52 protein-coding genes (1 of these 52 running past the window's edge) are annotated in these 57,671 nt (G+C 33.0%); 18 read left to right on the top strand and 34 right to left on the bottom strand.

The features are described from left to right. From DFQ07_RS13195 to DFQ07_RS13095, 22 genes are all read right to left on the bottom strand, one after another. Positions 1 to 1,495 carry the start of a baseplate J/gp47 family protein gene (locus tag DFQ07_RS13195; protein WP_133537646.1) on the bottom strand. Its footprint begins 1,688 nt before the window's first position, so only the first 1,495 of its 3,183 coding nucleotides appear in the window; it begins with the start codon at positions 1,493 to 1,495; the stop codon falls past the left edge of the window. An 8-nt stretch (positions 1,496 to 1,503) separates the two neighbouring features. Beyond that, positions 1,504 to 1,917 (bottom strand): GPW/gp25 family protein, encoded by a 414-nt coding sequence (locus DFQ07_RS13190; RefSeq protein WP_133537644.1) that lies wholly within the window; start codon positions 1,915 to 1,917, stop codon positions 1,504 to 1,506. A 2-nt stretch (positions 1,918 to 1,919) separates the two neighbouring features. Beyond that, positions 1,920 to 2,210: a PAAR domain-containing protein gene (locus tag DFQ07_RS13185; RefSeq protein ID WP_133537642.1), complete on the bottom strand. Its 291-nt coding sequence runs from the start codon at positions 2,208 to 2,210 to the stop codon at positions 1,920 to 1,922. Positions 2,211 to 2,213: 3 nt separating this feature from the next. Continuing rightward, the gene (vgrG, locus tag DFQ07_RS13180) at positions 2,214 to 3,959 is read right to left on the bottom strand and encodes a type VI secretion system tip protein VgrG (RefSeq protein ID WP_133537640.1); all 1,746 of its coding nucleotides are present in this window, start codon (positions 3,957 to 3,959) and stop codon (positions 2,214 to 2,216) included. Beyond that, positions 3,960 to 4,646, bottom strand: a complete 687-nt coding sequence (locus DFQ07_RS13175; protein WP_133537638.1) for a CIS tube protein — start codon at positions 4,644 to 4,646, stop codon at positions 3,960 to 3,962. After that, on the bottom strand, positions 4,646 to 4,807 hold the full coding sequence (locus tag DFQ07_RS15665; protein ID WP_166627794.1) for a DUF5908 family protein: 162 nt from the start codon (positions 4,805 to 4,807) through the stop codon (positions 4,646 to 4,648). Before DFQ07_RS15665 ends, DFQ07_RS13175 begins: the two co-directional genes overlap by 1 nt. 1 nt (position 4,808) lies before the next feature. Then, positions 4,809 to 5,246 carry a phage tail protein gene (locus DFQ07_RS13170; RefSeq protein WP_133537636.1) on the bottom strand — a complete coding sequence of 146 codons (438 nt, stop codon included), beginning with the start codon at positions 5,244 to 5,246 and terminating at the stop codon, positions 4,809 to 4,811. Next, complete coding sequence (locus tag DFQ07_RS13165) at positions 5,246 to 5,692, bottom strand: phage tail protein (RefSeq protein ID WP_133537634.1); 447 nt, start codon at positions 5,690 to 5,692, stop codon at positions 5,246 to 5,248. Before DFQ07_RS13165 ends, DFQ07_RS13170 begins: the two co-directional genes overlap by 1 nt. Before the next feature lie 128 nt (positions 5,693 to 5,820). Continuing rightward, positions 5,821 to 7,785, bottom strand: a complete 1,965-nt coding sequence (locus DFQ07_RS13160) for a phage tail sheath family protein (protein WP_243743992.1) — start codon at positions 7,783 to 7,785, stop codon at positions 5,821 to 5,823. A gap of 29 nt (positions 7,786 to 7,814) precedes the next feature. After that, entirely contained in the window at positions 7,815 to 8,885 is a 1,071-nt protein-coding gene (locus tag DFQ07_RS13155) for a hypothetical protein (protein ID WP_133537630.1), read from the bottom strand. Positions 8,886 to 8,891: 6 nt separating this feature from the next. Further along, positions 8,892 to 9,467, bottom strand: coding sequence for a DUF4255 domain-containing protein (locus DFQ07_RS13150; RefSeq protein WP_133537628.1), 576 nt, complete (start codon positions 9,465 to 9,467; stop codon positions 8,892 to 8,894). 298 nt (positions 9,468 to 9,765) lie between these two features. After that, a complete protein-coding gene (locus DFQ07_RS13145; RefSeq protein ID WP_208107704.1) occupies positions 9,766 to 10,554 on the bottom strand; it encodes a tetratricopeptide repeat protein in 789 nt (262 codons plus the stop codon). Between the two features lie 59 nt (positions 10,555 to 10,613). Then, entirely contained in the window at positions 10,614 to 11,615 is a 1,002-nt protein-coding gene (locus tag DFQ07_RS13140; protein ID WP_133537625.1) for a hypothetical protein, read from the bottom strand. Positions 11,616 to 11,810: 195 nt separating this feature from the next. After that, the gene (gldA, locus tag DFQ07_RS13135; protein WP_133537623.1) at positions 11,811 to 12,704 is read right to left on the bottom strand and encodes a gliding motility-associated ABC transporter ATP-binding subunit GldA; all 894 of its coding nucleotides are present in this window, start codon (positions 12,702 to 12,704) and stop codon (positions 11,811 to 11,813) included. Between the two features lie 62 nt (positions 12,705 to 12,766). Then, positions 12,767 to 13,252 carry a dihydrofolate reductase gene (locus DFQ07_RS13130; protein ID WP_133537621.1) on the bottom strand — a complete coding sequence of 162 codons (486 nt, stop codon included), beginning with the start codon at positions 13,250 to 13,252 and terminating at the stop codon, positions 12,767 to 12,769. A gap of 18 nt (positions 13,253 to 13,270) precedes the next feature. Beyond that, positions 13,271 to 13,456 (bottom strand): hypothetical protein, encoded by a 186-nt coding sequence (locus tag DFQ07_RS13125; RefSeq protein ID WP_133537619.1) that lies wholly within the window; start codon positions 13,454 to 13,456, stop codon positions 13,271 to 13,273. A gap of 63 nt (positions 13,457 to 13,519) precedes the next feature. Further along, on the bottom strand, positions 13,520 to 14,344 hold the full coding sequence (locus tag DFQ07_RS13120; RefSeq protein WP_133537618.1) for a thymidylate synthase: 825 nt from the start codon (positions 14,342 to 14,344) through the stop codon (positions 13,520 to 13,522). Between the two features lie 114 nt (positions 14,345 to 14,458). Beyond that, complete coding sequence (locus tag DFQ07_RS13115) at positions 14,459 to 14,641, bottom strand: hypothetical protein (protein ID WP_133537616.1); 183 nt, start codon at positions 14,639 to 14,641, stop codon at positions 14,459 to 14,461. A 115-nt stretch (positions 14,642 to 14,756) separates the two neighbouring features. Beyond that, on the bottom strand, positions 14,757 to 16,472 hold the full coding sequence (locus DFQ07_RS13110; RefSeq protein WP_133537614.1) for a NupC/NupG family nucleoside CNT transporter: 1,716 nt from the start codon (positions 16,470 to 16,472) through the stop codon (positions 14,757 to 14,759). 15 nt (positions 16,473 to 16,487) lie between these two features. Then, positions 16,488 to 17,111: a bifunctional nuclease family protein gene (locus DFQ07_RS13105; protein WP_133537612.1), complete on the bottom strand. Its 624-nt coding sequence runs from the start codon at positions 17,109 to 17,111 to the stop codon at positions 16,488 to 16,490. A 142-nt stretch (positions 17,112 to 17,253) separates the two neighbouring features. Continuing rightward, entirely contained in the window at positions 17,254 to 18,207 is a 954-nt protein-coding gene (locus DFQ07_RS13100; protein WP_133537610.1) for an electron transfer flavoprotein subunit alpha/FixB family protein, read from the bottom strand. 60 nt (positions 18,208 to 18,267) lie between these two features. Then, positions 18,268 to 19,008, bottom strand: a complete 741-nt coding sequence (locus DFQ07_RS13095; RefSeq protein ID WP_133537608.1) for an electron transfer flavoprotein subunit beta/FixA family protein — start codon at positions 19,006 to 19,008, stop codon at positions 18,268 to 18,270. Between the two features lie 212 nt (positions 19,009 to 19,220). On the opposite strand from DFQ07_RS13095, the gene DFQ07_RS13090 reads away from it, so the two are divergent. The 12 genes from DFQ07_RS13090 (at position 19,221) to DFQ07_RS13035 (ending at position 35,387) form a co-directional block, all read left to right on the top strand. Beyond that, a complete protein-coding gene (locus DFQ07_RS13090) occupies positions 19,221 to 20,201 on the top strand; it encodes a pyruvate dehydrogenase complex E1 component subunit beta (RefSeq protein ID WP_133537606.1) in 981 nt (326 codons plus the stop codon). A 78-nt stretch (positions 20,202 to 20,279) separates the two neighbouring features. After that, a complete protein-coding gene (locus tag DFQ07_RS13085; RefSeq protein WP_133537604.1) occupies positions 20,280 to 22,784 on the top strand; it encodes a DUF5686 family protein in 2,505 nt (834 codons plus the stop codon). 104 nt (positions 22,785 to 22,888) lie between these two features. After that, positions 22,889 to 23,416, top strand: coding sequence for an inorganic diphosphatase (locus DFQ07_RS13080; RefSeq protein WP_133537907.1), 528 nt, complete (start codon positions 22,889 to 22,891; stop codon positions 23,414 to 23,416). A gap of 116 nt (positions 23,417 to 23,532) precedes the next feature. Continuing rightward, positions 23,533 to 26,001 carry a sodium-translocating pyrophosphatase gene (locus DFQ07_RS13075; RefSeq protein ID WP_133537602.1) on the top strand — a complete coding sequence of 823 codons (2,469 nt, stop codon included), beginning with the start codon at positions 23,533 to 23,535 and terminating at the stop codon, positions 25,999 to 26,001. A 65-nt stretch (positions 26,002 to 26,066) separates the two neighbouring features. After that, positions 26,067 to 27,392 (top strand): anthranilate synthase component I family protein, encoded by a 1,326-nt coding sequence (locus DFQ07_RS13070; RefSeq protein ID WP_133537600.1) that lies wholly within the window; start codon positions 26,067 to 26,069, stop codon positions 27,390 to 27,392. A gap of 99 nt (positions 27,393 to 27,491) precedes the next feature. Then, complete coding sequence (locus tag DFQ07_RS13065; RefSeq protein WP_133537598.1) at positions 27,492 to 28,004, top strand: hypothetical protein; 513 nt, start codon at positions 27,492 to 27,494, stop codon at positions 28,002 to 28,004. Continuing rightward, positions 28,004 to 28,825, top strand: coding sequence for an alpha/beta hydrolase (locus DFQ07_RS13060; protein WP_133537596.1), 822 nt, complete (start codon positions 28,004 to 28,006; stop codon positions 28,823 to 28,825). The genes DFQ07_RS13065 and DFQ07_RS13060 overlap by 1 nt, the downstream gene beginning before the upstream one ends. Positions 28,826 to 28,846: 21 nt before the next feature. Beyond that, complete coding sequence (gene tilS / locus DFQ07_RS13055; RefSeq protein WP_133537594.1) at positions 28,847 to 30,160, top strand: tRNA lysidine(34) synthetase TilS; 1,314 nt, start codon at positions 28,847 to 28,849, stop codon at positions 30,158 to 30,160. A 23-nt stretch (positions 30,161 to 30,183) separates the two neighbouring features. Further along, the gene (locus tag DFQ07_RS13050; protein ID WP_133537592.1) at positions 30,184 to 32,142 is read left to right on the top strand and encodes a protein-disulfide reductase DsbD family protein; all 1,959 of its coding nucleotides are present in this window, start codon (positions 30,184 to 30,186) and stop codon (positions 32,140 to 32,142) included. 146 nt (positions 32,143 to 32,288) lie between these two features. After that, entirely contained in the window at positions 32,289 to 33,824 is a 1,536-nt protein-coding gene (locus DFQ07_RS13045) for a YifB family Mg chelatase-like AAA ATPase (RefSeq protein ID WP_133537590.1), read from the top strand. A gap of 161 nt (positions 33,825 to 33,985) precedes the next feature. Beyond that, a complete protein-coding gene (locus DFQ07_RS13040; protein WP_133537588.1) occupies positions 33,986 to 34,312 on the top strand; it encodes a flagellar basal body-associated FliL family protein in 327 nt (108 codons plus the stop codon). A gap of 67 nt (positions 34,313 to 34,379) precedes the next feature. After that, the gene (locus DFQ07_RS13035; protein WP_133537586.1) at positions 34,380 to 35,387 is read left to right on the top strand and encodes a TlpA family protein disulfide reductase; all 1,008 of its coding nucleotides are present in this window, start codon (positions 34,380 to 34,382) and stop codon (positions 35,385 to 35,387) included. Between the two features lie 86 nt (positions 35,388 to 35,473). On the opposite strand, the gene ahcY is transcribed toward DFQ07_RS13035, so the two are convergent. Continuing rightward, positions 35,474 to 36,790, bottom strand: a complete 1,317-nt coding sequence (gene ahcY / locus DFQ07_RS13030) for an adenosylhomocysteinase (RefSeq protein ID WP_133537584.1) — start codon at positions 36,788 to 36,790, stop codon at positions 35,474 to 35,476. A 61-nt stretch (positions 36,791 to 36,851) separates the two neighbouring features. Here ahcY and DFQ07_RS13025 point away from each other — a divergent pair, with 61 nt between their 5' ends. The 5 genes from DFQ07_RS13025 (at position 36,852) to arfB (ending at position 40,025) form a co-directional block, all read left to right on the top strand. Further along, positions 36,852 to 37,478, top strand: coding sequence for a 4'-phosphopantetheinyl transferase family protein (locus DFQ07_RS13025; protein WP_133537582.1), 627 nt, complete (start codon positions 36,852 to 36,854; stop codon positions 37,476 to 37,478). A 73-nt stretch (positions 37,479 to 37,551) separates the two neighbouring features. Beyond that, positions 37,552 to 37,812, top strand: a complete 261-nt coding sequence (locus tag DFQ07_RS13020) for a hypothetical protein (RefSeq protein ID WP_133537581.1) — start codon at positions 37,552 to 37,554, stop codon at positions 37,810 to 37,812. Beyond that, a complete protein-coding gene (gene pnuC / locus DFQ07_RS13015) occupies positions 37,796 to 38,428 on the top strand; it encodes a nicotinamide riboside transporter PnuC (protein WP_133537579.1) in 633 nt (210 codons plus the stop codon). Before DFQ07_RS13020 ends, pnuC begins: the two co-directional genes overlap by 17 nt. Next, positions 38,389 to 39,009, top strand: a complete 621-nt coding sequence (locus tag DFQ07_RS13010; RefSeq protein ID WP_133537577.1) for an AAA family ATPase — start codon at positions 38,389 to 38,391, stop codon at positions 39,007 to 39,009. The genes pnuC and DFQ07_RS13010 overlap by 40 nt, the downstream gene beginning before the upstream one ends. 614 nt (positions 39,010 to 39,623) lie before the next feature. Next, positions 39,624 to 40,025, top strand: coding sequence for an alternative ribosome rescue aminoacyl-tRNA hydrolase ArfB (gene arfB, locus DFQ07_RS13005; protein WP_133537575.1), 402 nt, complete (start codon positions 39,624 to 39,626; stop codon positions 40,023 to 40,025). A gap of 145 nt (positions 40,026 to 40,170) precedes the next feature. Here the strand turns inward: arfB and DFQ07_RS13000 are convergent, their stop codons facing one another. The 5 genes from DFQ07_RS13000 to DFQ07_RS12980 form a co-directional block, all read right to left on the bottom strand. Beyond that, complete coding sequence (locus DFQ07_RS13000; RefSeq protein WP_133537573.1) at positions 40,171 to 40,773, bottom strand: SLATT domain-containing protein; 603 nt, start codon at positions 40,771 to 40,773, stop codon at positions 40,171 to 40,173. Between the two features lie 143 nt (positions 40,774 to 40,916). Beyond that, positions 40,917 to 42,281, bottom strand: a complete 1,365-nt coding sequence (locus DFQ07_RS12995) for a reverse transcriptase/maturase family protein (RefSeq protein ID WP_133537571.1) — start codon at positions 42,279 to 42,281, stop codon at positions 40,917 to 40,919. A 388-nt stretch (positions 42,282 to 42,669) separates the two neighbouring features. After that, the gene (locus tag DFQ07_RS12990) at positions 42,670 to 44,211 is read right to left on the bottom strand and encodes an acyl-CoA carboxylase subunit beta (protein ID WP_133537569.1); all 1,542 of its coding nucleotides are present in this window, start codon (positions 44,209 to 44,211) and stop codon (positions 42,670 to 42,672) included. A 243-nt stretch (positions 44,212 to 44,454) separates the two neighbouring features. After that, complete coding sequence (gene accC, locus DFQ07_RS12985) at positions 44,455 to 45,891, bottom strand: acetyl-CoA carboxylase biotin carboxylase subunit (protein WP_133537567.1); 1,437 nt, start codon at positions 45,889 to 45,891, stop codon at positions 44,455 to 44,457. A gap of 1 nt (position 45,892) precedes the next feature. After that, positions 45,893 to 46,378, bottom strand: a complete 486-nt coding sequence (locus DFQ07_RS12980; RefSeq protein ID WP_133537565.1) for a biotin/lipoyl-containing protein — start codon at positions 46,376 to 46,378, stop codon at positions 45,893 to 45,895. A gap of 500 nt (positions 46,379 to 46,878) precedes the next feature. Between DFQ07_RS12980 and DFQ07_RS12975 the strand changes: the two genes are divergently transcribed. Continuing rightward, positions 46,879 to 49,242, top strand: coding sequence for a TonB-dependent receptor (locus DFQ07_RS12975; RefSeq protein WP_208107703.1), 2,364 nt, complete (start codon positions 46,879 to 46,881; stop codon positions 49,240 to 49,242). A 61-nt stretch (positions 49,243 to 49,303) separates the two neighbouring features. Here DFQ07_RS12975 and DFQ07_RS12970 read toward each other — a convergent pair whose 3' ends face one another. The 6 genes from DFQ07_RS12970 to DFQ07_RS12945 all read right to left on the bottom strand — a co-directional run. Continuing rightward, complete coding sequence (locus DFQ07_RS12970) at positions 49,304 to 49,684, bottom strand: rhodanese-like domain-containing protein (protein ID WP_133537563.1); 381 nt, start codon at positions 49,682 to 49,684, stop codon at positions 49,304 to 49,306. A gap of 5 nt (positions 49,685 to 49,689) precedes the next feature. Further along, on the bottom strand, positions 49,690 to 51,099 hold the full coding sequence (locus tag DFQ07_RS12965; RefSeq protein ID WP_133537561.1) for an MBL fold metallo-hydrolase: 1,410 nt from the start codon (positions 51,097 to 51,099) through the stop codon (positions 49,690 to 49,692). A 9-nt stretch (positions 51,100 to 51,108) separates the two neighbouring features. Further along, entirely contained in the window at positions 51,109 to 52,839 is a 1,731-nt protein-coding gene (locus DFQ07_RS12960) for a SulP family inorganic anion transporter (protein WP_133537559.1), read from the bottom strand. A 3-nt stretch (positions 52,840 to 52,842) separates the two neighbouring features. After that, a complete protein-coding gene (gene ruvB / locus DFQ07_RS12955; RefSeq protein ID WP_133537557.1) occupies positions 52,843 to 53,865 on the bottom strand; it encodes a Holliday junction branch migration DNA helicase RuvB in 1,023 nt (340 codons plus the stop codon). 205 nt (positions 53,866 to 54,070) lie between these two features. Beyond that, positions 54,071 to 54,418: a hypothetical protein gene (locus tag DFQ07_RS12950; protein ID WP_133537555.1), complete on the bottom strand. Its 348-nt coding sequence runs from the start codon at positions 54,416 to 54,418 to the stop codon at positions 54,071 to 54,073. A 1-nt stretch (position 54,419) separates the two neighbouring features. Further along, positions 54,420 to 57,671, bottom strand: a 3,252-nt coding sequence (locus DFQ07_RS12945; RefSeq protein WP_243743991.1) for a DUF6443 domain-containing protein, incomplete at its 5' end; no start/stop codon positions are given.

Raw genomic sequence — 57,671 nt, 5'->3', positions numbered from 1 at the left:
TTTCATCTTGAACTAAGATAGCTCTTGAACTTATATCTTCTATAAGCTGGTTTTTATATGTGTTAATTGAAGAATAGCTAGACGGTTGCACGTATGCTTGATACCAATCTTTAAAATCTTCTGGAGTATTTTTCCAACGGAGGTTTACTGTGAAATTTTTCCATTTTTTCGAAAAAGCTTCGTTATAATCCACACTAAAATTCGACCCTTCAATAGGACGTGTTGTGAAAGGATGAAATGGTTTTTTGGTTCTTACCCCTCCATTATCATTCTCAACGGTTGCTGATTTTACTCCTTTAACGTCTGTTTTTATAGTTATTTTTTCAAGTGTATTTCCTGCCAACAACCTATAAAAATCGTATCCATTCGTGTTAGAAACATCAAAAACAAAACGAACTAATGGATGTGATGTATTATATTTTTTAAGTAAAAACTCTTCATTATATGCTACCAACGCTTCTGAATCAAGTCCTAATGTGAATGTAAAACTTGCTTCATTGGTAATTTCTAAATTACCTTCGCTTACATGGTTAATGGCAATTAATGTTGGTGTTATCCATTTTTCATTTCCACTTCCAAAAAGTTGAATGGTTGAAATCAAATCACTCACCTCAAAAGATGATGCTTCAAAATTATTTTTAAACTTAATGGTAACGGTTACAGTTCTTTCTCCTTCTTGTAACCACAACATCGGTGAAGCAATAGAAAATCCAAGTTCAGCATCTGCTAACTCAGTAGCATTCTTTTCACTTGCTGGATATCCAAAAGGATACCAATATGGGGCATCTTCTGGTAATTCCTCTTCAATTCCATCTTTCGTTTTTGCTACCTCACTTACTTTTATCTTTTTTAATTCTGCTGTGTTGTTATTATAAACTGTTTTTATAGCTCCTACTGATGCTTTATTTACAATTAACTCTTCTTCTGTTTCGTATACTAACGGATTACCAAGACTGTCTTTTTTTGCATCTAATAAAGTACCTTTTTCTATTCGTTCATCCGTTATTTTTTTAGCTAGTTCAAAAATTACATGTGCCTGATCAGGAATTGGCTCTCTTTTTTGAACTTGAAGTATTTCTTTGTAGTAAAAATCTAAATGACGTTTGGTTAAGTTGTTAAATCGTTCTTTTGAAAGTTCTAATAACTTTAAAAAACATACGAATAAAGTTAAGTGCGGACTTAATTTACCTTCTTCGCTATATCCCTCAAGAGTTGCCTTAATACTTTCTTTTAACTTATTGTACTCTCTTGTTCCTCTAAAAGGAATATTTTCAGTGGTTAGTTTTTTGAAAAAATGTTGCCAATCTCCTGAAGCTACTTCGTGATTTTCTGTAGGAAAATAATTGAGCTTTTTAGCAAAATTATAGGCAAACAATATCCAATCTTCTATGGTAAAATCGTGAAGTTCGAAATTTTCAGGATTCAATGCTTTAATGTATCGTAGCTCTTGTCCTGTTCCGTTTCGTTGTAATATGTTAGAAATGATTTTACTCATGATATATCTTAATTTATATCGGTTCCTTCTCCTTTATAAAAAGGGAAAACCACATTGGTTCTACTATTAGTAGCTCTAATTTTATACTCAATCTTTATAATCAACATTCCTTCTAAAGGATCTGTTTCTGAAACATCAATTCGGATAACATCTATTCTCGGTTCGTGATATAAAATAGCTGTTTCAATCAACTCTTTTGTATAAGTTATCAATGTTCTGTCTAAGCGTTCAAAAAGGAGTTCTTGTAAGTTGCAACCATAATTAGGTAACATTACTCGTTCTCCTAATCGAGTCGTTAACAGTATTTCTAAACTGCTTTTAATGTCCTCTTCATCAGAAATCATTACTACTTCGCTCAGGTCTTCTGAAAACTCAGGAGGGAACCCCCATCCTATTCCTAAAAATGCTTTTTTATTTTCCATTGTTATCCTATTAAAACTGTCGGTTCTCCTAAAACTATAGTCCCTCCATGTGCTGTACTATCTCCCATTCTTGCTGCAGGTAAGCCTCCTATTAACACAGTTCCTGACCCAGCTATAATACTATCTGGTGGTCCTGTACAAGTAGCCATATCACCTACTCTTGCTGCAGGTAAGCCTCCTATTAATACCGTAGGTTCTCCTGCTGGTAAAATTGGACCTCCTACGTGTGGAACTACACCTGTTACCATTGGACATACATGCATGTCTGTTATTCTTGCTGCTGGATTTCCCATTTTTTAATTTATTTGAACTAATGAACCTTTCAAAACAGCTATAGCACTTGTTGAGACTTCTGCTCCAGCACTACCTTCTGCTTTAAATTCTGCATTGGCTGTAATATTTACATTGGTTCCTTCAATACTTACATCTCCTGAAGCTTTTAATGATATATCTCCTGCACTTTCCATTGATATCCCATCGCTGTTTATCGTAATTATATTGGAGTTATCATCTTCAATTGTTATTGCTCCTTCATCTTCATCAAGTGAAATGATTTTTCCTGCGGGTGTTTCAATCGTGATTATTTTTTTATCATCATCAAACAACACTTTCATTTCGCTTCTGGTAATGATTCCTTTTTCATGATTGTCGTCTGTTGCTGTTATGGGGGATGGCTTTGCACTACTGTGCAACATTCCTAAAACAATAGCATCGTTAGGATCTTCATTGATAAACCCTACAATAACTTCATCACCTATTTCAGGACGAAAGAAAATTCCCCTATTCTCCCCAGCATCGGGTGAGGCTACTCTACACCAAATACCTTCTTCTTCGTTATTTACTATGGGAATTTGTATCAGAATTCTATCTTCTCCATCAGGATCTTCTTCTAATTGAGAAACAATTCCTACTTGCAATCCTTGAATAGCGGGTAATAATCCTGAAGCTGGTTTTGCTGAGATTTCAAAGGTTTCAGAAAACCATTCGGTTGAAAGCCCAAATTGAGCATTAGCAACCCAGTTCCCTTCTGAAATTACATGTTGAACTCCCGTTACATATATATTTCCATTAAACCTATCGCCCACACCTTCCAATTTTAAGATGGTGTTTGGTTTTACCGACGGTATTCCTTGAAATTTTACACGACCTCTTACTTTTGCTAATTGTTGAAATAACCACTTGGCATCTGCCCAATCTTGTAATTCGGTATCGGTTACTACACCACCGTGTCGTAACTCCATGCTTTCCAAACCAATGATTTCATTTAAATCTGAAACAGATAAATTTCCATTCAAACTTACATTAGGATCTTTTCCTTCAATTTCGATAACCTCTTGGTCAGCATGATTCCAACTATAGGCTGCTACTTTTTTTACTTGATGACGAGCATCAATTTCTGCATCAAAGTCTAATAATGAACCCCCAAAGGTTACCGTTTCTATTTCAGACTGACTTATATTTGGTTTGGCTATAGTTATCGTTCCATCATCTACAAAGCACAATTTCCCATTGGCTTGTGCTCTTGAAACAACAAAATCCCAATCTGAAGCATTGTATTGTACCAATTCAGCATGGTTATAGTTTGTGGCTTCTACTTCTTTAGCTAAACCGTAGTTTCCAATAATTTCTTCAAAAATGTCGCTATCAGTACTCTCGTAGAAATATTTACTTTTTCTACCTACCGTCATTTTTACAGCTTCATCTTTACATTCAACTATTAGTTGTGCTGAGTTGGCTCTAATTCTCAGATTGTGTTTAATAACAATCCCTTTGAAAATAGTTTCTTCATCAGAATGATACCCTGCTGTTATTTCAATTTCTTTTCCTGGAATTAACAACTCTTCATTACTCAACTTAAAATCTCTTTGAGAAGCATCTCCATCTAATAAAACAATTTGAGCAGTTGGTATTTTATTTACCTCTTTAGAAACAGTAATATTTTTTACCTCATATTGTTTTGAAAGTTCTTCTCCTTCAATCAAGATTTTAAACGTGACTAAATCGGCACTTTTTGAAGTTTGTATGGTTCCTGTATTATTCATCTAAGCAAATTTTTGTAAGGGTGGAAAAAAGATTTCTTGCCCAGGTTGCAATTTTCTGAACTGCATGATTTTATTTACACGAGCAACTTCTAAATAATATTTAGAGTCTCCATAAATACGATGACACATTAGCGGTAAGGTGTCTCCTGATTTTACTTTACGATAATGTGTTAAATCTGGTGATTGATTATTCTCTCTTGCTACTCGTAAATTATCATCAACAGTTCCTTTTACTTTTAGTTTTGCATTGGCTCGTAATGGGGTTCCATCTGGAGCAAATAATTTGTATTCTATAGAAAGATCTACTAAAGAACCTTTAAAGAGCAAGGCGCCCCATTTAATCATTAAATAATAAGGCTTGTGCTCTTCTCCACTGTAATCGAATACAATTTTTTTAAACGTATCAATCTTATCTATAATTCCATCTTTTAAATTGGAATCACCATCTATAACACCACTACTATCAAATAATAAATCTAAATCTAGTTCTTGTGGAGCAATTCTAGTAAAGCTTGGTTGTGTTGCACTTGTACCTTGCCCTTGTTGTTCAGTATATTCAGGCTTATAAGCAATCAAGTATTTCTCTGGATTAACCAATGTTGTAAATTCCCCATCAGCAACCTCATCGGTAAACTTATCGTCCTTATAAGCTTTTATGACTAATTTTTTTAACTCTCCTTGACTCATTATCGTTGTTTTTGTCTTTCAAGAATGTCCATTACTTCTTCAACACATGCTGCGACAATAGCTGCTGTGTTACCATTTTTTGAACCACTAGTTCTTCCTTGAGGTTCTGATTTTTCATCTACATTAATCTTGATATGCAATTCTTTAATAGTAATAGGCATGTTAGGCTACTTTAAAATAGTTGTAGGTTAATTCAAGTGTTTCTATAACCAGTTTACTTTCTTCAGCGTTAAAGTCTCCCACGTTCCATTTTATAGGATATGCGTGTACTACATTCCATGTTTGTATTGTCTGCTGATCTTCACCTAATAACATTACATTGATGTTTACGGGTTGTATTTCGAAGTTTTCTAGTGCCTTTTTGCACCATTTAATCACTTCTGAATCAACAAGCATTCCTCTCTTTAAAACTAGATTGGGATATTTAGAACGTACTGGAATTTTATGTTTGAATCTGTTTTCTCCTCCTTCGGCTATTTCTTCAGTTTCAAGGTCTACCGAGAGACCCGAAACTGATTGAAATGAATTGTCGCCATTTGAAGTTGAAATATCTTCAAACTCAACTTTAAAACTAAATCCTACTGGTGGATGATAGCTCATTACGATGACATTTTTAATTTTTCAATAGCCCATTCAGCTGTTTCAATAGCTATTTCATTACCATCAGCTTTTAAATCTGTAGGTTGCACTTTAGTGATGTATGCATTTTGAGCTTCCCATACTACTGCAGGGTCACCATTTTCATCTAATAACTTAATCGTTAGATCACCTCTAAATTGCTCTCCTCCTTCTTGAAAATAAACCGTTTTAGCCCATTGTTTATAAAACTGTTTACTTTCATCTACAAAAGTTCCTCTCTTCATCGTAATGTTACTATACTCAAACAATCCTGGTTGTTTTGATTTATGATATTCTTTATCTGCTCCTCCGCGATATTCTATTACTTTATTATCGAAACTTAACCCAGATACTTCTGTACAATTAAATTTCGTATCTCCAAAGGTTACTTCGAAGGAAAACTTTGGAATTGGATATGACTCTGCCATGATTCTTTATTTTTTTGGTTATGTTTTTTTAATTAGCTTACTCACTAATTGAGTATTTAAATAGTTTGACTTTTGCATCGAAATGCTTTTTGGTCTTTAAGCTAACACCTCATGAACTTAATCTGAGGTTATGCTTCTTGCATTTTGTGAGAGAATTTTAGAATGATAAATTCAGCTGGACGTACTACTGCCATACCAATTTCTATAATCATATTTCCTTCTAAAACATCTTGAGCTGTCATAGTTTCACCTAACCCAACACTAACATAAAATGCTTTCTCTGGTGTAGGTCCTGCTAAGGCTCCTGCTCTCCATTGTTGCGTTAAGAAATTATCGATCATTGCTTTTACACGTACCCATGTGTTTTTATCATTAGGTTCAAAAACAAACTGTTCAGTTGCTTTTTTAATTGACTCTTCTGCCATGTTAAAGAAACGTCGCACAGACACATATCTCCACTCATTATCATTCCCTGCAAGTGTTCTTGCTCCCCATACTAGATTCCCTTTTCCGACAAACGATCTGATAGCATTAACAGATTTACCCGCTTTAGTGTCTACATTTAAATCTTTTTGTTCATCATGTGATATTATAACAGATGGTCCATATACATAGTTTAAACCTACATTTGCTGGTGCTTTCCATACTCCTCTATCGGCATCAACTTTAGCATAAATTCCTGCCATGGTTGCACTAGGCGAAAGCTTTACAGGTAATAATCCGATTTCTGACTTTATTTTGTTGTACAATGCATTGTTCTCTGCTTTTAAGTCAGCTAATGAAGGTAATGTTGTTACTCCTCCTAAAAGATCTATTGCTCCTTTTAAAGCAAATAATTCATCTGCTGTTTTTTGCCCTTCTAAGTCTGTATAAATTCCATTATTAGTCATGTCAACTTCATCAGTAATTCCTAATAAGCCATATACATTGGTTGCATTTGAGGTTAAACTTCCGGTTAACTTAGCTTTAGTATCGTCTTGTTGTAGTTTAAATACTTTACTATGTAAATCGGCTAGAATAGCTTCTAAGTTATTGTCCATCCAAGTTGTCATATTAACACTTGGTGCTGTTAAAGAAGCTTCTCCTGAATCTTCAGCTGCTGAGATTAAATCATTAATCGATGAAGTAACATCTTCTAAATAGCTTATAATATTTTTAACATTAGAAATAGCATTGTTTTTAAACGATAATGCTGCTGTATTGTCTGCTGCTGCATCAATAGCATTTTCTGTATCAACTAATGCAGTTAATAAATCTTCTAATTTTGTTAAATCGATACCGTCTATTACATTGTCTGCTTGTACTGATAAACTCTCTTCAAGTCCTTGAACTTCAATACTACTTTCATTATAAGAAAAGTCTAAAATCGTATTTAAATATGGGAAGTAAGCTGCTCCATATTTTAAGTAATCTTTTTCTAAAGAAATTTTATCTCTAAGAGCTTCTACTGGATCTACATCTCCTCCACCATCATCATATTCTTTATCTGAATATGTATCAATAATTGTAAAACGATCTTGTAGTTTGTTACATTGAGTAAGTGCTAAAGAATATAAACTATAAAAATCTGCATCTGACGTTAATGAAGTTGCATCAGGAAATACAAGTAAGGTTACTTCGTCTATATATTCTACTTCTTCTAACCCTTCTTTTAAACCTTTAAATCCATTATTTCCTACTTCTTCAAGAAGTACTGGGTTTACATTGTTGTTTGTTCTTGCTGAAGAATAGGTTCCAACTGAGGTTATGTAACATGGACCTCCTCCGTTTGCAAAATACATCTGCATATTATAATACATTTTAAAAGGAGAAGGAGTACTTGGTTGTGTTACTATAATTTCTTCATTTGCTTCATTTGCATTAATTACATTGACTCCAATAGTTGTTTCTTTTTCAGAAAAACCAAAATAAGTTTCATACTCCAACATTGAAGTAATTCTTTTTGGTTCTAACAATAGGTCATCATCCTCTTTCTTTTTAGCTTTTTCTGTATATCCGATAAAAGCTGGAATTGCTGTTTCTACTTGAGCTACTGAAGGGGGAAACTTAACGATTTCCTCTACGTAGACTCCTGGTGTTTTGTACGCTGACATAATTACTAGTTTTTAATTTAACTTTTTGTTTATATAAATACTTCCGAATAATAATCTTGTGCCTCTTTCTTAATGCTTTCTGGAGTAGGATTAGGGAAATAATAATCTTCTTGTGGTACTGGAGAAACATCTTGTTTCGCTATCTCCACACGTCCATTCATCGTAAGAGGTTTCTCTTCTGATGTTGTCATAATTAGGTTTTCGCTAACTTTTGTATAACGCCAAAAAGTGCTTCTATTTTCAATGCAAATAGCAAACTGAGGAAACTCTTTTAACAAACATTGTTTAGGTACATCAAACAATTGTGTCTGCTCATTTTTAACCAAAATATCTTCTGTTAGTTTGGTATTATTATCTCCTGACACCTGAACTTGCATAATGCCTATTATTCCTGTGTTCTTTACTCTTGATACAAAATCATTCATAGTGTCTAATACTTTTTGCTCATCTTCATCTAAAGGGATAGTATTAGTTATTTTAGATTCTATAGTATCTATTATTGAATCTTCTATATTTGCTATGGTTACTAAGTTTGGAGTCGTTGTTTGAAACTCCTTTTCACTTTCGAGCTGATGCAATAACTTTCTTGTTTCACTGTCTGAGATTAAAAAAGAACTCCACTTTTTTACTTCTGCAATTGTTTCAAATAAATTAAGGACTGATGAACTTTTGTTTGATAGATAGTAAAGTTGATTCTCACTCTTTTCTATTACTTTAGAAAAATTCTCAAAGTACGGATGATGTACTTTTAAATAAAAAGTTAACACCAATGAGTTTGGTAATCTTAATATTGGGCTATACCTAGTAACCTCTTGATTTCCTTCTTCTGCTATTTCTGTTAGAGTTTCAGATAAAACTCGTATTCCTTTTTTATGCTCTCTAAATAATAATCTGTGATTTTTTAACGTTTCTTCTGTTTCCTTAGTTGGAATTATTCTTAAAAAATCATTGACATTATATTGCGCTTCTAAACTTTGTTTTTCCTTATCTGTAAGTGGTGTTATTCCATTATTCCCCCCTCCAAACTCAAAAAACATTCGTTCTCCTTCGTCTAAAAAATAAGAGTGATATATATTGATATTGAACAACGTTTTATACATAATCCTTTAATTTTTAATTATTGGTTTTTGTTCAATACCAGAGATGACAGTACCTTCTTTAGTTATGATATCTCTTTCTATTTCTAAAAGTGTTACTTTATAGAGTACTGAAGGATATTGTTTTCCTCCTAAAGTTCCCCATATGTAGTTGAGTTCTTCAAATGATGGTGTATATAATTGTGTAATAAATTTAAAGGTCTTTAAATCTCCTAATCCATCTATAGCTTCAAAATTTGTATTCTTATGTGTAAATACTTTTTTACCTTGAAAGAAGGCTAATATCTTAGTTAAGCTCTTTAATGATTCTGAATAACTAGATTTATCTACACTGAATAAGATATAAAGGTTTAAATATACTTTTGGATTTTTGTAACTAACCGTAGTGCCATTAATACGGTTATTAGAAGTGTTTTTTAAAGCAAACTCTTCTTGCGTATTAATTAATGTTAGCGAAATATCTGGATTATTTCCTGGAGAATTACCATCTCCTTCAGCCATGGCTATATTAGATAAATCCACAGATTTTTCGTCGAAATAATCATTTAATTCTTCTGTAATGATTTGTAATATCTCAAAAATCATTGATAATAAGTTTGGTTAGTTTTTGCGTGTAGATTGAGGGGTGCGCAATCAGACATTGTAAAATTAACCTCTCTTACGAAGAGTAACCGCAATGAAAAACTCTTTTAAAAAAGTAGTTTCTCCTAAAAATTTTTAAATAGAATTACAGGTAGTAAAAAGGGGAAAATCACCCTTACTTTTTTAAATAGTAAATTTTAAGTTTTAAGGGTAGTCAAACAATAAAACTCCTTACATACAGTGTATGCAAGGAGTTTATACTTTTTTTTGTTTTGTTAATTTAAAATAAGCACCTTGTTTTTTAATTCAATTCTTTTAATTCCTTTTCTATCATATAAGGAAAAACTTCATCAAAACGCTCAAAGTATGGCTCATTCATTTTGTATTCGGGCATTTCTTTAGCTTTTAAAAAGCATTCTTTAGCCTTGATATAATCTTTCTGATTTTTATAAATCAACCCTAATTGATAGTAAGCTTCAGGAAACATATTATATGCCCCTTTTAAGGATTTTTCAAAATTAATAATCGCGTTTTTGTAATCTTCTTTTTCTGCATAACACCTCCCTAAATAAAAAAACACTAAATGATTATCAGTAATATTAAACCCCAATTTTTCTTCTTCCTCATTCACCGTAATAAATTCTTTAATAGCTTCATCATACTTTCCCAATTTATACAATGCTTCTCCTTTTTGTAAACCGCAAGGCTCTCCCCAACAAGCACTATATTTATCTCCTGTAATTTTCTCTATTAAATCTACATCTTTTATAGCCCCTTCATAATCACGATAATAGTACAACAATGTCCATGCTCTATATTGCAATGCATTTACTTGTCCCTTAGCAGTATCAATATCTACAGCTTTATTAAGTATTTCCATCGCTTTTATATGATCTCCCACTTTTTTATACGAGTAAGAAAGTCGTTGAATATAATCTACTTTCTCTGGATGAATTGCAATAGCTGAATCTTTATACTCTCTATGTATTTGTGAAGGCTGTATAAAATAGACCGATATATCATCAAATCTTTTTGCTATAGAATCTCTCTCTTTATCTGTAAGTTTATCTGTAAGTTTATCTGAAGACATTTTATTTTCAGTCTTACAACTAAAAACAAAGGAAATAACAATAATAAATAATACTTTCTTTAAGGACATAGATCTACAATTTTACCGTTATCAACTTTGAACATTAAAAATGCATGAACATCTTTATAATTTGAAGTACTTTCTTCTATATTAGGCCAATCCTTAAGACTAGCCACTTTATTTACTAAGTGTTTGACTAATTCATTAGAAAAACTTGTTTTCTTATACTCTCTAGTCATTTGTATCAAGCCAAAGTCTCCTATCTTTTTATTACAGTTTATATTAAAATGAATAATTATATACCCTTTTTTGTTTTCCTGAACTTTAGGGATTCCGTCATTAACAAAGTTTATTAAGAACTCATTTCCTTTTTTATAAGTAACGTCATCATGATAATATTCTCCTTGATAGCCTTCAAAACAATTTTCAAAATCATTCGATTTCTTAACATAAGCATTAAAGTTCCCACTATTAAATGACGTTGAGTCAAATATTATCTTCTTTCCTTTAAGATCTCTTACTGAATAATCTTTCAACGAAATCCTCGAATCTGAAATAGCCGTGATTTGTAAAATAGGTAATGGATTATCTGTTTGTTTTGAAAGAGATAGAAATAGCTGATTGTCAATTTTGAAAAGTTCAAATTTCATACTTTGATGCTCTGAAATAATCTTCTCTTCTTTGTAATAATAGTTGGTTAGTTCTATAACTTTGTCTTCTTTAAAAGAATATACTTTTTCTATAACAAAATCTTCATTAGGATTATCATTTCCACTTTTCTCAACATTATATTTCCACACTTTCGATTCTAGATGCTTTCTAACACCTTCAATTTTCATGTTTATTTTATTAAAACTTGTCTTCTTGAAAACTGCCAAGTATTTATATATTGGACTTCTTGATTCATCTTTATACCTTGGAAAATTAATGGTATCCGATAAATCAAACATAGTTATCCTCTCGTTTCTCTTTCTACAAACTAGAAACTCTTTATCGGCTATTTTTAAAGCGTCTTTTTCCTTTATTGAATCAATCTGATGTTCTCCTATTATTTTTCCCATATGATTATACAAAGACAATTTTTTACCCTTATACTTAAATAAATATGGATAGGGTATAACCTTATCTAAGCTTCTATATGCGCCTATAAAAACATCTGATTCTTCCTTTTTACTACATTCCAGCAAAAAAGGAACTAATACTAGAAGTAAAAGCTTTTTCATTATTCAATTTTTCGTTTTTCTTTTTCTATCTTTTTATTGAGTCAACTCTCTAAACAAGCTTTCTAAGTCTTTGTTTTCTGTATTTAACCCTAGAATTTTCAATCCGTTTTCTTGTGCGAAGTCAAAAATTACAGGGCGCATATCTTCTTCTGAGTTGAAGACAAGTACCCAGTTGTTTTCTAAGGTATTCTTATAAGAAATTATATTAGGTAGTCTTTTGATGAACTGCTCTTCTAGCTTATAATCAAATGTAACTTTAATTACTTGTTCGTTACTTGTTTTTAGCTCTGAAATAGGTTTATCAATCACTATTTCTCCTTTATTGATGATTATCACACGATCACAAACCGCCTCTACCTCTTGCATAATATGTGTAGAAAGCAACACCGTTTTATCTTTTCCTAATTCTTTGATTAACTGGCGGATTTCAACTAATTGATTAGGATCTAATCCTGTAGTAGGTTCATCTAAAATCAACACTTCTGGATTGTGTAAAATAGCAGCTGCTAATCCTACACGCTGACGATACCCTTTTGATAGTTGATTTATCTTTTTATGTGCTTCTATCGATAATCCTACTTGTTCAATAACTTCAGTTACTTTAGTTTTGTCTATCTCGTGTAACGATGCTTGAAACTGTAAGTATTCCTTCACGTACATATCTAAATACAACGGATTATGCTCTGGTAAATATCCTATCTTCTTTTGAGCTTCGATAGGATTTGCAACAACATCGATTCCACTTACTAAAACATTTCCTTCTGATGGTTGAATAAATCCAGTTAAGATTTTCATTGTTGTCGATTTCCCTGCTCCATTAGGCCCTAAAAAACCTACTATTTCTCCTTTATTTGCTTCAAAAGAAATAGCATTTACTGCTTTTTGTGTTCCGTAGATTTTAGATATTTCAGTAAGTTGTATTGACATGTTGCTTTTCTGAGTATAATGATGAAATTCTGAAAACAAATTCAAGTTCAGAATGGCACAAATTAACGTTTCTCATAAGAAACGAAACTATAATCGTACTTATTTTTCTCATCGGCTTTAAAATCTTCTCGAGCTACTTCTTTCCAAATAGTCTTATCTATTTCAGGAAAAAAAGCATCCGCCTCAAAATCTTGGTGTACTATAGTTATATCCAAACGATCCACTAAGTTTTGTTCTAAAGCTTGTTTATAAATTTGTGCTCCTCCAATAATGAAAGCATTATTACCTTCTGTTAATTCAATCGCTTGTTCTATACTATTCGCTATAAAACATCCATCTTTAAAATAATCGTTATTTCTAGTAATGATAATTGATGTACGATTTGGCAATGGTTTTCCAATACTTTCAAAAGTATTTCGTCCCATTAAAATATGATGCCCAGAAGTAATTTGCTTAAACCGTTTTAAATCGGCAGGTAAATACCAAATTAAGTCATTATCTTTTCCTAAAGCATTATTTTTTGCAATTGCAGCAATAAGTGTAATCATAAATCTTTGTTGAAGGGTTTACATATTTTTAACCCATTCTTTAATGTATCCTGTAAGGTCTCTTTTCTCTGTAATGGCTTCTCCTAGTCCATCCGTTTTAATATTATCTACTAACGTATGGATCGCTCTTAACACATTTTCATCATGAATTTCTGCTATTTTTTCGTAGAGAGCATCTTTTAAAACATCAATATCTGTGGTCATTTTTATAGAATTTAGCTGGTTTCTTACAAATTTACTAAACAAACTATAAAAAATAAAGTTAAATTATACAGCTACGATTCCTTTGATGTGTGGATGCGGATTATAATCAATCAACTCAAAATCTTCAAAAGTAAAATCTTCTATGTTTTTTATTTCTGGATTGATTTTCATCTTCGGAAGTGGTCTTGGATCACGTGATAATTGCAACTCTAACTGTTCCTTGTGATTGTTATAAATGTGTGCATCGCCAAACGTATGAATAAATTCTCCCGCTTCATAACCACAAACCTGAGCTACCATCATGGTAAATAATGCATACGACGCAATATTAAACGGAACTCCTAAAAAGATATCGGCACTGCGTTGGTATAATTGACACGATAGTTTTCCGTCAGCTACATAAAACTGAAAAAACGCATGACATGGCGGAAGCGCCGCTTTACCATTGGTTACGTTTTCTGCAAACGATTTAGAAGTATCTGGCAATACAGATGGATTCCAAGCTGACACCAACATTCTACGACTATTAGGATTCTTTTTTAAGGTGTCAATAACTTCTTTTAACTGATCTATCTCATCGCTATTCCAATTACGCCATTGATGACCATACACTGGACCCAAATCGCCCTTTTCATCTGCCCATTCATTCCAAATACGCACCCCATTTTCTTGCAGATATTTAACATTTGTATCTCCTTTTATAAACCATAACAATTCATAAATTATTGATTTTAGATGTAACTTTTTAGTCGTTACCATCGGAAAACCTTCACTTAAATCAAATCGCATTTGATATCCAAAAACACTTTTGGTTCCTGTTCCTGTTCTATCTCCTTTTTCATTTCCGTTGTCTAAAACGTGTTTTACTAAATCTAAATACTGCTTCATCCTTCTTCGTTTAATCGTTAAAATATTGAATTACTTAACAGAGTAAAAATAAAAAAGCATCTACAAAAAAAGTAGATGCTTTTAAAATTTATATTAAGAAGTTATCAACTATGATTACGCCCAAATACAATTTCCGTTACTTTGGCAATAACCATAATCACAAAACTCATAACCACTTGCAAACCTTGTGCAACACATGTTATGTCCTTTACAATAGGTGTAACCTCCACCGTTAATTTCGTTTTGTTCGTTTTTTGATAAAATTTTAATTCCGTTTAAATCTTTTAGTTTTTTCATTATAGATTAAATTTCGAGGGTTAATATTGACATAAATATATCAAAAAAACAACACAAACAAAACTATAACATTCAAAAACAACAATTTAAGTAATTTTGATTATTAAAATTGTTTTTATCCAATAATCATTCCTGCAATAGTTGCCGACATTAATGAAGCAATAGTCCCTCCAATTAAAGCCTTCATACCAAATTCTGATAAGTTCTTACGTTGCCCTGGTGCTAATGAACCGATACCTCCAATTTGAATTCCGATAGAGGCAAAGTTTGCAAAACCACACAACATATAAGTTGCCATAATTACTGACTTATTAAACGTTAAATGCGTAGCACTAGCTGCATTTTTCAATTCTGCTAATTGAATGTAACCTACAAACTCACTTGCTGCTAGTTTAATACCTAACAACTGTCCCATTAATGCCATATCTTCTTTAGCGACCCCTATTAACCACATTAACGGAGCAAAAAGATACCCTAAAATTGCCTCTAATGAAAACTTAGCATACGAAGTGTTTTCTGCCATCCAAGAATTTAATGAAGTAATATCTCCTGCCCATCCTAAAATTCCATTTATCATTGCTATAAAAGCAATAAACACTAATAACATTGCTGCAACGTTCATTGCTAAATTCAATCCTTCAGTAGTACCATTGGCAATGGCATCTAAAATATTTGATCCTATTTTTTCTGAAGACACTTGTACATTAGTATTTACTTCTTCAGTTTGTGGATATAATATTTTTGAAATGATAATTGCGCCTGGAGCCGCCATTACAGAAGCTGCTAATAAGTGCTTTGCGTATAACAATCGCAACGCTTCATCATCTCCTCCTAAGAAACCAATATAAGCTGCTAATACCGCCCCAGCAACCGTTGCCATTCCCCCTATCATTACTAATAAGATTTCAGAACGGTTCATTTTTTCTAAATACGCCTTAATTAATAAAGGAGCTTCGGTTTGACCTAAGAATATATTTCCTGCAACTGATAAACTTTCTGCTCCTGAAATTTTTAATCCTTTCGATAACAACCATGCTAATCCTTTTACTACTTTTTGAATAACTCCTAAGTAAAATAGTAAAGAGGTTAATGCAGAAAAGAAAATAATCGTTGGTAATACTTGGAAAGCAAAAATGAATCCGAAAGAATCCATATCAGCTACTAATCCGCTGAATAAAAATTCACTTCCTGCTCTTGTAAAGTCTAGCACACTTACAAATAAGCCTCCTATTAATTCAAACGTTTTTTGTACAAAAGGAATTTTTAAAACCCCAATAGCAATCAATAATTGAACAGCCAATCCTATCCCAACCGTTTTCCAATCAATTCCTCTACGATTAGCACTAAATAAAAAAGCAATAACTAGCAAAGAAATCATTCCTAATACTCCTCTCCATAAGCTATGCATAGAAAAACCTTGACTTGGAATTATTTTGCTAACACCTTGTGTTATTTTTTGCTCTTTTACTATTGAAGCTACCTCTGGTTTTGTCGTAAACTTGTACAACTTATTTTTTTCAGAAAGGGTAAGTACTTCATCAGTCAATTCAACTACATTATAATAACGAACCGTGTCTTTTGGTTGATTATAATTAAAAATTAATAAGTTGTTTTGGTGAATATAATTACCCGAAGCTTGTAAACTATCTTTTGCTACTAATGTATAATTAAAATTTCCTTCTGATAAATTAAGAACATCGGTAGTATCTATTGAAATAACCGATTCCCCTTCGGTTGTTGTAATTGATGAGAAATTCCACTTTTTTTCAATGCTTTGACTAAAAGTTATCATCGTAACGCAAAGCATTATGAAAGTAAATAGTTTCTTCATTTTAAATTATTTTAATTAAGAACGTTTGCTGATTTCATCACGGATTTTTGCCGCCAACTCATAATTTTCATTGGCTACAGCATCGTTAAGTTGTTCGTGTAATTCTTCTAAAGATAAGTGTGAGTAGTAGCCTTCTTCTTTTCCTTCTTCCTCTTCTAAAGAAAATTCTATTTCGTCTTCGTCATCATCTGAATCTAAATCCTCCTCAATAGTTAATTCTTCATCCATTTTTAAATAAATACCTGCTTTATCTAAGATGTTTTCATAGGTAAAAATTGGTGCCTGAAAACGAACTGCCAATGCAATTGCGTCAGATGTTCGTGTATCAATCACCTCTTCAATACCTTCTCGCTCGCAAATTAAGCTTGAATAAAATACTCCATCTACCAATTTATGGATGATAACTTGTTTAATTACAATAGAAAACCTATCCGCAAATGTTTTAAATAAATCGTGGGTAAGAGGTCTTGGTGGTTTAATTTCTTTTTCTAGAGCTATGGCAATTGATTGTGCTTCAAAAGCCCCTATTATAATAGGTAATGTTCTAGTTCCTTCCATTTCGCTTAGCACTAAAGCATACGCCCCACTCTGTGTTTGGCTATACGAAATTCCTTTTATAGTTAGTCTTATCAAGCTCATTTACAATCAATCATAAAAGCAAAAACTGTCTAAATTTAGGCTCTTCGCTTAAAATTTTAGACAGCCTTCTTAAGTGGGCACAATTTACTAAAAATTATGAGTTGACCCCTAATTTCTAGAAAAAGAAAAATATACCACTAAATTACGCTTGCTTAAACGCTTTTAATTTCTCTACTAATTGTGGTACTACTTCGAAAGCATCACCAACAATACCATAATCTGCAGCTTTAAAGAAAGGTGCTTCTGGGTCAGTATTGATAACTACTTTTACTTTCGATGCGTTAATTCCTGCTAAGTGTTGGATTGCACCTGAAATACCTATGGCAATATATAAATTTGAAGCTACTGGTTTACCTGTTTGACCAACGTGCTCGCTATGAGGACGCCATCCTAAATCCGACACTGGTTTAGAACATGCTGTTGCAGCTCCTAAAACCTCTGCTAACTCTTCAACCATTCCCCAGTTTTCAGGTCCTTTTAAACCTCTACCTGCAGAAACAACGATATCTGCGTCAGCAATCGTTACTTTTCCTGTAGCCTTACTAATACTTTCTGATTTTACTCCTAATTCTGGTAATGAAGCGTCGAAACTTTCAACTGCTCCACTTACTGCATTTTCATGCGCTCCATAAGAGTTTTTAGCTACACCAACTACTTTTTTCTCTGTTGAAATTTCAGTATTGTTAAATCCTTTATTTGAGAATGCTTTTCTCTTAACAACAAAAGGACTTGTGCTACTTGGTAACGCTACTGCATTAGACGCATATCCTGCTTCTAAAGCTACTGCTACTAATGGACCAACAGTTAATCCGTCAACACTAGAATCAATAATTACAGTAGTTGCTCCTTTTGCTTCTGCAACTTGTTTAATGATTGAAGCATATGCTTTAGCATTAAATGATGTTAAATCATTCTTCACTTCAACAACTTTTTCTGCTCCGTAAGCATATAATTCAGAAGCATCTCCTCCATTAATAGTTAAAACTACTAAATCGCTTCCTAATTGTTCTGCTACTTTTTTTCCGTATGAAACAACTTCAAAAGCTGTTTTTTTGAATTTTCCTTCCGATGAATCGGCAAAAACTAATACAGACATATTTTTTATATTTTATTTGTCATTAGGTAAAAGCCCCAACAACATGATTTTAATTTTTAATTAGATTACTTTCGCTTCGTTATGTAATAAGTTGATTAAATCATCAACATTATCAACTAACTTAACCGCTCCTTTTGGCGCTGGTTTTTCAAAGTTTTGAGTTACCGTTGCTGCAGTAGCTCCTGTAGGCTCAACTACATTTAATGGCTTTTTACGAGCCATCATAATTCCACGCATATTAGGAATACGCAAATCTTTTTCTTCTACGATTCCTTTTTGTCCTGCAATTACCATTGGCAATGTTGAAGATACTTTTTCTTCTCCTCCATCAATCTCTCTACTTAATGTCACGTTTGTTCCGTCTACCTCAACACCAACACACCCATTAACAAAGTTAAAATCTAATAAAGAAGCTAACATTCCTGGCACCATTTGTCCGTTATAATCAGCAGATTCTTTTCCTGCTAACACTAAATCATATCCTCCATTTTTAACAACTTCAGCTAACTCTTTAGCAACCATCAATCCATCTGTTGGTTCAGCATTTACGCGAATGGCATCGTCTGCTCCAATTGCTAATGCTTTACGTAAAGTAGGCTCGGTAGTAGCACCTCCAACATTCACTACAGTTACACTTGCTCCTTGTTTTTCTTTAAACCACATTGCACGAGTTAAGCTAAACTCATCGTATGGATTAATAACATATTGAACCCCGTTAGTATCAAACTTTGTGTCGTTATCAGTAAAGTTGATTTTTGAAGTAGTATCAGGTACATGACTGATACAAACTAATATTTTCATATATCGTTGTTTTAAAGAAACTTAATTTTGTGCGACGAAGTTAAGGATTTTTTTTAATTTACTATGCGTGCATAATAAAATTTTTCCCCTACCTTAATCTGCCTCAAATTTAAGGTATTATTATCACTTAATCATTTGTTGTTTTAAAGCTACAATATTACTCGTATTTTTATTATTTTTGCACTCTTGATAAACAACTACTTATAAAACGTATGAAAACAGTACAATTTAGAGAAGCCGTTTGCGAAGCAATGAGCGAAGAAATGCGCAGAGATGAAAGCATTTATTTGATTGGTGAAGAAGTTGCTGAGTACAACGGAGCATATAAAGCCAGTAAAGGAATGTTAGACGAGTTTGGAGCGAAACGTGTAATCGATGCTCCTATTGCCGAATTAGGTTTCGGTGGTATCGCTGTAGGATCTGCAATGAATGGTAACCGTCCTATTGTTGAATATATGACTTTCAATTTCTCATTAGTTGGAATTGATCAAATTATCAATAACGCTGCAAAAATTCGTCAAATGAGTGGAGGACAATTTAACTGTCCTATCGTTTTTCGTGGGCCAACTGCTTCTGCAGGTCAATTGGCTGCAACGCATTCACAGGCTTTTGAAAGTTGGTTTGCTAATTGCCCAGGATTAAAGGTTATTGTACCTTCGAATCCTTATGATGCAAAAGGTTTATTAAAAGCAGCAATTCGTGATGATGATCCAGTAATTTTTATGGAATCTGAGCAAATGTATGGTGATAAAATGGAAATTCCTGAAGGAGAATACATCATTCCTATTGGGGTTGCCGATATTAAAAGAGAAGGTACTGATGTTACAGTTGTTTCTTTCGGAAAAATCATCAAAGAAGCATACAAAGCTGCTGACGAATTAGCAAAAGAGGGAATTTCAATAGAAATTATCGATTTACGTACAGTTCGCCCAATGGATCATAAAACCATTTTAGAATCTGTAAAGAAAACGAACCGATTAGTAATTTTAGAAGAAGCATGGCCTTTCGGAAGTGTTTCATCAGAAATTACGTTTAGAGTACAAGACGAAGCATTTGATTATTTAGATGCACCAATAAAAAGAATTACAACTGCTGATGCACCTGCACCTTATTCACCAGTATTATTAGAAGAATGGTTACCGAATGCAAATGATGTTATTACTGCTGTAAAAGAGGTGATGTACCGCAAATAGTAAAAGAAAAAAAGAAATTGAAAATAAATTAAAAATCCTTTTGACCTTCGTCAAAAGGATTTTCTAGTAAATAAATTAATGAAAAATCTGCTAACTTTATTATTACTTCTAGTAGCCAATATTTTAAACGCTCAATTAACACTACAAGGAAAAGTGGTTGACGAATTTAACAGCCCTATACCTTTTGTAAATGTTGTTTTAAAAAACACCAATTATGGTACCACTACTGATGAAAATGGGAAATTCTATCTAAAAACCCGAAAATATAGGGGTAATTTAGAAATTTCTTTTATTGGTTTTCAAACACAAACTATAAAAGTTAGTCAAAAAACTAAATTTTTAAATATTGTTTTAAAAGAGGGAACTAACGAGTTAGAAGAAGTTATCATTGTTTCAAAACCTAAAAAACGTTTAAAGAAAAAAGAAAATCCCGCCTATCGCATTTTAAAAGAAATTTGGAAACGTAAAAGGAAAAATGGGCTAGACTTAGTCGATTACTATCAATATAAAAAAAATACATCTATTGAAATAGGTTTAAATAATTTAGACACCCTCTTTTTAAAGAAAATTTTCAAAAACGAATACAAACAAGCTATTAAAGAGGTTCAATATGACAGTGATGGTATCAATTACTATATTCCTATCTTCTTAAACGAACAAGTCTCTAAGGTTTATGGCGACAATAAAAACAACAACACTCGAGAAGATATTGAAGCAGAAAAATCAGAAGGTTTAGGTGCTCAAGGGTATGTTTTTGATCGAATGTCAAAAACTTTTCAAAATGTTGATATTTTTAAAAACAACATCAATTTACTTCAGAAACCTTTTATAAGTCCTTTGTCTACAAATGGTTTTGACACCTACGATTATGTTCTTTATGATAGTATTGTTGATAATAATAAAAAACTATACAACATCTACTTCTTTCCTAGAAGAGATGGAGATTTAGCCTTTCAAGGAAATTTTTGGGTTGTCGATAAAAATTTCTCTATTAAGAAATTAAAAATGAAAGTTCATAAAAGTATCAATTTGAACTTTGTAAGAGGGTTATCTTTTGAAAAAGAGTTTGAGGTTAGAAACGATAGCATTTACATCCCTACAAAAAATGCATACGAAGGTGATTTTACCTTTATCGACAAAAACGAAAGCAATAAGGGATTAACCATCAAAAAGAATATCACATTTCAAGATTATATCCTGAACAAACCCTACCCTGAAGCTTTCTATACTCAGGAAATAGTTAAAATAAGACCTGATCAATATAAAAAAGAAAAAACTTACTGGGATTCAATTCAAAGTAACGAAAGCAAAAAGACCCATAAGCTGATTGAAAATGTTAAATCAAAAAAACAAATAAAACACCTTACTGGTCTTATAAACACAGTTGCTAGCGGCTACATCAACACTAATACTGGTATTCAAATTGGACCGTTATGGACTGCTTTTGCTAACAACCAAATAGAGGGGATAAGAACCAAAATGGGCTTTAGAACTTTTGTAACAAAAGATGACCGTTTTCGCTTAAGTGGTCATATTGCTTATGGATTTAAAGACAAAAAAACTAAGTACGGAGCAGAAGCACGTTATCTTTTATCCTACAAACCTAGAATTTCTGTTGGAGCAGCTTATCAAAAAGACATAGAACAACTGGGAAGTACTTTATTTAACACTTCTCAACTTTTAGGGAGAAGTTTTGGTACTACAGCATTATTTTCAAGAGGAGACAACTTCTTTCTTTCAAATATTGAAAAAATAGCCTCAAATTTTGATTATCAAATTCAAAACAACCTTCATATTGGATTTAACTTCACACATGCAAAAATAAAGTCTGCTTCAGAAGAAAACTTCTCGATGAATTATATTGATGAAAGTGGAAACACCCAATCACAAGTAACTAATGTAAATTCAGACATCTATGTTTCATATACACCTGGAAGATTTGTATATGGTTTAGGAGTTGAAAGACAATTTGGACGTAATGTCTTTCCTACATTCGTTTTAAACTATAAAAGAGGTTATAAAGATTTCTTTAACGGAACTCATGAATATGATAAAATACAGTTCAAATACAACCAACCTATCTTACTTAGTAAGTTTGGAATCTTAGATGCTACCTTTGAAGTAGGAAAAACCTTTGGAACTGTACCAATAGCTTTATTGAGTCCTATACCTGCAAACCAATCTTTTTCTTTGGTTAAAGATACTTTTACACTACTTAATTATTACGATTTTGTTACTGATGAATATTTAGCAGGCCATTTCGAACATCATTTTAACGGTTATATTTTAAATAGAATTCCTCTACTAAAAAAATTAAAGCTACGAAGCTTAGTTACTTTTAGAGCTGCTTATGGAAGCATATCTAAAGAAAATATGGCTATAAATAGATCTAACATTAACTATAATACTCCTAATAAACTTTACTATGAGTATAGTGTTGGACTAGAAAATATTGGGTATGGAAATTTACGTTTCCTTAGAATTGATGCCATTTGGAGAAGCAATTATTCTCTTCCTGCTGGCTCAGTAGTGGCTCCTACTCCAAAATTTGCGATTCGTATTGGTGTTAGACCTGGCTTATAATCATGTTATTAACCATAAAATAACCTGTATTTTTTCTTTAAAAAACTAATAAATTACTACTTTTGCAAACCGATTTTAGAAACGAAGAAAAGTTAATAGAATATATGACAGCAAAAGAAAGAAAAACAGTAGATGTTTTAATTGAAATACCAAAAGGAAGTAGAAACAAGTACGAGTACGATTTTGATTTAGGAAAAATTCGTTTTGACAGAATGTTGTTTTCTTCAATGATGTACCCTGGAGACTATGGGTTTATTCCTCAAACTTTAGCATTAGATGGTGACCCATTAGATGTATTAGTTTTAGGTGCTGAACCAACTTTTCCTATGTGTGTTATGGAAGTAAAACCAATTGGAGTTTTCCATATGGCAGATGAAAAAGGACCAGATGAAAAAATCGTTTGTGTGCCTGTATCTGATCCAATCTGGAACAGATATAATGATATTACAGATTTAAACCCACACCGTCAAAAAGAAATCACTCATTTCTTCCAAGTATATAAAGACTTAGAAAAGAAAAAGGTTGATATTGGTGACTGGGGTAACGCTGACGAAGCTTACGAGATTTTAGATAAGTGTTTAGAACGTTACGAAAACAGCGAACATAAAGCAAACGGAAACTTTACTATTTAATAGTAAAATTGACTTTTAAGTTTTAAAAACCTCTCAGTTAACTCTGAGAGGTTTTTTGTTTAGTTATTGATTTTGTTATATTTACGAACACTTATAACTAATCAAATAACAAAAACATGAAACAAAACATGATGTATGTGCCAATAATCTTGGCTCTTTTAGGACTCGTTTTTATGTACACAAAAATGATCTGGGTAAAAAAACAAGATGCTGGAAATGATAAAATGCAATCCATTTCAAAAAGTATAAAAGAAGGAGCTCTTGCTTTTTTAGCTGCCGAATACCGATTATTATTAATCTTTGTAATTATTGCTTCCTTAGCCTTATTTAGTATTTCTCAATTAGTAGACACTACTAGTATTATGATTGTTCCTGCATTTATTGTAGGTGCTATATTTTCCGCTTTAGCAGGAAATATTGGAATGCGCATAGCAACCGATGCAAATGCACGTACTGCCCAAGCTGCCAAAACCAACTTACCACAAGCCTTAAAAGTTTCTTTTGGAGGTGGTACCGTTATGGGATTAGGTGTTGCCGGATTAGCTGTTTTAGGTTTAAGTTTATTTTTCATTCTTTTTGTAAGATTATTTATTTCCAATGAAGGTAATTTTTACAACGAAATGACAATCGTATTAGAAGCGTTAGCAGGCTTCTCTTTAGGTGCAGAATCTATCGCTCTGTTCGCTCGTGTTGGTGGAGGTATTTATACCAAAGCTGCCGATGTTGGTGCCGATTTAGTAGGTAAAGTAGAAGCTGGAATACCAGAAGATGACCCTCGAAACCCTGCCACCATTGCTGATAATGTAGGAGATAATGTAGGAGATGTTGCTGGAATGGGTGCTGATTTATTTGGTTCGTATGTAGCAACTGTATTAGCCTCTATGGTATTAGGAAACTATGTAATTAGAGACATGTCTATAACCTCTCAATTTACTGATGATTTTAACGGTATGGGACCAATACTACTTCCTTTGGTTATAGCAGGAGTGGGAATTATCGCTTCTATTATTGGTACTTTTTTAGTAAAAATCAAAGACAACTCTGCAAGAGAAGCCCAAGTTCAAAAAGCATTAGACACAGGTAACTGGGCAGCCATTTTACTAACCTTAGCAGCAAGTTTTTTCCTAATTAAATGGATGTTGCCAGAAACTATGCAAATGAATTTCTTTGGAGAAGGCATGAAGGAAGTTTCTTCTATCAATGTTTTTTGGGCTGCCTGTATTGGCTTGGCAGTTGGCGCATTAATCTCAGTAGTAACTTCTTACTATACAAGTTTAGGTAAAAAACCCGTACTGGCTATTGTACAAAACAGTGCTACTGGTGCAGGAACCAATATTATCGCTGGTTTAGCTGTGGGTATGAAATCTACATTTTTATCAGTCCTTTTATTTGCTACCGCCATTTACAGCTCATACTACTTTGCAGGGTTTTACGGAGTTGCTTTAGCAGCTTCAGCAATGATGGCTACCACAGCAATGCAATTAGCCATAGATGCATTTGGACCTATCGCTGATAATGCAGGTGGGGTTGCTGAAATGAGTGAATTAGAAGATCATGTACGTGAACGTACTGATATTTTAGATTCAGTCGGTAACACAACTGCGGCCATAGGTAAAGGGTTTGCTATTGCCTCTGCTGCATTAACCGCTCTCGCTTTATTTGCCGCTTATGTAACTTTTACTGGAATTGACGGAATTAACATTTTTAAAGCAGATGTTTTGTCTGCCCTATTTGTTGGTGGAATGATTCCTGTAATTTTTTCTGCCTTAGCAATGCAATCAGTAGGAAAAGCAGCTATGGAAATGGTACATGAAGTACGTCGTCAGTTTAAAGAAATCCCAGGGATTATGGAAGGAACTGGCACTCCTGAATACGCAAAATGTGTTGATATTTCTACCAAAGCCGCTTTAAAAGAAATGTTATTACCAGGATTAATTACTATCATCACCCCTATCATTATTGGGTTAATTTTCGGTCCTGAACCTTTAGGAGGATATATGGCTGGTGTTTGTGTTTCAGGAGTTATGTGGGCTATCTTTCAAAATAATGCTGGTGGTGCTTGGGACAATGCTAAAAAATCGTTCGAAGCAGGTGTTGAAATTAACGGTGAAATGACATACAAAGGTTCTGATGCTCATAAAGCAGCAGTAACTGGAGATACTGTAGGGGATCCTTTTAAAGACACTTCGGGACCTTCCATGAATATTTTAATTAAGTTGACATGTTTAGTAGGTTTGGTAATTGCCCCTATTTTAGGAGGACACTCTTCTGATATACATGAAGAAACAAAAAACATTCAAGTTTTTATTGACAAAAATGGTGAAAAGCATGAAATAAAGTTATCTACTGACACTGGAGCTCCTATAGAAAATATCGTTGAAAACACTATAAAAGTTGAAATTGAAAAAAATGAAGATGGTACTGCAAAAGCTACTGTAACTACTACAACCGTTGAAAATGGTAAAGAAGTTATCAAAGAAGAAATTTTCGAAGGCACCTTAGAGGAAGTTGAAAGTAAGATAAAAGAATATGAAAATACCCAAAAAATCATGAAGCAAGTAGAAGAAATTGAGAAAAAAGAATAGTACTCATATCTTATAAAACCTAAACCCGATAGTATTATTTCTATCGGGTTTCTTATTTTTGTGCGATGTCAAGAACTATCCGTATTTTTTCTATAGACGACCCAACACTCTTTAAACAAAAGATGTTTGTTTGGGCTCAACAATTTGAAACTGCTATTTGGCTAGATTCAAATAACTATGAACAACAATATAGTTCTTTTAATTGTGCCTTGGCTATGGAAGAATTTACTTCAATCAAAACGGATTTTCAAGGTGCTTTTGAACAACTGAAAGAATATCAATCCTACACAAAAGATTATATTTTCGGATATATTTCTTACGATGTTAAAAACGATATTGAAAAACTAACATCTTCTAATTTTGACGGATTAAATTTTCCTGATTTATATTTTTTTCAACCTCAAAAATTAATATTTATCAAAGAGGATAAGGTTGAATTTCATTATCTACAAATGATTGATGATGAATTAGAAGAAGACTTTGAAGACATTATTGAAACTAACCCGAACCTAACTTCAAATGGCAAAGGAGCGTTTTCACAAGAAAACGACATTAAAATAAAATTGAGAATCCATAAAGATGAATATCATCAAAAAGTAGAAAAAGTACTAGAACATATTCATCGAGGCGATATTTACGAAGCTAACTTTTGTCAGGAATTTTATGCAGAAAACACAGTTATTAACCCATATGAAGTGTATGTACACTTAAACAAAATATCAGAACCTCCTTTTGCCACTTTTTTTAGAAATGACAGCCATTACTTGCTATCTGCAACTCCTGAAAGATATATCAGAAAAGAAGATTCAAAAATTATTTCACAACCCATTAAGGGCACTGCAAAACGTTTAATTGATCCTATTGAAGATGAAAAAATCGCGTTTGATTTAGCGCGTGATGAAAAAGAACGCTCAGAAAACATCATGATTGTAGATTTGGTACGTAACGACTTATCTAAAACCGCCAAAAGAGGAAGTGTTCAAGTAGAAGAGTTATGCAAAGTATATCCTTTTAAACAAGTACATCAAATGATTTCTACCGTAGTTTCTGAAATTAAAAATACCACACATCCTGTAGATGTTATAAAAGATACATTTCCTATGGGAAGCATGACAGGTGCACCAAAAATATCTGCTATGAAGATTATTGAAACTCTAGAAGAAACTAAACGCGGATTATATTCAGGAACTGTTGGTTATTTTACACCTGAGGGCGATTTCGATTTTAACGTAGTTATCCGAAGTATTTTATACAATGCCGAAAATAAGTACGTTTCTTATTCGGTTGGAGGAGCCATTACTTCAAAGTCTACTCCAGAAAAAGAATACGAAGAATGCTTATTAAAAGCTAAGGCCATGAAGTATGTTTTAACTCATACTAATAAAAGTTAACTATATTTATAACATTAAAGTCCGTAATATGGGCATCTAATTTAGTACACCAACCAAAACTGAGTCGACAAATAACAAACTATTACAAAAAATAAAGAGATGAAAAACACTATCAAAATTTTCCTTTTTGTTGCTATTATAGCAACTGTAACATCATGTAAAGTAAATAAATACTCTTTTTTAAGCGATTATCCTGCCAAAACAGTTCCTTTAATTGACAGCACAAACTTTAGCAATCATATAGAAGGCAAATTACTAACTAAAACACAACAAGAACTTTTAAAATTACCTTCTATTTTTGAAGAACAGCTAAATGATGAAAATGCTAAAATTGGTATTTCATATCTTCCTAAGATATCAGACAACTACCAATCGATAGTATATTATTTTTATCCTAACCACAACGAGCTAATCTCTATGTTGGTAAATTATGACAATCAATTTAATATTATCAACAGCCAAGTATTAGCTTATGATGAAATAGCTGAAGGTATGCTAAGAACCACTTCTACCCTTAACAAAAACAGTATTGAACTGATTGAATATATTTCAGACTCTCCTTCTACTATTATTTTTAATATTTTAGAAGATGGTAATATCACTAGAAAATAATGACACACAATATATTTACATTCAGTTTTCATAAAACTAAGTTTTTTGGACAGTATTGGCAACCAGAAACTACAAAAGCTATTGTAGTTATTGTTCACGGAATGGGCGAACATTCGACTAGGTACGGACACGTTGCTCAAAAGCTAACCGATAATAACTTCGGAGTAATTGCTTTTGACCATTTTGGACACGGAAAAACAGCTGGTAAAAGAGGACACAACCCTGGTTTTGATTATGTATTAGAAAGTGTTACCAAACTAATTGAAAAAGCCAATGAAATTTTTGGTGACAAACCTATCTTTTTATACGGGCATTCAATGGGAGGAAATACTGTGATTAACTATACTCTTAGAAGAGAGCATAATTTAAAAGGTACTATCGCTACAAGTCCTTTTTTACGACTAGCCTTTCAACCACCTGCCTGGAAATTATCATTAGGTAAAGTCATGCAAAAAATAGCTCCGTCTATAACCTTAGGTAATGAGTTAGATCCTAATGATGTATCTCGTGATTTTAGTGAAGTAAAAAAATACATTGACGATCCATTAATTCATGATAAAATCAGCCCTAATTTTTCTTTATCATTTATAGATGCTGGTGAGTGGGCTATTCAAAATGCCTCATCTTTAAAAACTCCAATGTTATTACTTCATGGTACAGGAGATAAAATTATCGACTACAAAGGAACAGAAGCCTTTGCTAACAATACCTCAAAAGCTAGTTTAAAACTATATGAAGGCGGATACCATGAATTACAAAACGATTTATGTAAAGAAGAAATGTTACAAGATGTTGTAAACTGGTTAAACTCCCAATTATAAAAATTATTGACCCTCTCCCCTATGCTTGAAGAATTAGCAAAACATATTGATAGTCGTCTTCCTTTTTTAAAAGGAAGAAAACTACTAATTGCTGTTTCTGGGGGAATTGACAGTGTTGTATTAACTCATATATTACATCAGTTAGGATTTAGTATTGCATTGGCACATTGTAACTTTCAATTACGAGGAAAGGAAAGTGATTTAGATGAAAAATTTGTTGAGAATTTGGGTAAAAAACTAACTCTTACAACATTTACAACTCATTTCAACACTAATAAATATGCTATTGAAAATAAATTATCAACTCAATTAGCAGCCAGAGAACTACGTTATAATTGGTTTAATCAATTAATCAAAAAGCATCATTTTGACTATTTGCTTACAGCTCATCATGCAGATGATAATTTAGAAACTTTTTTAATCAACTTTACTCGAGGTACTGGTTTAGAAGGACTAACAGGAATCCCTGTAATAAACGAAAATATAGTTCGACCTCTACTTGTTTTTTCTCGTGATGAAATTTTGAACTTTGCACAAGAGAACAATATTAAATGGCGTGAAGATAAAAGTAATGCGGAAACGAAATATCTTCGAAATAAGATACGCCATCAAATAACCCCTCTATTAAAAGAACTGAATCCTAACCTTTTAGCTTCTTTTAACAAAACAATTGACCATTTAAATCAGTCTCAACAAATTATTAATGATAAAATAGAAGAAATTTCTACAGAAATTCTTTCAAAAGAGGGTGATCTGTTAAAAATTAACATTCAAAAACTGTTAAAATTATCGAATCTAGAAGCATACCTATATCAGCTCTTAAAGCCTTATAAATTCACGGAATGGAACGATGTTTATAGCTTAATTCACGCTCAATCTGGCAAACGAATTTTAACAAAATTTTATACTTTGTTGAAAGACAGAGATTTTTTATTACTTTTACGCACTAATGAAAAAAGTTCATTAACTGATGAGCATTTCATTATAAGGGAGGGAAACAATAAAATTACAACGCCAATTCAACTGTTGTTCGAGAACGTTCATACAAGAATGATTATCGACAACAGAAGCATATACGTTGATAATAAATTACTTAGTTATCCATTAATCCTTAGAAAATGGAATGTCGGCGATTATTTTTATCCTACAGGAATGTTAGGGCGAAAAAAAATCAGTAAGTATTTTAAAGACGAAAAAATATCTGTAATAGACAAAAATAAAATTTGGTTACTCTGTTCAAGTAAAAATGAAATTATTTGGATTATTGGCAAACGACAAGACAGACGCTTTTTACCAACAGAAAAAACAACCGAATTACTGAAAATTAGTATTTAATTAACCCCATCAAACTACATAGAATGAAAAAATTCTTTACTCTATTTTTATTACTCATAGGTTTTGCGGTTTATTCTCAATCCGACGATAATCCTGTAGTTGTAACTCCTAAGGTCGAGAAAATCTCAGACACAGAATACGACTTAATTTTTGACGTGCTTGTAGCAGAAGACTGGCACTTATACTCTCAATATAACCCAGAAGGTGCTTCTTTACCAATGATTATTTCTCCAGCTGAAGGGCAAACTGGTTATGCTTTAAATGGTAAAGCTAAAGAAAGCGATACTGAAACAGAATTCAGTGAAATTTGGGCAATGGATGAAATTTTCTTTGTAGAAGAAGCTAAATTAACACAAAGAATTACTGTTCAAGATACTTCTTTAACAACAGTAACTTTAAATTTTAAAGCTCAAGTATGTAAAGAATACTGTTTACCTTTTGATGAAGACTTTACTTTCTCTTTAACTGGTGAAAAAGTTTCTCAAACTGTTGCTGAAGTTGACGATAAAAGTAAAACATTATCTCAGTCTTTAAACTTAGACTTAAAAAATACTGTTTTATTAAAGAGTTCTACTGATACATCAGAAGATGAAAGTGACAACACTTTATTAAATATTTTCCTTTTAGGTTTTGTTGGTGGATTGTTAGCTTTTTTAACTCCATGTGTATTCCCAATGGTACCTTTAACAGTATCTTTTTTCACAAAGCGTACTGAGAAGAAAGGCAGAGGAATAGGTAGTGCAGTTTTATATGGTTTCTTCATTGTTTTAATCTATGGATTAATCAGTCTTCCTTTCCATTTCTTAGACACTTTAGATCCAGAAATCTTAAACAGTATATCAACTAATATCTGGTTAAACTTATTCTTCTTTGTTATTTTAATATTCTTTGCTGGTTCATTCTTTGGTTTTTATGAATTAACCTTACCTAGTTCTTGGAGTAATAAAGCGGATAGTGCCTCTAATATTGGAGGGATTATAGGTATCTTCTTCATGGCTTTAACCTTAGCTATTGTATCATTTTCATGTACAGGTCCTATTTTAGGATCGTTATTAGCAGGATCTTTAAGCGGAGGAGCAATGCAATTATCAGTAGGTATGGTTGGTTTTGGTTTAGCATTAGCATTACCATTTGCTCTGTTTGCTATGTTCCCTAATTGGTTAAATACTTTACCTAAATCTGGTGGATGGTTAAACTCTATTAAAGTTGTTTTAGGATTTATTGAATTAGCTTTTGCTTTCAAATTTTTATCAAATGCTGATTTAGTTGGTCACTGGGGATTATTAAAAAGAGAGATCTTTATTGGTATCTGGGCTTTTATAGCATTATTAGTGGCATTGTACTTATTTGGTATTATAGGAAAAAGATATGGAAAGTTAACATTCTTTAGAGTGTTAGTAGGTCTTGCTTCACTAGCTTTAGCTGTGTATTTAGCTCCTGGTGTTTTAGAAAAGCCTATGTGGAATCAAAATAAATTATTAAGTGGTTTTGCTCCACCTAAATTCCATAGTATCTATCAAAAAGACAACCACTGCCCACTTAACTTAAACTGTTTCAAAGATTTTGAAGAAGGTATTGCATATGCAAAATCAGTTAACAAGCCTGTATTGTTAGATTTTACAGGATGGGCATGTGTAAACTGTCGTAAAATGGAAGAAAATATTTGGAGCCAACCAAACATCTATTCTTTAATCAATGACGATTACGTATTAATTTCATTGTACGTAGATGATCACCAAAGAATGTTACCTGAAGAGGAACAATTTGACTTTATCAAATCTAATGGTAAGGTAAAAAGAATTAGAACTTATGGTGATAAATGGGCTACATTACAAGCTGCTAACTTTAAAACAGCATCTCAACCATTTTATGTATTAATGAGTCCTGAATTAGAGGTTTTAAATTCACCTCAACAATATACAGACCATACAACATATTACAATTGGTTAAAAACTGGTTTAGACCGTTTCAATACCAAGTAATAGTATACTTTTACAATAAAAAAAAGCCTCTTTTTAAAAAGAGGCTTTTTTTTGTACAACTAGTAACTGTTCTATATTCTTAACATACTTTCCTTACACCATCATATTTCTCATTTTTTCCTATCTTTAACAGAAAGAGAAAAAATATGCTAGTAAAAGTCTATGGAAGCTCAGTTTTTGGTATTGAAGCTACCACCATAACTGTAGAGGTAAATATTGATAAAGGAATAGGCTATCATTTAGTGGGTTTACCTGACAAAGCTGTTAGCGAAAGTTCCTATAGAATTTCTGCTGCTTTAGCTAATAACAATTACAAACTTCCGGGAAAGAAAATTATTATTAACATGGCACCTGCCGATATTCGTAAAGAAGGAGCTGCCTATGATTTAACCTTAGCTATTGGAATATTAGCTGCTTCTAAACAAATTCAATCATCAAACATTGAAGAGTACATCATTATGGGAGAACTTTCTTTAGATGGGAGTTTACAGCCAATAAAAGGGGCTTTACCTATGGCTATTAAAGCACGTGAAGAAGGATTTAAATATTTGATTCTCCCTAAAGAAAATGCTAAAGAAGCTGCTATTGTAAGTAACCTAACTATTTTAGGAGCTGAAAGTATTATAGAAGTAATCAATCATTTCAATGGCGATAAGCTAATTGAACCTACAATAGTTGACACCCGTGCTGAATTCTACAAACACATTGATTTTCCTGAATTCGACTTTGCTGATGTAAAAGGACAAGAATCTATTAAGCGTTGTATGGAAATAGCAGCAGCTGGTGGTCATAATATTATTTTAATTGGTCCACCAGGAGCCGGAAAAACCATGTTAGCAAAACGACTTCCATCTATTTTACCTCCAATGACGTTGCACGAAGCATTAGAAACAACCAAAATACACTCTGTCGTTGGTAAAGTTCAAAATACTGGCTTGATGTATCAACGCCCTTTCCGTTCTCCCCATCATACAATTTCTGACGTAGCATTGGTAGGCGGAGGACAATATCCGCAACCTGGTGAAATATCTTTAGCTCATAATGGTGTACTTTTTTTAGATGAACTTCCAGAATTCAAACGTACCGTTTTAGAAGTAATGCGTCAACCTTTAGAAGATAGAGAAGTTACCATCTCAAGAGCTAGGTTTACCGTGAATTATCCTAGTAGCTTTATGCTAGTGGCTAGCATGAACCCTAGTCCGTCAGGATACTTCAATAATTCAGACTCTCCAATGACCTCCTCTCCTGCAGAAATGCAACGTTATTTAAGTAAAATATCTGGTCCGTTGTTAGATAGAATCGATATTCATATTGAAGTAACACCAGTTCCTTTTGACAAACTATCCGAAGAGCGAAAAGGTGAAAGCAGTGTTGATATTAGAAAACGTGTAACAAAAGCTAGAGAAATTCAAACCGAGCGATATAAAAATTTCGAGAATACCCATTATAATGCTCAAATGAGTGTAAAACAAATACGAGAATTTTGTAAACTATCAGAAGAAAGCAAACAATTGTTAAAAATTGCTATGGAAAAATTAAATCTTTCAGCACGGGCTTATGATCGAATTTTAAAAGTATCACGTACTATTGCCGATTTAGCGCAAGCAAAAAATATCGAATCAGAACATATTACTGAAGCCATACAATACAGAAGCTTAGACCGTGAGGGTTGGTTGAATTAATTCTTATAAAAAAAGAAACATACTATAAAGCTATTAATGATAAAAACATAAAAAGGAAACCAACTTGGTTTTTAAATATACTTATTGCTTTTGATTAGTTAGGCAACGCTTTTGCAAAAGGAAACCCAGACAATACAATCTCTGCTCGCATTGGTTTTTTTATGCACCACGAAGAAGGAGACCCTTCTAGATTTTGGAAGCTACTAGAAAACGTAGTTAACTTCACCTTTAAGCCTATAGATAGTATTGAGCATTGCTTTGTTGCTTACTGTCATGATAAAAATGAAATCTATCAAAAAGCTAATTGGGTTTCAAAAATCATTTTATTCATTTTTGTTGTTGTATTTTGTATCTCTTTTTTAATAGTCATTATTCGCGTAGTTGCTTTTCTTTTTTCAGGAGTAAAATCTCAATATGAAGAAAATGGCATAGAAATATCATTAAAAACTATTAACACATTACGAAAAGAACATTGTGGTAGTGATTAATATTTTTTTAACACTTATACTTTAAATAATATTTATAAATTTACCGTTTACTACAAAAATTTTATAGATGAAAAAATTTATTTACACATCACTTTTTGCATTAGCCTTTATCGCTTGTAACAAAGAATCAAAAGATTACGTCACTTTCTCTGGAAAAATAACTAATAAAAATTCAGACTCTGTTGTAATATCAAATCCACAATTTCAATTTAACAGAGTTATCAAAGTTGATGAAAATGGGATGTTTAAAGACACCATGAATGTAAAAGATGGTTTCTATAGATTTTTTGACGGTAAAGAATATGCTACTTTATATTTAAAAAATGGGGCCGATATAAATATGTCTCTAGATGCAAATGAATTTGATAAAACAATTACCTTCACTGGGGATGGTTCTAAAGAAAGCGCTTTCTTAGCTCAGGCTTTATTAAAACAAGATGAATTATTTGGAGATAAAGAATTAATGGATTTACCTGAGTTAGATTTTAGAGCTAAAGTTTCTTCTTTTGTTGATGGGTTTAATAAAAATATAGATGCCGCATCTTTAGATTCAACTTTTGTTGCCAACCAAAAGCAAAGTATTACTGGTTTAGAAAAGTACTTAACAAAGGTATACAACGACAAGCAATACTTAGCTAAAACTTTAGCTGCTGGTAAAGAGTCTCCTAAATTTGTTGATTACGAAAACCACAAAGGAAATACTACTTCTTTAGATGATTTAAAAGGTAAGTATGTATATATTGATATGTGGGCAACTTGGTGTCAACCATGTAAAAACGAAATTCCTTTTTTAAAGACCGTAGAAGAAAAATACCGTGAAAAAAATATCGAGTTTGTAAGTATTTCTGTTGATAGAGAAAAAGACTACGAAACTTGGAAAAAAATGGTTACTGACATGGAATTAGTAGGAGTTCAATTATACTCTAAAGGAGATAAAACTTTTGCTGATGCATATAGAGTAAACAGTATTCCTCGATTCATTTTATTAGACCCACAAGGAAACATTGTAGATGCAAATGCACCTAGACCTTCTAGTCCTAAATTAATTGAGTTATTTGATTCTTTAAAAATGTAATTCATTTTAAAGTTAAAATATATCACAATAAAAATCCCGCAACTAAGTTGCGGGATTTTTTATCTTTATTCTTTAGATTCTATGAACTAGTATCTATAGTGTTCTGGCTTAAATGGTCCTTCAACAGTTACTCCAATATAAGCTGCTTGATCTTCGCTTAATTCTGTTAATTCAACACCAATTTTAGCTAAGTGTAATTTTGCTACTTTTTCATCTAAATGCTTTGGTAACATATACACTTCATTCTTATACGCTTCTGAATTCTTCCATAATTCGATTTGCGCTAATGTTTGGTTGGTAAATGAGTTAGACATTACAAAACTTGGGTGACCAGTAGCACAACCTAAGTTTACTAAACGCCCTTCTGCTAATACAATAATGTCATTACCTTTAATGGTGTATTTATCAACTTGTGGTTTGATTTCAACTTTAGTATCTCCGTAGTTTCCATTTAACCAAGCCATATCGATTTCATTATCAAAGTGACCAATATTACATACAATCGTTTTATCTTTCATTGCTTCGAAGTGCTCTGGACGAACGATATCTTTGTTTCCTGTAGTAGTAATTACGATATCAGCATTTCCAACAACAGTTTCTAATTTCTTCACTTCAAAACCATCCATTGCTGCTTGTAACGCACAAATTGGATCAATTTCAGTAACGGTAACAATACTTCCTGCTCCTTTAAATGAAGCTGCAGTACCTTTACCTACATCACCGTAACCACAAACCACTACTCTTTTACCTGCTAACATTACATCTGTAGCACGACGAATTGCATCTACTGCAGATTCTTTACATCCGTATTTGTTATCAAACTTCGATTTAGTAACCGAATCGTTTACGTTAATTGCCGGCATTGGTAGGGTTCCATTCTTAACACGCTCGTATAAACGGTGAACACCCGTAGTCGTTTCTTCTGACAATCCTTTAATTCCTTTAGCTAATTCAGGATATTTATCTAATACCATGTTGGTTAAATCTCCACCATCATCTAAAATCATATTTAATGGCTTACGATCTTCACCAAAGAATAAGGTTTGCTCGATACACCAATCAAATTCTTCTTCATTCATCCCTTTCCAAGCATATACAGGAGTACCTGCAGCTGCAATTGCCGCAGCAGCTTGATCTTGAGTAGAGAAAATATTACAAGAACTCCAAGTAACCTCAGCACCTAAAGCTTGTAATGTTTCAATTAAAACCGCAGTTTGAATTGTCATGTGTAAACATCCTGCAATTCTTGCCCCTTTTAAAGGTTGCTCATCTTTGTACTCTTCTCTTAAACTCATTAACCCAGGCATTTCCGCCTCTGCCAATTCAATCTCTTTTCTTCCCCATTCGGCTAAAGAAATATCTTTAACTTTGTAAGGAACATATGTAACGGTTTTTGTACTCATATTTTTGTATATTTATATATCTTATTTTGAGTCGCAAAATTACGAAATAACTTTCTAAAATATGCCTCTTTACAAAACATTAACGGTTAACGAACACGCTAAAGCACTGATTTGGAAGATTGATGAACCTTTCGAAGAGCTTTCTAAAGGGATAATTCTTACCGATGAAAATCGGCAACGTGTAAACAACATGAAGTCCGATTTACATCAAAGAGGTTTTTTAAGTGTACGCCATTTATTAAAAGAGTTTGGGTATACCGATAACGATTTGGTATATGATGAGTATGGAAAACCACATTTAAAAGATGGTAATTTTATTTCGATAACGCATTCTTTTATTTTTTCTGCAGTTATTGTTTCAACCCAACAACCGGTAGGAATTGACATTGAAATGCAGCGCGATAAAATTGTAAAAATTGCCCATAAGTTCACTCCTATTGAAGAGTACAAATCGATTGCTAACCACGATGCTTTGGTAAGTAAACTAACCATTGTTTGGGGAGCCAAAGAAAGTTTGTACAAAATATACGGAAAGAAAAAACTACTCTTTTTAGAAAACATTTATATCGAAGATTTCTCTTTCGAAAACAATGAAACAACTGGGAAAATCTTGTATGAAAGTGAAACTTCCGACTACGATATTCGCTTCTTAGAAATGGAAGGTTTTACCTGTGTATATGCATACTAAGGAACAATTCCTTTAAAACATCTTAAACAACTTTGAAACTTTGTAACTTTGTCTCTTTTCAATAAAAAGAACGATGAAAATCTCTGTAGAACTTACCCTAAGTCCACTTCAAAACGAATTTGAAGAACCTATTATCAATTTCATTAAAAAGTTAAGAGCTTCTGGTTTAACGGTACTTGAAAATCCGTTAAGCACCCAAGTATATGGTGACTATGATACCGTAATGAGCTTGATTACTTCTGAGCTAAAAAACACGTTTGAATTAATAGATAATGGACTTTTATTTATGAAGGTTGTAAAAACCGATCGTAGCGATTATGAACCAACTTTTTGATTTCCTTTTTGGTCAATATGCTGACTACAACCCTATTGAAATTTGGCTAGAAATTATTGCCGTAATTTTCGGTTTTTTATCGGTTTGGTATTCTAAACAGAATAAAATTTGGGTATTCCCTACGGGAATGGTTAGCACCGCTATTTTTGTTTACTTATTACTTAAGTGGGGTTTGTTGGGCGACATGATGATTAACGGCTACTACTTTATTATGAGTGTGTACGGGTGGTATGTTTGGACCCGTAAAGTAGATGCAACGCATGTAACACCAATTTCTAGAACTACAGCCAAAGAGAAAAAAATTAGTGTACTAATATTTTTGGCAACTCTATTGTTTGTATACATTGTTTATACTTCTTTCGACAAATGGAATAGCTGGACAGCATATGTTGACACGGTTACCACTGCCATATTTTTTGTTGGAATGTGGTTAATGGCAAAACGAAAAATAGAAAACTGGGTGTACTGGATTATTGGAGATATTATTTCAGTTCCCTTTTACTTTTATAAAGGATTTACCTTTACCAGTTTTCAATATTTAATTTTTACCTTTATTGCAATAGCAGGATATGTAGCATGGAAAAAACACTTAAACAACAACCTATCAACCTTGTAAAGGTGGTGTTATTCGGTCCAGAAAGTACAGGAAAAACAACGCTTTCTGGTCAGTTAGCACGACATTACAATACGGTTTGGGCTCCAGAATATGCTCGAGAGTATTTACAAGATAAGTGGAACAACGAACGTAAAACTTGTGAGCAAAGTGATTTAATTCCGATTGCTAAAGGACAAATTGGCTTAGAAAACGAGTTGGCTAAAAAAGCCGACAAGGTCTTGATTTGTGATACCGATTTGTTAGAAACTAAAGTGTATTCTGAAGAATATTATGGCGGTTTTGTAGACCCTAAACTAGATGAAGCTGCTATTGAAAATAGTTACGATGTTTATTTCTTAACCTATATCGATACGCCTTGGGAAGCAGATGATTTACGCGACAGACCAGAGCAACGTATAGAAATGTTCCAAGCGTTTGAAAATGCGTTAAAAAAATACAACAGACCATATGTGTTGCTAAAAGGAGATAAAGAAACCCGCTTTAAAAAAGCCGTAGCAGTGATTGACGAATTACTAGCTAGAAAAGAAAACCTGTACTCTTTTTCAGATACATTGACCGATGCTCCTAATTACGATTTATAAGAATCCCTAAACGTCATTCCGAACGACGAAGGAGGAGGAATCTCAATAATAGGAGTAACTTCTGTTCTTTAAAACTCCTAACACCAAACTTTAAGATTTCTCACTTCCGTTCCTCTACAGTTCGAAATGACGTGTGAATTGTCATTAATATGACATTTATTTATACATGTCACCTCCAACGTATGTGAGAGGTCTCTATGCTAGCCCTTCGTACCTCCTTCGAAATGACGAGTTGCGTCATTGTGAGCGATAGCGAAGCAATCTGTTTGTTGAGAAAAAGATAACCACGTCATAAACACTCCTCGTTATGACGAACCTAAAAACATACCGTCATTACTACTATCGCTAAACGTCATTCCGAACGACGAAGGAGGAGGAATCTCATTAACAGGAGTAACTTCTGTTCTTTAAAACTCCTAACACCCAACTTTAAGATTTCTCAGTCGTAACCTCCTTCGAAATGACAGCTATTAATTATTATAACCTAACATAAACAATCTTAAACATCATTTCGACCAAAGGGATAAATCTCATCAAGCGGAGTAACTTCTATTATCAAGGAATCTTTACAAAAAACAACAGATTCCCTATATTTGAGGTACTCATTGAAAATCATGAACAAAGAACAACTATTAAAAGAACTCAATTTTAAAGCCGTACGAAGCTCTGGTGCAGGCGGACAGCATGTAAACAAAGTATCCTCTAAAGTAGAACTGACCTTTACTATTGAAGACTCTGAGGGACTCACAGATGAAGAAAAAGAACTGTTACTTAAAAACCTAGACAACAGATTGTCTAAAGACAATGCATTAACCTTAAGCTCTCAAGAAAGTCGCTCGCAACATCGTAATAAAGAGTTGGTAATTGAACGCTTTTTTAACTTAATAGAACAAGCTTTAGTAGTACCTAAAGTACGTAAGGCTACCAAACCTAAAAAAGCAGCTGTAACCAAACGTTTAGACGAAAAAAAACAACGCGCTGAAAAAAAAGAAAACCGAAAAAAATTTCGGTTTTAGGGTTATAAATAATTTACTTTAGAATGAAGTAGATTTAATGCTTTTCAACTGTTTTGTATATGAAAAAAGTTGTATTTTTTAACACCGTTTTTCAATATAGTAGAAGTGAAGCAATTTTTTATATCCGTTGTTAGGCACTTTACTTTTAGAATAATATTAAAGTTGATATTAACGGTAAAGCTATTATCAAAATGTATTTTATTTTACTAACATAATTAAATTCAATCCACACTTTAAAAATAAACCAATTCTTGTTTTTTATATAATTATATTCTTCATCGTTGATTCTTTTCATTCTATAATAATCAAAATCAATTGATTTATGATTCAAGTTTGACTTTTGAATAATGACATTATAATCTTTAGAAATGTTTTTTATATCATAAATGTTTGGAGTTGTTAAGCCGTTTATATAAAAATATAATTTATCACTTAAAACAGAAAGTTGTGTTCCGCAATTGTGATATTCCGTTGATTTAGATTTATAATTTCTTGCATTAATTATGTTTGAAAGAACAAGAATGAGAATTGAAAACGAGACAGTTATAAAAGTTATAAAATTCCCAGTTAGAAATGCAGGTCTTGGCTCTATTAAAACAAGTAAATTCACAACAATTATATAAACTGAAAAAATATTTATAGTCAAAGAAGACCAAGTGTCTATGTCTTCTAATCTTTTTGCTGCGACAAAACGACTTCCTTTTGTTTCCTTAATTTTTTTGTTTAATAGTTTAATTTCGTCTTCCATGTTTAGTTATTTTTTTTTAAAAGGGCTACTTAAAAAACATAATTGCATTTTTTCCTAAAAGGAAATCATAAGCTTCAAAGAGTCTATATTACAAATACTTGCAAAAAAGCAAGTTCCTTAAAAAAAGGAAGTAGCCCTAATTTCTAAAAGTAATTATATCCTATGTCTTTCTCAACATTTTGAAGTTGTTTATTTTGATATTTTTCAAACATTTTTTTTATCTCCTCATCTTCGTAGTGAATGTCGGGATTTAATTTCCCTCTAAAGGTTAAAAAATCTCGTTTCCTTTTAATTGAGTTATAATTATCGTAATTACTTATGTAGTTTTTATTTTTATCGTAAGAAATCACATAATAAGTTCTAACTAGTTTTTTTAGGTTTTTGGGGATTGTCTTAAAATACTTTTCACTTAAGAAAAAGCTTTGAATAATTTTATCTAATTTAAATAACAAAGATATGTCTGTCATTTCGGAGAAATAAAACAACCAACCGTAGTTTTTGTCTTTAGAAATTATTCCTGTTATACTGTCATTTAATTCTTCTATAAAGATTTCTACTAATCTTTCTTCAGTTTTTATCCAATTTGGTCTTAAACTAGGGTTGTTTAAATTATTCCTGAACCAAGTAAACTTTCCAGCAATTCTTTTAATGAATTTTTCTATATTATTCTCAGCGATAGATATACTTTTAATACCAATTGAATAACTCAAAAAATTAAATTCTTTTTTTAATGAGTTTCTTTCTGTTTTTTCTTCATTAAGCTCTAAGTCAAGCTTATTAAGGCTTTTTTCGATATTATTATTCCTATATTTAGTAATTTCTCCTTGATTTAAAATGATTATATCATCGACATATCGCTGATAGAAAAAATTACGTTTTTTAATGTCTTTGTCAAATTCATGAAGGTATATTTGAGCTAAAATATTTGAAATTGCTAACCCTTGAGGGATTCCCTTATTGGTTAAAAATCCATTATAATTATTTTTTTTAGTTGAGGCAGGAATTGTTGGAGTTGAAATTGTCTTTTTTATTAATTCAATCAAAGTATTATCAACCTTTTTCTCTTTTAAAATATTAATTAAAATAGTCCTATTTATTCTATCATAAAAATTTTTAATATCAAGTTTTATATAATGAATGTTTTCTTTACTATTTGATGCATTTAAAAAATGCTTCAAATCTTTTATATAATGATTTGGCAATTTTCTGTTTACACTTTCAGGAAATTTATTGTGTAAGTATTCCTTTAATGCTAAGAGAGTTACCCTATCTCGTAAAGTTGGCACAGAAATTAACCTTGGAAGTTTAAACCTGCCTTTTAATTTAAGTACTTCTAAATAAGGTGTAAATTCATAACTTGAATCGATTACTTTTCTATGGATTATAGCAAGTTCATTTCCTTTATTGAAATTTAAACAATTGATTTTGTCTAATCCTTTTGATTTTGAGTCTTTATATTTTTTTTCATATAAGATTGATAAGGTTTCTTCAGAAAAGTATTCTGTCATAATCAATTTTTATTCAGTATTGTGCCTAACTCGTTATATACCAAACTTTAGTTTTTTTATCCCGATAAAAGCATGGGATATCATATAAGTTTAGCAATTTTTATACACTCTCAAATATATCAAATCCAATACTTTATCAAAAGTAAAGTTATTAACGAGTTACTGCTATTTGTTAATTAATTATAAAAAGCTAATTGCTCTTACAATTCTTGCGAACCTAACACAAAGTGTGTATACATTTTTACGGAATTCCACAAAGTCAAATATTTAAGTTATAAATGTTGTTTTATTAAGTATCGATGTTTTATCAAAACTCATCCAAAAGAAACAAAAGAAAAGACGCTTCTATATAGAAGCGCCTCCAAAAAAATAGTATAATCTTTATCTTTTACAACGGTATATTCCCGTGTTTTCTGTTAGGGCGTTCTACCTTTTTACCTTCTAACATGGCAAAAGCTTTGATTAGTTTTCTACGGGTTTCTTCTGGTAAAATCACCTCGTCTATAAATCCACGTGCTGCTGCTCGGTATGGGTTCGCAAACTTATCAGCATACTCCGCTTCTTTTTCGGCTAGTTTCGCTTCGTGGTCTTCAGCTTCAGCAATTTCTTTCTTAAAAATAATTTCACTCGCTCCTTTGGCTCCCATTACTGCAATTTCTGCACTAGGCCATGCAAAATTCATATCTGCCCCAATATGTTTTGAGTTCATTACGTCATAGGCTCCACCATAGGCTTTACGAGTAATTACACTTACTCTTGGCACTGTAGCTTCACTCAACGCATACAATAATTTAGCTCCATTGGTAATAATCGCATTCCACTCTTGGTCGGTTCCCGGTAAAAATCCTGGTACATCTACCAATACCAACAACGGAATATTAAAGCAATCGCAAAAACGGGTAAATCGTGCTGCTTTTTTAGAACTGTTTACATCCAAACATCCTGCTAAACTCATCGGTTGGTTAGCAACAATTCCTACACTTCTTCCTCCTAAACGAGCAAATCCAACAACAATATTATCAGCATAATCTTTATGAATTTCAAAAAAAGAATCAGTATCTGCAATACCGTCAATCACGGCGCGCATATCGTAGGGCTTGTTGGCATTATCAGGAACGATATTAGCTAACTCTTCACGGAATTCATCACCTAATTCAAACGGTAATTTCTCCGTAGTTTCCTGATTGTTCTGAGGCATATAACTCAACAAGGTTTTGATATCTTCCAAACATTGCACATCGTTCGCAGCCGTTAAATGTGTTACTCCCGATTTGGTAGAATGTGCGCTCGCACCACCTAATTCTTCCGAAGTAACTTCTTCGTTTGTTACTGTTTTTACCACGTTAGGTCCTGTTACAAACATATAACTCGAATTCTCTACCATGATGGTAAAATCGGTCATGGCTGGTGAATATACCGCACCACCTGCACAAGGTCCCATAATCGCAGAAATTTGTGGTATTACTCCCGATGCTTGTACATTACGATAAAAAATATCGGCATAACCACCTAACGAACGCACTCCTTCCTGAATTCGAGCTCCACCCGAGTCATTCAACCCAATTAAAGGCGCTCCTACCTTCACTGCCAAATCCATAATCTTACAAATTTTTTCGGCATGTGTTTCTGATAATGATCCTCCAAACACGGTAAAATCTTGCGCAAACACATACACCAAGCGTCCATTTACGGTTCCGTATCCAGTTACCACTCCATCACCATAAAACTGCTGATTTTCCATTCCGAAATCGGTAGTTCTATGTGTTACCAAGATTCCTACTTCTTCAAAAGAACCTTCGTCTAATAAATAATCAATACGCTCTCTGGCTGTTAATTTTCCTTTTTGATGATGACGATCTATACGCTTTTGTCCTCCTCCTAATTTCGCCTCAGTTATTTTATGTTGTAATTCTTCTATTTTAGATTTCATGTATATTCTTTTTTTGGGCGTTCCCTTCGGTCGGGCTTTACACTATATCTTTTTTGTGAGTCATTGTGAAGCAACTAATTATTTGCTGTGGCAATCTCTTAAATTAATGAGATTACTTGGTTTCACTCGTAATGACGGATTTACTAACACAAAAAAGGATACCGCTTCAAATGCTTTGCATTCAACGAAACACGTAAAATACAAATTATTGAGTTAATCCCTAACGCAAATCATTTCTTATAATTAACAGGTTTTTAAAATACGTTGCTCTTTCAAATACTGTTGTAACGCAACTTGTGCTGCAATTTTTGCTTCTGCTTTAAAGCCCGCTTCTAACAATTCAGGGGTATAGTATTTCTTTACAAAATGTGTGTCAAAATTTCCTGAAATAAAGGCTTCGTGCTCACATACAAACTTTCCAAAAGGTAAGGTTGTTTCAATTCCCTTCACTTTATATCCGCTAATGGCTTGCTTCATCAATTCAATGGCTTCTTCACGCGTATTTCCATACGTAATCAGTTTAGAAATCATCGGATCGTAATAAATAGGAATTTCCATTCCTTCTTCAAAACCATCATCTACACGAATGTTTTCTCCTTTTGGATGTTGATACACTTCCAACACACCAATACTCGGCGCAAAATTGTCTAACGGATCTTCAGCATACACACGTAATTCTAATGCATGTCCGTTAATTTGCAAATCTTCTTGAGTGAATGATAACTCCTCACCTCTCGCTATTTTTATTTGCTGCTCTACCAAGTCTACTCCCGTAATCATTTCGGTAACTGGATGCTCAACTTGCAAACGCGTATTCATTTCTAAAAAATAGAAATTCTTGTTTTCATCTAGTAAGAATTCTACGGTTCCCGCTCCTAAATAATCACAGGCTTTCGCTACTCTCACCGCAGCTTCCCCCATTTTTTCACGAATCTCTGGAGTTAACACACTTGATGGCGCTTCTTCTACCACTTTTTGATGACGACGTTGTACCGAACATTCACGCTCAAATAAATGCACCACATTACCGTGAGCATCTGCCAATACCTGAATTTCAATATGGCGTGGTGAGCCCACATATTTTTCAATAAATACTGATCCATCACCAAAAGCCGATTCCGCCTCCGAAATAGCACGCTGCATTTGTTCTTTAATATCTGCTTCTTTTTCTACGACACGCATCCCTTTTCCTCCACCACCTGCCGATGCTTTGATTAGGATTGGATACCCTATCTCCTTCGCTACTTTTATAGCATACTCTACATCGGTTACTGCTTCATCAATACCAGGAACCATCGGAATGTTATAGGCTTTTACAGCATCTTTTGCTGCCAGCTTACTTCCCATCACCTTGATGGCATGTGTTTTTGGTCCTATAAATACAATTCCTGCCTTAGCTACAGCTTCACCAAACTCAGCGTTTTCACTTAAAAATCCGTATCCAGGATGAATTCCGTCAACATCCAACTCCTTGGCTACTTCAATAATTTTATCTCCCAATAAATAGGATTGATTCGAAGGTGCTGGTCCTATACATACCGCTTCATCCGCAAAGGTTACGTGTGGTGAGTTTCTATCTGCTTCTGAAAAAACAGCTACGGTTTTAATTCCCATTTTTTTCGCGGTACGCATTACACGCAATGCAATTTCTCCCCTATTGGCTATTAATATCTTCTTCATATTACTCCATTTCTATTAAAACTGTGTTCTTTTCTACTTTGTCTCCAGTTTGTACTGCTACTGATTTCACCATTCCGTCTCTAGGTGCTTGCAAAGTATTCTCCATTTTCATGGCTTCTAACACTAAAATTCCGTCTCCTTCTTTTACTTCTTGACCAACTTCAACATCTACAGAAACAATTAACCCAGGCATAGGTGCCTTGATATCGTTTTCTTTTTTCTCTGTTGCAACCTCTAAACCTAGCTCGTCAATTAACATATCTAGTTCGTCAGAAATATTTACTTCATACGAATTTCCGTTGATTTGAATGGTATATGTTTTTTTATTGAAATTTGCTTGAAGAATAGTAGCTTGATACGATTCATTACCCTCAAGTACATGGTAATTATTTTTTGATTTTTCAACTACGTCTAGTGCTTTTATCTGCGCTTCAGTAAAATCAAAATCATGCGTTTTATTAACGCTCGTTTTAAAAGATTTGCTCATAAACAATTGATATTTTCAGCACTAAAATATTAAAATTACATGGAACGGATGGGGAAACTCGCAAATTAATCAGGATGTTTTTACTAGTACACCATGACTAGTGACATGCGGTACAAAATCATTAAAAATTAGCTTTACATAATAGCCCAATATCCTCGTTAATTTAAAAATCTGTTTTACCTTTGCCTTGTTCTCACAAAGGGGTGCCTTTTTAGGTTATTAGTGTTTAATTAGTAGTTCTTAGTTAACTTAAAATTCAACATTTATAACTTATAATTAAAAATAGGCTGAGATCATACCCAACGAACCTAGAACAGGTAATGCTGTTTAGGGAGGCGATAGTCGCCATTTGGAAGCATATTATTACGAGAAATTCGTTTATAGACTGAAAAATTACTTTGTCGTAAACTCCTTGTAATGACACGTTTTAATTATTCAATTTTTAACTAAAGAATAATTACCTCTTTTTATTCGATTTTGTTTTTTATAAAATGAGACCGATGTCTTTTAAAAAGAAAGTGAAGATAGTAGCTTTTTTACTTGTAGTATTTACAACTTTAACAACGAATGCACAAACACTTACTTTATCTGGTAAAGTGATTGATGGAAACCAAGAGCCATTAGTTGGTGCTACCGTTGCTGTTAGAAATCAAGCCAAAGGAACTTCTACCGATTTTAATGGTGAATTCAAATTAAACCTAACTAAAGGAACACATATTATTGAGGTTTCTTATGTTGGATTTAAAACTACCTCGCAAGAAATTGACCTTACCAACAATCAACAAATTACCTTTCAATTAATTTCTAACGAAACGGTTTTAGATGAAGTATTAGTTTCTGCCGTTCGCGTAAAAGCAGATGCACCTGTAACGCATTCTAACCTCACCAAAAAGGAGATTGAAAAACGTAATTTAGGGCAAGACATTCCTGTTTTGCTAAACTATTTACCTTCGGTAACATCCTCTTCAGATGCTGGTGCTGGTGTTGGGTACACCTATATTCGTGTACGTGGTTCTGATGCTACTCGTGTAAATGTTACGATTAACGGAATTCCGTATAACGATGCAGAAAGTCAAGGTACTTTTTGGGTAAATATGGGAGATTTTGCTTCCTCTACTCAAAGCTTACAGTTACAACGTGGTGTAGGTACTTCTACCAACGGTTCAGGAGCTTTTGGAGCTAGTTTAAACATTCTAACAGATGCTACCTCGGAAGAAGCTGGTGGAGAAATTTCAAACACTTTTGGTTCATACGGAACAAGAAAGCATACTGTAAAATTTACTACTGGAAAATTAAACGATCATTTTGAGTTTGCGGGACGTTTATCTAACATTTATTCTGATGGATATGTTGACAGAGCCTTTACCGATTTAAAATCATATTTCTTACAAGGGAGTTATACTGATGACAATACCTTGATTAAAGCCTTAGTCTTTGGAGGAAAAGAAAAGACCTACCAAGCTTGGTATGGATTAACCCCTGAAGAATTAGCAGAAAACCGCCGTCAAAATCCATATACCTACGATAATGAAACTGATAATTATTGGCAAGATCACTACCAGTTGCACTGGAATGAAAAACTATCTGAAAACTGGTCTACCAACATAGGTTTAAATTATACGCGTGGTAAAGGATATTACGAACAATTTAAAGGAGAAAGTGATGCTGCTGATTATGATGACTTAATTGTTGATGGTAGTGATGTGATTGTTAGAAGGTGGTTAGACAACCATTTTTATGTTGCTAATGTGAATGCTACTTACAAAAATGACAAACTAGAAGTTATTTCTGGGGGTTCGTATAGCACGTATAATAACGACCATTACGGAGAAATTATCTGGGGAAGTGATTTAGCTCCGAATACCAACATTAACGATCATTATTATGATAGTACTTCAGAAAAACAAGATTGGAGTGTTTTTTCAAAAGCTACATTCAGTCTTTCTAATCAATTCAAAGCGTTTATTGATTTACAAGGAAGATTTGTAAACTATCAAACCAAAGGGCTAACATCTGATAGAGCTCCTATTGATGTTGATAAAGATTATAACTTCTTCAATCCAAAATTCGGACTTACATATAAAATAAACGATGAACACAGTTTATACGCTTCATATGCTAAAGCTAATAGAGAACCTAACAGAAATGATTTTGAAGGAGGAAATTCTCAATACGAAAGCTTAGATGATTATGAATTCGGTTGGCGTTTGACTAATAAAACGGTTCGATTAAACACTAACGTGTATTATATGGATTATCAAAATCAATTAATTCTTACTGGGGCTATTGACCCAAATACTGGTGAGCCTTTACGTGCTTCTAGTGGTAGCAGTTATCGTTTAGGATTAGAAATTGATGCTGATATTACCTTATCTGAACAAGTGTCTATGCGTCCTAATATTGCTTTTAGCAAAAACATTAATAGAAACCATCATGCTGAAATTGATGGTGAATTACAAAATTTAGGAGATACGCCTATTACTTTTTCTCCTGATATTATTTTTGGAAATGCTTTGGTTTATCAACCAGTTGATAATTTACAAATCGCTTTCTTATCTAAATATGTTGGAAAACAATTTATGAGTAATTTAGATAGTAAAGTATCTGACTTAGATGTTTTAAAAGGTTTTTTTACCAGTGATTTAAACATTGTGTACGAAATTAAAACTAAGAAAATTTTTAAATCGATTGTACTTACCGGATTGGTAAACAACATTTTTAATAAGGAATATGTAGATAGAGGATACTATTACACTTATGACGATACGTGGACTACCCCAGGAACAACAACTACTGTTGATGGTGCAGGATACTATCCGCAAGCGACTAGAAACTTTTTAGTCGGTGCAACATTAAAATTTTAAGTGGGAAAATGCTAGAAAAGAAAAAACCGAGACAATTGTCTCGGTTTTTTTATGTTTAAACTTATTCTTTGTTTTTTTCTATCCATTCTAGATAACCTCCCAAAATATTATAAGGTTGAAATCCTTTTTCTAACAATATTTCAGAAGCAATTTTACTTCTACCTCCAGAACGACAATAAATATATACTGGTTGATTTTTATCTAGCTTTTCTAAAGCGATTTTCTCAAAATCACCTGCGGTTACATCAATTTTAATTGAATTTTCAATAGCACCTTCCTCCCATTCTTTAGGAGTACGAACATCTAACAATTGTACCTTATCTTCATTTTTTAATACAACTTTTAAATCTTCAACAGAAATATCTTTCACCTCATTATTTTGTGGCTTACATGATATTACTATAGTCAAAAATAGTCCTATTAAAAAAACACTTTTTTTCATCTTATTTATTTTAAAGTTGAAGGGCACACTTCATCTGTTCTAGGAATATCTGTTTCTTTTATTGCTTTATAACCTCCTGCTACATCAATAACATTATGATAACCTCTTGCTTTTAAAATAGACGATGCAATTACCGAACGATACCCTCCAGCACAATGCACATAAAAATCTTCTTTGGTCGGGAATTCTTCAATATGCTCGTTTAAAAAATCTAACGGTGTACTTGGTACATTTATTATATGCTCACTGGCATATTCTCCTGGTCTACGAACATCAAAAACAGGAACTTTGTTTGTTAAAGCCTTTGCTAAATCTTCAGCTGAAACTGAACGTAACGTATCAATTTCTTTTCCTGCTTCTTTCCAACTATTAAAGCTTCCATCTAAATATCCTAAAACATTATCAAAACCTACACGAGATAAACGTGTAATAGTCGTTTCTTCTTCTCCTATAGGGGCAACTAATAAAATAGGTTGTGTTACATCTTTAATCAACGCCCCTACCCATGGTGCAAAAGTACCTCCTAAGCCAATAAAAATTGATTTAGGAATAAACCCTTGAATAAATTCTGATTGATGACGTACATCTAACACTAACGCATCTGTTTCATTTGCGATTTTTTCAAAATCTGCTACTGATAATGCTTTTGCTCCACTTTTAATAACTTCATCGATTGATTGATACCCTTCCTTGTTCATTTTTACATTTAAAGGGAAATATTCAGGTGGTGGTAATAACCCCTCAGTAACTTCTTTGATAAACTCTTCTTTAGTCATATCTGCACGGAGTGCATAATTGGTTTTCTTTTGACCTCCTATTGTACCTACAGTTTCTTTACTCAAGTTCTTACCACAAGCCGATCCTGCTCCGTGCGCTGGATATACAATCACATCATCAGCCAAAGTCATAATCTTAGTACGCAAACTTTCATATAACAATCCTGCTAACTCTTCTTGCGTTAGGTTTGTTGCCTTTTGTGCTAAATCAGGACGACCAACGTCTCCTAAAAACAACGTATCTCCACTAAAAATAGCGTGGTCTTTTCCATTTGCATCTTTTAATAAAAATGAAGCACTCTCCATTGTATGTCCTGGAGTATGTATAACGGTTATAGTTATCTCGCCTAACTTAAATACTTCTCCATCTGTAGCTATATGTGCCTCATAATTAGTTTTAGCTGTTGGTCCATATACAATTGTTGCTCCTGTTTTTTCTGCAAGGGTAACATGACCACTAACAAAATCAGCATGAAAGTGAGTTTCAAAAATATATTTGATTTTAGCACCATCCTTTTCAGCTCTATCTATATATGGGGTTACCTCACGTAATGGATCAATAATAGCTACTTCTCCGTTACTTTCTATATAATATGCTCCTTGTGCTAAACAACCTGTATAAATTTGCTCTATCTTCATAATATTAAATTATTTATACGCCTGATGTATATATTGTGCGTACTTCTTTTGATTTTGATTATCTCCTGTTTTAAAAAAATTTACGGCGCCATTGGCACGCATAAAAAAGTGATCTAAGCTTACTACTTCTAATAAACCTCCTCTAAAAAACGCATCTCTTACAGGGCCTTTAACTCCTGCAAAATAAAACTCTACCTTATGTTTGTTGTAATAACGAATGCGTTCTTTTAATATTTCTATTCCTGTACTATCTACCCTATTGATGCTTTCTGCATCTAATACGATTAATTTTAATGCCTTTCCTTTTTCTTCTGCCATTTCATCTAGTTTATCACGAAAATAATTGGAATTGGCATAAAACAACTGCGCGTCAAAACGGAACACTAAAATTTCATCGTCTATAATAACTTCTTTAAACCTATTTTTATTACGATAAAAATCAGAGTTAGGTACTTTTCCTAGTTCAGTAACATACGGTCTTGATGTTCTAAAAATTAAAACGATCAACGATAAACCTACCCCTATTAAAATTCCGTACTCTATTCCGAAAATAATAGTCGCTAAAAAAGTAGCTAACAATAGCCAAAAGTCTAAATTATTTGCTTTCCACAATCTTCTAGCTTCTTGAATATTTATTAGGTTAAAAACTGCAACTATAATTATTGCAGATAAAATGGTTTTGGGTAGGTGGTAAAAAACTGGTGTTAAAAAAAGCAATGTTAAAACTACCAAGATTGCTGAAACCACCGCTGAAACTCCGGTTGTTCCTCCCGACTCTTGATTAATTGCTGAACGTGAAAAACTTGACGCAGATGGGTAGGCTTGAAATAAAGAACCTGCAATATTACTCAACCCTAAAGCGACTAACTCTTGATTTGGTCTTACTCTATATTCATCTTGTTTTGCTTCTAAGGTTTTTCCTATAGAAATAGTTTCTAAATATCCTACCATTACCAACGTCGCTGCAATAGGCATTAATTCTCTTATTAAAGCTATATCAATAACTGGCATTGAAAATTTTGGTAGACCTGAAGGTATATTTTTAACGATTTCTACATCCGGGAAATGGCTTCCAAAAAAACGAATTGTAATAATTCCTAACGCAACTACTATTAATGCATTTGGAATCTTTCTATTAATTTTCCTAAAAATTATAATAACAACACAAGCAAGTAACCCTATAATTGTTGTATTGACTTTTAAATACTTTATTCTTTCAAAAATATCTTCTAATAGAATATGAATTTGGTCACTTTGTAAAAACTCTACACCAAATAAATTTCTAAATTGATTCAACCCTATTATTAATGCTACTGCTGATGTAAACCCTGTAATTACGGGTCTTGATAAGAAATTAACTATAAAACCTAAACGGAAAATCCCCATTAAAAACTGTATGGTTCCTACGACCAAAGCCAAAAATATAGCAATCGCTATATAACTTTCTGACCCAATTAATGCTAATGTAGAAACTCCTGTAGCTACAATAAGAGAGTCCATGGCAACAGGCCCAATAGCCACTTGTCGTGATGTACCGAAAATTGCATACATAATTTGAGGCATTAATGCTGCATACAACCCATAAATTGGTGGTAAACCAGCAATTAACGCATAGGCTATACCTTGGGGTATCAGTACTATTGCTACGGTTATACCCGCTACAATATCACCTCTTAATTGCGATTTTTTATAGTTGGGCAACCATTCTAATATTGGTATGAGTTTCTTTAATAGCTTCATTTTTTAAAAAAGCTCTCCTTGTGTGGTTCCTTTTATTCTTCCTAAATGTTTATACGCCAAATCGGTTACTTCTCTACCTCTTGGTGTACGCATAATAAACCCTTGTTGTATTAAAAAAGGTTCATACACTTCTTCTATGGTCTCTGCATTTTCTGCTACGGCCGTTGCTAAAGTGGAAATTCCTACCGGACCTCCTTTAAATTTATCAATAATGGTAACTAAGATTTTATTATCCATTTCATCTAAACCATGAGCATCTACATTTAAGGCTTTCAACGCATATCTGGCTATTTCAATGGTAATCGTACCATCTCCTTTTATTTGTGCAAAATCACGTACTCTTCGTAACAATGCATTGGCTATACGAGGAGTACCTCTACTTCTTCCTGCAATTTCTATAGCTGCTTCCATAGAAATAGGTACTTTTAAAATATAAGCGCTTCGTTGTACGATGGTCGTTAACAGTTCTGTTGAATAATAATGTAATCGGCTACTGATACCAAAACGTGCACGCATAGGCGCTGTTAACAAACCTGAACGCGTCGTTGCCCCTATCAATGTAAAGGGTTCTAAGTTTATTTGAACTGTACGTGCATTGGGACCGGATTCAATCATAATATCGATTTTATAATCCTCCATAGCCGAATACAGATATTCCTCAACTATCGGACTTAATCGATGGATTTCATCAATAAACAATACATCACGTTCATCTAAATTGGTTAGTAAGCCTGCTAAATCTCCTGGTTTGTCTAATACAGGTCCTGAGGTTACTTTTATTCCAACTCTTAGCTCATTGGCTAAAATATGAGCCAACGTTGTTTTCCCTAATCCTGGAGGCCCATGAAACAAGGTATGGTCTAATGCTTCATCTCGTTGATTCGCTGCCTCTACAAAAACTTTTAAATTGTCTATTGCCTGATCTTGACCTGTAAAATCTTCAAACGAGAGCGGACGTAGCTTTTTTTCTACATCTAGTTCTTCATTTGAATAATGGGTGTTCTCAGGATTTAAGTTTTCATTCATACTATTGCAAATATACTTGAAATAAAACGCTTGTTATGTAATAATTGTTACTTAGCCAATTTTAAATAGCTAAGATACATATTATGAAGAGTTGAAATAACTCGTAAAACAAAAAGATGAACCTATGTCCATCTTCTTGCTTGTTTTAAGTATGTTACTTCACTACTAAAAAATCTCTTCTACAGTAGCATTTGGTGCATTCTTTTTAACATTCATAACTATTACCCTTAGTGAAAATTTTAATATCACTGATAACTTCATCTATAACTGGTTTTAAATTTTCTCTCTTATTTTTTTGAAGAATAGGAATAATTTTTTCTAAATCAATAAACTTATATATTCTCGCTATATCTCCTAAAGAAGATATTGCTGTTTTTGAAACCCAGAAATCTTCATGATTTACAAAACGGCAACAAATATCTTCTAAAAAAACTCTATCTTCTATACCATTAATAGCTCCTACTAGAGCTGAAATTATTTCATCATTATTATTAGAAGATAATAGTTCGTTTACTTCTTCTTTACTTTGAAAGTTATAGGATTCATATTTCATGTTACTCTCTAATTATTTTACCTTTTTTATTTACTAAACCTGCTTTTCTTAATGTTGATTGCATTGATTGACTTAGTTCAGACCAGTTTCTTACATGACCATGAAACTTTCCTTTAGAATGTTCATCAAAAACTACAAACTCACCTGTAGATGGGTCGACTCCAACTCTTCTAGTAGTATTTCCAGGTAACTCTAGAGAAGCATCTAAAACACTTTGAGGGTTTGTTGGCTCTGCACTAGCATTTCCTCTTTTTTTCTTGCCATGTTTCTCATTACGCTCAAACCTGAGAACAGGACTCGAGTCATCATCTCCTTGTACTTTCTCTTCATTTGGTTTTGATACTTGGATTTTTTCATCAACCTTGATATCTGGGAACATTTTTTTCAAGTTCTCCTTCTGCCATTGTTTCTCCCCTCCATTAGTACTACTAGGACTTAAAATTGCCGCTATAGTTCCTAATGCCTTAGTTCCTATTGCAGCTAACTTACTAACTATACTTGGTTTTTTTGCTACCTCCTTAACAACTTCTTTTGTAGTTTCTTGAACTACATACATTGTGCCAATTCCTCCTGGACCAACAAAACCTAAATTTGGGTCAGTTCTTCTACTTGCATTAACAACCTTTACAGGTTCGTGATTAACAGCATCTCCTTTTCCTTTTTTATTTGTTGTAGCTCCTTCCAAACCTTCCAATTCAATTTTCCAAATAGGACTATTGTGTGCAAACTGAAAATTAGAAATAGACATATATTCCTCACTAACTGGGTCAACTCCGAAGAATCTTCCCAAATCTGGCATATAATTTCTATATCTGAAAGTTAACCAATTTAAACCTAATTCTTCGTTACTTTCTTGACCTAAATAATTCCATTTCTGCGCAACACTATTTCCAATAGAAGAAGTCACGTTATTATACCCTTTATGTTTTAAACCAAAAGGATAGTAATTAGATTCTTCAATAATTTCTGTACTTGCTGTAATAACACCATCATTATTAGCATCTGCATAACTTAACCTAACATTTCCTAAATGATCTTTGTATTGGTATACATAGTTAAAAGTACCATTATCATTCTTTATATACCCTTCTGGGTGGTTAAAGAATTGTAACTCGCCATTTTCATAAATAAAATTCCCTGCATAATCGGTGGTAGTAGTATTAGTTAATTTTCTTAACTTATTCCCAGCTGCATCGTAGGTATAACCTATAAGACCTCCTGCTAAAGTTACACTTACTGGTAAATTTAAATGGTTGTAGGTAATGGAAGTGATTCCTTTGTTAGCATCGGCAAGCATATTCCCGTTGGCATCGTAGGTATATTCTGTAGTGATATTCGCACCGTCTTTAAAACCATAAGTATCGTTACCGTTGTCTAAGACCTTTGTAAGCTTGTTTCCACTATCATACGAGTACACCAAATTGTCCATTTCTCCAAAACTTGTAGCATCAACATTTATATGTCCTTTTCTTACAAGCGTTTTGATATTTCCATTCTTATCATAGGTAATAGGATTTACTAAATTCCCAGAAACATCATATCCTCCTAAGTTGTAATTTCCATTTGTGTTACTTAATGCTCCAGCAATTCTGTTTAAAGCGTCGTAACTATAGGTATAAGTTTTAGAACTTGTATCTACATTTAACGTATTCCAACTGGTTTGGCTAATGTTTCCATTAAATAATGGTGTACCACTGGTTGGATCGTTGTACTTAATCGTAAAGTTAAACAAGTCGTTGTCATTTTTACCATCTTGGTTTATATTCTTTAACCAACCACGGATATTGTAGGTGTAGTCTACTTCTTGTAAATTTCCGCCAACCTTTTTAGTTTTTAGTTGTCCTAAATCATCGTACTCATTGCTTACAATCGTTTTTGGGGCTTGATTATTTATTTTTTGAGTTTGTTTAAGCATTCTACCTACATGGTCATAACTAAAGGTATCTACAATTACGACATCTGCCTTTCCTGACTTTTTATGGGTAGTTTTGGTTTCTAATACCTTACCTGAAAAGTCTAAATTACTTTCTACAATATCAGTAGTGTCTAATTCGTCATTTTTAGAATACACATAAATTGGTCGTGCTTTTTCATCGTAATAGGTAACGGTAGTTATCCAGTTGTTAGTCTCTAAAACTCTAGTTTTGGTTACAGTTGCTAATCCTTTGGTTCGCGTTGTAGAGGTTACCCCATAACTGGTGGTAACTGTAGGGTTTAAACCTAGTGGTAAATCAATATATGTATCGTAGTAGTTTATTGTGTAAATATTTACGTTTAAGCTATTTTCCTGTGGATATGTATTATGCTCATAATAAACTTTTACTCCATTAATTGTCTTATAACTTGTAGTAGTGTTTTCACTTATTTGAGTGGAAGTCATTCCTCCTAATAATGGATACATGGTTAATCGAGTTCTTCCATTGTGATATTTCCCACTATAAACTACTCTACCAAATGCATCATACTTAGTAAACATCCAATCATCTGAAGCTTCTAAATTAGCATCTTGTGTAAGTACAGGTCTGTCTAATTTATCATAGATAATATATTCCCATCCTTTGCCAGGTATTTTCTTTTCTACCAAGCGATTACGATAGTCGTATTTATATTGATAACACAATTCTGATAATTCTGTTGCATCTGGTTTTGCTGAATGTGGCTCAGATTTTGGAGGTAAAACATAGGTTAAGTTTCCAAAATCGTCATATACATAGTAGGTATCGTGAGCTGTTTCAACACCTGATACTAAAGCATATGTTCGTTTTAATAGTACTTGTCCTTGTTTGCTCTTAAACTCTTCTGTTGTGTGCAATTTACTTGAGCTACCATTATGATTCTCATCCTTAGTAACTGTTTTATACAACTCTCCTGCTACGTAATTTCCATTATTTACAGTACTAAGCTCTAGAGTAGGAGTATAAGTGTTATCAGCGAAAGAAGTAGTAACATAGTAGTTTTTTACTTCTCCTAAGATATTCGTTTGATAGTCAAACTTTATCTCATGTCCACCTCCTAATTTCCAGTCTTTTCCTGGGGCTGCTTGCTTTAGCACTCTATTCAAAGGTGAACCATCAAACTCTTTTTCTGAATAGGCATTGATATCAGGTAAACTCACTCCTGCAAAATCATCACTGTGTTTTACTTGATAATAGCTTTGAGTTGCTGTAGCTACATCGCCCGTTATAATTGCTCCATTACCACTTTCAACAGCATAAGGCAAGTATTCTTTGGTTTGCCTTCCAAAAGCATCGTA

The organism is Tenacibaculum caenipelagi (assembly GCF_004363005.1).
Classification (GTDB): Bacteria; Bacteroidota; Bacteroidia; order Flavobacteriales; family Flavobacteriaceae; genus Polaribacter; species Polaribacter caenipelagi.
The sequence above is the reverse complement of the archived record's forward strand: the minus strand, read 5'-3'. Positions and strand labels throughout refer to the sequence as shown.

Bases quoted from the DNA above. Each gene is read 5' to 3' on its own strand.
- DFQ07_RS13155 (WP_133537630.1), bottom strand. From the start codon at position 8,885: ATGTATAAAACGTTGTTCAATATCAATATATATCACTCTTATTTTTTA.
- DFQ07_RS13185 (WP_133537642.1), bottom strand. From the start codon at position 2,210: ATGGGAAATCCAGCAGCAAGAATAACAGACATGCATGTATGTCCAATG.
- DFQ07_RS13105 (WP_133537612.1), bottom strand. From the start codon at position 17,111: ATGAGCTTGATAAGACTAACTATAAAAGGAATTTCGTATAGCCAAACA.
- pnuC (WP_133537579.1), top strand. From the start codon at position 37,796: ATGAACCAACTTTTTGATTTCCTTTTTGGTCAATATGCTGACTACAAC.
- DFQ07_RS13130 (WP_133537621.1), bottom strand. From the start codon at position 13,252: ATGATTACACTTATTGCTGCAATTGCAAAAAATAATGCTTTAGGAAAA.
- DFQ07_RS12960 (WP_133537559.1), bottom strand. From the start codon at position 52,839: ATGAAGCTATTAAAGAAACTCATACCAATATTAGAATGGTTGCCCAAC.
- gldA (WP_133537623.1), bottom strand. From the start codon at position 12,704: ATGTCAATACAACTTACTGAAATATCTAAAATCTACGGAACACAAAAA.
- DFQ07_RS15665 (WP_166627794.1), bottom strand. From the start codon at position 4,807: ATGCCTATTACTATTAAAGAATTGCATATCAAGATTAATGTAGATGAA.
- DFQ07_RS13035 (WP_133537586.1), top strand. From the start codon at position 34,380: ATGAAAAAATTTATTTACACATCACTTTTTGCATTAGCCTTTATCGCT.
- DFQ07_RS13000 (WP_133537573.1), bottom strand. From the start codon at position 40,773: ATGGAAGACGAAATTAAACTATTAAACAAAAAAATTAAGGAAACAAAA.
- DFQ07_RS12970 (WP_133537563.1), bottom strand. From the start codon at position 49,684: ATGAAAAAAAGTGTTTTTTTAATAGGACTATTTTTGACTATAGTAATA.
- DFQ07_RS13040 (WP_133537588.1), top strand. From the start codon at position 33,986: ATGCACCACGAAGAAGGAGACCCTTCTAGATTTTGGAAGCTACTAGAA.
- DFQ07_RS13175 (WP_133537638.1), bottom strand. From the start codon at position 4,646: ATGAGTCAAGGAGAGTTAAAAAAATTAGTCATAAAAGCTTATAAGGAC.
- arfB (WP_133537575.1), top strand. From the start codon at position 39,624: ATGAACAAAGAACAACTATTAAAAGAACTCAATTTTAAAGCCGTACGA.
- DFQ07_RS13140 (WP_133537625.1), bottom strand. From the start codon at position 11,615: ATGGGAAAAATAATAGGAGAACATCAGATTGATTCAATAAAGGAAAAA.
- DFQ07_RS13070 (WP_133537600.1), top strand. From the start codon at position 26,067: ATGTCAAGAACTATCCGTATTTTTTCTATAGACGACCCAACACTCTTT.
- DFQ07_RS13085 (WP_133537604.1), top strand. From the start codon at position 20,280: ATGAAAAATCTGCTAACTTTATTATTACTTCTAGTAGCCAATATTTTA.
- DFQ07_RS13025 (WP_133537582.1), top strand. From the start codon at position 36,852: ATGCCTCTTTACAAAACATTAACGGTTAACGAACACGCTAAAGCACTG.
- DFQ07_RS13115 (WP_133537616.1), bottom strand. From the start codon at position 14,641: ATGAAAAAACTAAAAGATTTAAACGGAATTAAAATTTTATCAAAAAAC.
- DFQ07_RS13050 (WP_133537592.1), top strand. From the start codon at position 30,184: ATGAAAAAATTCTTTACTCTATTTTTATTACTCATAGGTTTTGCGGTT.
- DFQ07_RS13170 (WP_133537636.1), bottom strand. From the start codon at position 5,246: ATGAGCTATCATCCACCAGTAGGATTTAGTTTTAAAGTTGAGTTTGAA.
- DFQ07_RS13045 (WP_133537590.1), top strand. From the start codon at position 32,289: ATGCTAGTAAAAGTCTATGGAAGCTCAGTTTTTGGTATTGAAGCTACC.
- DFQ07_RS13110 (WP_133537614.1), bottom strand. From the start codon at position 16,472: ATGAAGAAACTATTTACTTTCATAATGCTTTGCGTTACGATGATAACT.
- DFQ07_RS13010 (WP_133537577.1), top strand. From the start codon at position 38,389: ATGGAAAAAACACTTAAACAACAACCTATCAACCTTGTAAAGGTGGTG.
- DFQ07_RS13075 (WP_133537602.1), top strand. From the start codon at position 23,533: ATGAAACAAAACATGATGTATGTGCCAATAATCTTGGCTCTTTTAGGA.
- DFQ07_RS12980 (WP_133537565.1), bottom strand. From the start codon at position 46,378: ATGAGCAAATCTTTTAAAACGAGCGTTAATAAAACGCATGATTTTGAT.
- DFQ07_RS13145 (WP_208107704.1), bottom strand. From the start codon at position 10,554: ATGTCTTCAGATAAACTTACAGATAAACTTACAGATAAAGAGAGAGAT.
- DFQ07_RS12990 (WP_133537569.1), bottom strand. From the start codon at position 44,211: ATGAAATCTAAAATAGAAGAATTACAACATAAAATAACTGAGGCGAAA.
- DFQ07_RS13190 (WP_133537644.1), bottom strand. From the start codon at position 1,917: ATGGAAAATAAAAAAGCATTTTTAGGAATAGGATGGGGGTTCCCTCCT.
- DFQ07_RS13060 (WP_133537596.1), top strand. From the start codon at position 28,004: ATGACACACAATATATTTACATTCAGTTTTCATAAAACTAAGTTTTTT.
- accC (WP_133537567.1), bottom strand. From the start codon at position 45,891: ATGAAGAAGATATTAATAGCCAATAGGGGAGAAATTGCATTGCGTGTA.
- DFQ07_RS13020 (WP_133537581.1), top strand. From the start codon at position 37,552: ATGAAAATCTCTGTAGAACTTACCCTAAGTCCACTTCAAAACGAATTT.
- tilS (WP_133537594.1), top strand. From the start codon at position 28,847: ATGCTTGAAGAATTAGCAAAACATATTGATAGTCGTCTTCCTTTTTTA.
- DFQ07_RS12995 (WP_133537571.1), bottom strand. From the start codon at position 42,281: ATGACAGAATACTTTTCTGAAGAAACCTTATCAATCTTATATGAAAAA.
- DFQ07_RS13120 (WP_133537618.1), bottom strand. From the start codon at position 14,344: ATGAAGCAGTATTTAGATTTAGTAAAACACGTTTTAGACAACGGAAAT.
- DFQ07_RS13150 (WP_133537628.1), bottom strand. From the start codon at position 9,467: ATGATTTTTGAGATATTACAAATCATTACAGAAGAATTAAATGATTAT.
- DFQ07_RS13160 (WP_243743992.1), bottom strand. From the start codon at position 7,785: ATGTCAGCGTACAAAACACCAGGAGTCTACGTAGAGGAAATCGTTAAG.
- DFQ07_RS13090 (WP_133537606.1), top strand. From the start codon at position 19,221: ATGAAAACAGTACAATTTAGAGAAGCCGTTTGCGAAGCAATGAGCGAA.
- DFQ07_RS13125 (WP_133537619.1), bottom strand. From the start codon at position 13,456: ATGACCACAGATATTGATGTTTTAAAAGATGCTCTCTACGAAAAAATA.
- DFQ07_RS13165 (WP_133537634.1), bottom strand. From the start codon at position 5,692: ATGGCAGAGTCATATCCAATTCCAAAGTTTTCCTTCGAAGTAACCTTT.
- DFQ07_RS13080 (WP_133537907.1), top strand. From the start codon at position 22,889: ATGACAGCAAAAGAAAGAAAAACAGTAGATGTTTTAATTGAAATACCA.
- DFQ07_RS13095 (WP_133537608.1), bottom strand. From the start codon at position 19,008: ATGAAAATATTAGTTTGTATCAGTCATGTACCTGATACTACTTCAAAA.
- DFQ07_RS12965 (WP_133537561.1), bottom strand. From the start codon at position 51,099: ATGAAGATAGAGCAAATTTATACAGGTTGTTTAGCACAAGGAGCATAT.
- ahcY (WP_133537584.1), bottom strand. From the start codon at position 36,790: ATGAGTACAAAAACCGTTACATATGTTCCTTACAAAGTTAAAGATATT.
- DFQ07_RS13065 (WP_133537598.1), top strand. From the start codon at position 27,492: ATGAAAAACACTATCAAAATTTTCCTTTTTGTTGCTATTATAGCAACT.
- DFQ07_RS12975 (WP_208107703.1), top strand. From the start codon at position 46,879: ATGTCTTTTAAAAAGAAAGTGAAGATAGTAGCTTTTTTACTTGTAGTA.
- DFQ07_RS12950 (WP_133537555.1), bottom strand. From the start codon at position 54,418: ATGAAATATGAATCCTATAACTTTCAAAGTAAAGAAGAAGTAAACGAA.
- vgrG (WP_133537640.1), bottom strand. From the start codon at position 3,959: ATGAATAATACAGGAACCATACAAACTTCAAAAAGTGCCGATTTAGTC.
- DFQ07_RS13100 (WP_133537610.1), bottom strand. From the start codon at position 18,207: ATGTCTGTATTAGTTTTTGCCGATTCATCGGAAGGAAAATTCAAAAAA.
- ruvB (WP_133537557.1), bottom strand. From the start codon at position 53,865: ATGAATGAAAACTTAAATCCTGAGAACACCCATTATTCAAATGAAGAA.